Source organism: Flavobacterium piscis (assembly GCF_001686925.1).
GTDB lineage: Bacteria > Bacteroidota > Bacteroidia > Flavobacteriales > Flavobacteriaceae > Flavobacterium > Flavobacterium piscis.
On sequence record NZ_LVEN01000027.1, the window covers coordinates 346029 to 403699 of the forward strand.

Below are 57671 nucleotides of genomic sequence, written 5' to 3' on the forward strand. Positions count from 1 at the left end.
AAATTATTAATCTCTTTTTTGCTTAAAATAATAGGTTCAGTATCCGGAATAGCAACATTCAGTAAAATCTCGATTTTCTGGCTCGAATGTTTTATTATTTCCTGAATATGATGACGGTTGATGATGTATTTTCGATTTATTTTAAAGAAAAGATCAGGATTAAGTTTATTGATCAGATCTTTTAGATTGCTATTGTAGAGATAATTACTTCCGGAATCGGTGTAGATAAACAGATGTTTTCCTGTGGCATAAAAATAAGTAATCGAGGTATCATTGATAGAAAGAAGCTTATCTCTGTGATTGACCAAAAAATGATGCTGAACGCTGCTTTGATTTTCAATTTCGACCAAAGATTCGACAATCAGGTTGGTATTAAACGTTTCTTTTATGTTTTTGTATTTGAGTAAAGCTTCGTGTAATTCTTCTTCTTCATAAGGTTTTAGAAGATAATCTATGGTAAAGTGTTTGAAAACTTTTACGGCATAAGAATCGTAAGCGGTAATAAAAATAACGGGGCATGAAACAGTCGCTTGCTCAAAAATGTCAAGACTTTTACCGTCGCCCAAATGAATATCCATAAAGGCAAGATCAACAGTATTTACTTTAAAAAAAGCAACGGCATCTTTTACAGATTTCAGCACCGTTATTTCATTAATCGAAATGATATTCTGCTGTTCTAAGATGGATTTGAGATAGCTTGAAGCCAAATGTTCGTCTTCAATAATAACTACTTTCATGACGTTTAATTTTCTGTAAAGTTAAAAAAAAAGCTCCGTTAAAAACGGAGCTAATTTTATTACAATTCAGGATTGTTTAAACGGGCATCAAGAGGAAACGGAAGCGTATAACGCGGATCATTTTCTATTAATGTATAATCCTGATCATTAAAAGTATGAATGATTTGTTGTTGAGTAGTTCTTCGCAAATCAAACCAACGGTGACCTTCTACAGCAAACTCACGTTGTCTTTCCTGAGCTACAAAATCAAGAAGCTGAGTTTGTGTCATGGCAGCAATCGATGTACTTAATGTGTTAAAAGCTGTTGCATTATATCTGTTTTTAATAAAAGTGGTTACAGTTGTTCTTGCTGTTGCCAAATCATTTAATTGTGCAGATGCTTCTGCTTTCGTCAAGTACAATTCAGCGGTTCTGAAAGTACATTTTTGAGCGATATCACCACCTTTTCTAAATCTGAATCTGCTTCCGCTTGCCTGATAATACAAAGCAAAACGCAAGTCATTTGTTTTATCATAAACGCCTGTTAAAGTTGGCGCGGCATATGATGTACCTTTTAAAAGATTGATAAAAGGATCTTCAAGTGCCAATATAGATTCCGGACCGTTATAAAGGTTAGGTAACGCAGCTGTAGTGTTTAAATTGATTAAAGCACTTTTGTATGTCATTGCTTTATCTGCAGCTTCGATAGCTTTAGCCCATTCTTTTCTGTAAAGGAAAATACGAGATTCCATAGCATATAATGAAGCCTTAGAAAAACGGTAATTAATACCTGTTGTCTGAGTGTCTAAATTCAATAATTTTTTAGCCTCTTCGTTATCAGATAAAATCTGGTCGTAAATAACAGCAACACTTTGAGGAACGTAAGCCTGCTCTAAATCTATTTTTAAAGCCAACGGAACACCTTTGTCTGTTGCAGCTGTTGCAGCATTGTAAGGTTTACTAAATATGTTCAGTAAATCAAAGTAAGTTAAGGCTCTTAATGCATAAGCTTCTCCAATTAACTGGTCTTTCTCTGTAGAAGGTGCTAATTTTGCGCTTGCGTCATTGATGATCACATTGGTATAGAAAATTCTGTTGTACAAAGCCGAATAAGGAAAACTATTGGTAGTTTTATCAGGATTGACATCTTTCCAGATATAATGATCTCTGTAGAAAGTGGCATTATCATTAAATTCATCTAAGACCAATTCATCTGCTCTTATGGCAGACAATGCTTTATGAATCGCCGTTATCGAATATCCTCTTGTCATAACAGCTCTGTAATCTGTTAAGGTTTCCGGAATTACTTTACCTACCGGCTCAACATCAAGATAATGATCACAGCTTACAGTTGTAACAGCTACACTGGCAAAGAATACGTATTTTAATATATTTTTCATTTTAAATCAGATTAAAAAGTTAGGTTACATCCTAAAGAAATTGATCTTGGGATTGGTTGTGCATAGATATTTCCGTACGTTTCAGGATCAAAGTAACCTTTATAATCAGAGCTGATTACGAATAAGTTTCTACCTTCGATACTAAATCTTACACTATCCATAAACAAAGTATTAGTTGCTTTTTTAGGTAAAGAATATCCAAAACGAACACTGCTCAAACGCATATAGCTCATTTCATGAACCCATGTATCTAAATAATTGTACATATTAAGTGGTGCTGCTCCTGGAGAATACCATTGGTAAGCCATCCATGAATCTCCTGTTCCTGAAGTTTCACTCGTAATTCCAGGTATGTGTGAACCTGTATTAGTAGGTGACCAGACATTAAGCACATCTGTAGTATAATTTTGACCACGATCTAATTGTGCACCATTAAAATTTGGTTTTTCAACAACCGTTTGTTTGATATTAAAAGTAGTAGCAATTGTAAGATCAAAATTATGAACTTTAAAAGTGTTGATAAAACCACCGGTAAATTTAGGATCAAGATCTCCAACATAAGTAAACAAATTTCTGGTGTCTTCATCTGTAAGTCTTGATTGCGATAAAACTCCCGGGAAAAAATCGGCATAAGGATCAAAAAGCGCAAAAAAGGTTTGAGAGTTTACCGTTTCTCCTTTTTTATTTACAAATAAAGGAAAACCATTTTCATCAATTCCGTTAGTTTTTAATGCAAATACTGCATTAACCGGAAGTCCTTCTCTGGAAGGTAAATAGCTGTTAGATCTTGTTTCAATACGATCTACATTACTTTTATTATGAGCGAAATTTATAGTGGTATTCCATTTAAAGTTCGGACGGTCAATGTTTCGTGTAGACAAAGAAATCTCGTATCCTTTATTGGTTACCTGCGCCCAGTTAGCGTTTGTATATTCAAATCCGTTTTCAACAGGAAGCGATTGTAAACCAATTAAATCAGAACTTTTTCTTCCGTAAACATCCGTTACAATGCTAATACGATTGTTGAATAAACCAAGATCCATTCCAACGTTAGTATTAGTAGTTTTTTCCCATCTCAATTTATCATTTGGAGGAGAAATTACATTAATAATAGGTTCTGTTTGTCCTGGTAAAATAACCACAGTTTGGCTTTCTCCAACTACATACGGAGAAGTGTTTTTGTCGATATTTCCTTGTAAACCATAAGAAGCACGTAATCGTAAATTAGAAACTACTTCATTACCTTTTAAGAAATTTTCTTCAGATACTGCCCATGAACCGGAAACAGCCCATAGTGGTAAATATTTGTATTTAGGATCTACACCAAATAAATCCGATCCGTCGTAACGAACACTTCCAAAGAAAGTATATTTTCTGTCATACGTATAAGATGCTGTTGCAAAAAACGATGCAAATGCATTTTCGTTTTCATTTTTTAAATACGTTCTCCAGTTTGCATTTGCAGCAGAGTTTGCATTTGGAAAAATAATTTGAGTTGTAGTTAATGTTTTCGGGTCGAAACCAAACCCTTTTGTATTAATAGCAGTGCTTTTGTTTCTTCTTAATTCATTACCAGCCATAACTTCTATCTCATGTTTTCCGCCAAGAGTAGTGCTATAGTTTAGCATCGTTTTAATGTTATATTGAAAAAAGTCTGTGTTAGAATTTTGAATAATTCCGCCAACAGGAAGGAAATAAGCATCAGCTCCGTTTGCAAATACACGTGATTTTTCTCTTTCTTTTCTTGTAAAATAAGTGTCTTTACCGGCATATTTTTCAGAAGCATTATTATCAAACTGTAAACCAATTTGTGTACTTGCTTTCAGGCCTTTTGTAATCGTATAATCAACATCAAGTAAAGCTTTTACAGATCTTGTTGTCAATTCGTAATTCGTGTTTTCTCTTTCTTCCAGGAAATTATAAGGAATATATACGCTTCCATTTCCATATCCAGTCATATCTTTATCATAGTTATAACTTCCATCAGCGTTAAACGGAGTCAGATATGGGTTTACGTTTCTCGAATAATTAGCAGGATTGGTAAAAGTATCGGTATCTGATACATAAGTTGTTTTCTTGCTTTGTGTACCAAAAATTCCAACACCAACATGTAATTTATCTGTTACATCAAAGTTGTTTTTTAAGGTAAGATTGTATCTGTCAAAACCAGTTCCTACAGTAGCTCCTTCTTCATTATAAGCTCCTAATGAGAAATAGTAATCAGATCTTTCTCCACCACCTGATAAACTCAAACCATATTGTTTATTAAAAGTACTTCTGTACAATAAATCACCCCAATTGGTATTGTTGTTTCTTAAAGCGTTGATAGAGTTTTGAGTTGCAGGACTTAGAGACGAAAAACCTCCCGATCTATAGGCTCCTAATTCATTAGCCTGATTAAGAATACGGGAAATTTCTCCGTTTGTGTCTCTGTAAGTCAAATCTTCTCTTGAAGCTAATGAAAGTTCCAAATCTACTTTTTGAGAAGAGTTTAAAAGGTTTAATTTAGAAAAATTAGGTTTTTCAGTCACGAAAGTATTCACATTAAAGTCTACTCTCATACTTCCTTTTCTTCCTTTTTTAGTCGTTACCACGATAACTCCGTTTGCGGCTCTTGCACCATAAATGGCAGTTGCAGCAGCATCTTTAAGAATGGTAATATCTTTAATATCTTCAGGATTTAAACCCGCGATAGAAAAATTGCTTAAAACATCGATATTGTCTTTGTCGTAGTTTTGAGGAACATCATTTCCTTCAAGCGGCAAACCATCCAAAACCCATAATGGATCCTGAGCACCATTAAGAGATGCAGTACCACGAATTCTGATTTTTGAGATCGTTCCCGGAGCTCCCGTTTGCTGCGTTACCGCAACACCCGCAACCTGACCAATTAACATTTGATCCAAACTCGCCACACCTGCTTGTTTGATATCAGCCATATCAACTGTTGCAACAGCCGATGTCAGTTTTCTTTTTTCGATCTTTTGGTAACCTGTAACTACAATTTCTTTTAGTTCGCTTACATCAGATTTTAATGAAATAGTATAATTGTTTTGCGATGTAATATCAATTGTGTAAGGCAGGTATCCCATATAAGTTACCCTTAAACTTTTGATGTTACTGTTAATTTTAAATTCGAAAGCACCATCAAAATCGGTTACAGTACCTAAACTGGCACTTTGTATAACACCTTTTTCTCCGGTATTGTTGGATACGGAAGTATTCTCGACAAAAACAGTAACTCCCGGTATCGGTAGTCCGTCTGCGGCATCAAGTACCTTTCCTTTAATAGTCCTTTCCTGCGCATACCCTGAGAGGGCAAGAAGGAAACTCAGCATGTAAAATAAATTCTTCATTGGGTTGTTTTTGGATTGTGTTAAATTATAGTGTGTTGTTTAATGCTTTTTCGATACGCTGAATCAGGTCGAAATAATGGTTTTTAGTTTCCTGATTTCCAATATTTCTCTTTGTCTTCAGTAATTGCAAGATCTGATTCAATTCGCCTTTTTTATCAGATGTAACTTCAGAAACTCTTTTTAGAGAGGATTGATTGATGTTTCGCGCCATTTTTGCTTCGTCTAAATAATCACATAAATGAGGCATGCTTAAGGTTGCTTCCAACTGAATGCTTTTCTTAACATCGGTTTTTTCAAAAAGTTTATTGGTCGAAACAATCAATACATCTACATAATTTTTCTGAGTCATACGTTCCATAATCGTAAGCGATTTATTTTGGATCGTAGGAGCAAAAATACTTTGGTGAAGTGTTTTGAATAATTGTGTTACGGTGAACACATTTTCTTTGGCTTCGTTACGTTGGTACAACTCATTTTCTGTAATTCGCAACAAACGATCGTCGCTTAATAAATTGTATATAATGCCGTATTGTAATTCTCTTGCAAGCGTATATGGCGTGTATTCATAAGGCCCAAGCGGAGAATCTTTCAACGGATTTGTTTTATCCAAAATTGGGTTAAAAAACAACCATTCCGGCAATTTGATACTATTGTTTAATAAGTACGAAACCGCTTTTTTCTGGATTGCAGCCGGAACCGCAACATAGCTTTGTTTGTTATCGCCATGAACCGTTGTGTTCAGGTAAATACCGCCCACATTGGTCAATACATGATAGTTGTACAAATTCCACTGACCAATTGCACCAATATAAAGTTTACCGGTTTGGTAGTAAGATTCATCCTTATCATACGTCCACTCAAGGATTTTACCCACAACTCTTTTCAAGTTTTTAAGTCCGTATTCGCTCGCTTTCATCGCATCATCACCCAAATCTTCAGATTGCGAACGCGGATCTATTGTGCTATCACCATCTTGCTGTTCTCCGTAAAAATAAACCGGATCATTCTGGTGTTTTGTAATCAGGGCGTTCAACGCATTGTGCTCTTCGGTTTGGTCAGCATACCATCTGTAACCCCATTCGATAGCATATTTATCATATTCACCAATTTTTGGCGTAATCGCTTCTACATGATCTTCCGGTTGAGCGATATAATTGTAACGCGCATAATCCATGATTGACGGAGCAGTTCCGCCCATTTTTGCTGTAAAATCCGGAGATCGAAGTGATTCTACCGGATAAGCAAACGAAGCGCCCATATTATGTTTCAAACCAAAAGTATGTCCAACCTCATGAGACGATACAAAACGGATAGCTTCTCCCATATGTTCATCACTAAATTTGTTTCCTCTTGCTTTTGGATCGATTGCTCCGGTCTGAATGCGCATCCAGCTTTGTAATGAAGTCATTACATTATGCCACCAGATAATATCAGATTCGATAATTTCACCGCTTCTTGGGTCTACAACTGCAGGTCCCATAGCATTCGATTTTTGAGACGCTACATAAGTAATCACCGAATAACGTACATCATCAATATCAAAATCAGTATCTTCTTCTGTAGGTTCTTTTGCAATTACAGCATTTTTAAATCCTGCTTTTTCAAAAGCTGCCTGCCAATCTCGAACACCTTCTATAATATAAGAACGCCATTGTTTAGGTGTCGATGGATCGATATAATAAACAATAGGTTTTTTAGGTTCTACTAATTCGCCTCTTTTGTATTTTTCGATATCCTCTTTTTTAGGTTCTAATCTCCAGCGTGTGATCAGTTCTTTTTCTAATACTGCATGTTGGTTATCGCTAAAATACCAGTGTTTTTCAGTGAAATACCCAATTCTTTTATCCGAAAAACGAGCGTGCATAGGCACTTTATCTAATAAAATAATATTAGAAGTTACCCCAATTGTAACAGATAGGGCAGGACCACCTTCGGCTACAGAAGTAGTCAGTTGCGATTTAACCACAATATTTTTAGGGAAAGTTTTCACACCTTCTATATACGAAAGTTCAGATTTTACAGATCCTCCAAAACCAATGTTGCTTAAAACATCATTGAAACTTTTTTGTTTTCCGTCAAAAACCTTATTCGCTTTTATTACTACCGATGTAGAATCGTTGTTTTTGGTTTCGATATCAAAAACTTCTATAATAGATTCTGAAAAGTTACTGTTTACCGATGCTGTAATAGCGTCTCCAACCGGCGATGAAACTTTTGGTACAGATGATTTTACCCAAACTTTTTTGGCAACCAAATCTTTATGAAACGTGATAATCTTATTCTCGTAATTCATTCCTTTATTCAAACCTGCATCATTAACCGGTAAAGGAACATTTGAAATTTTATTAACAACTAAAAATTCTCTTTGAAAAAGTGAATCGTTGATCTCCAGGTAAAGATCTGTTTTTACCTGAATAGTATTGAAAAGACCTTTTTTGAATGATCCTTTTTTAATAAGGTCGTCGTATTTTTGTCCTTTCGCATTTTTTAATGAATCCTTAACTTGTTGTTCTGTTTTTTCTTCTTTATTCTTTTTGTTCTTTTTTTGAGCAATCATAGTACTGGTATTCAGTACTAACATCACTAAAGCGATATTTTTTAGACTTCTCAACAATGCCTTTTCTCTCATAGAAAGTTAAGTTTAGGTTAATTTTTGGCTAAAAATATTGCATGGATTACGTTAAAAAAAGCAAAATGGAGTGAGTGGCTTTTTTTCGGGAGTGAATGTTTTTTTTTATCCAATTAAAGGTAAAATGCAAGTAAAATCGCCGTCTTTTTTGAAAGCTTTAAAATCGTTTTTACCATAGTATTTATAGATACTTTCTAAGTATTTGTGACCAAACTTAGATTCTTTTCCGAAGTTTTGCTTTTCGTTTAAATTATTGGTAATAATTACAACGTTTTCGTTAATCCTAATTGTGATGCGTAACGGACTTTCTTCAGAGGCTATATTATGCTTGATCGCATTTTCTACAGCAATCTGAAAAGCCAGATACGGCACTTTTTTTGCCAGAAAGCTTTCGTCTTCAATAGTTATAGTAAAAATGAATTCCTCAGTAAAACGAGTTTGCTGCAAAAAGATGTATTTTTCGATAAAAAGCAATTCTTCCTGGACCGTAACAATATTATTGAGCGGCGGATTAATAAGGTATCTGTAAATTTTAGAAAGGTTTAATGTAAATTTTCGTGCTATTCCGGTATTGGTTTCAATTAGCATATAAAGCGAATTCAACGAATTGAATAAAAAGTGCGGATTAATCTGCTCTTTTAATTGTTGCAGCTGAATCAGGGCTTTCTCCTTATTAATCATTTCGTTTTCTAAAAGCAGCTTGTTTTTTTCCTGCGACAAGATTTCTTTTTCCTGAAAAGTTCTACGAGTAAAAATGGTAAACAAATAAAAGAATACAATTAAAATAGCAGTCGTAATGATATAAATGAGATAGGCATATTTTTTAACCGCATTTACATCTTCATTCGAAATTTCTCTCGGAAAATTTACTCCAATATACCAATTTGTTCCTTTTACATTCAAACGTTTGGTATAGCGTACAATATCTAAAAACAAATATTCAGACGGGGCAATTCTCTTGCTAAAGTCTTCTCTTTTAGAAAAAGTTGTATCCTGAGGTACTATATTGGTTAACTTGAAAATGTTCTTTTTCAGTAATTTTATTTCAGGATGATAAATAATCGTTCCTTTCTTATCAAAAACAAAAGCATAATTAGGCGCTTTTTGATCAATTGTCGAGAAATAATTCTGAAGCGATTTCAAATCGATATCATATCCGTACCGAACTACAGTGCCATTTGCAGCAGTATATCTGTAATAAATACGCCAAAAAAAGTGGTCAGTATCTTCTATAATACTATTAGATTGTGAAAGCTCTCTGTTTTTAGCCACAAAATCTTTTATCGAAGCTTTGAGATGGGCATCGTTTTTAGAAATTGTAAATTCTATTTTTTGATTGTCGATCTGAAACCAGTTGTTTTTTACCAAACTGTCATTGGCATGAATGTTACTTAAAACTTTTAAATTATCAGATAAGTTTTTGGCGTTGCTGATATCTACAATTCGTTTCAGTTCATTTTTAGATTCCAAAAAGCGTGATAATTCCTGCGCAATAACTTCCTGTTTTTTTACAAAACTACGCTGTGAACTCTCGGCGTTCGATTTTTCGGTAACCTCCGTCATCAAACCGCTCAGGATATAAATAGAAAGCAAAGTAAGAACAACGAAAATGATTCCTAAAATAAAGAAGTTCCTACCGGAAAAAGTGTTTTTTAAAGTAAATTTCAAAGTGTAGATAAAAAAATAAGGCGTATTAAAATCCTTATTGCAATAGGGTATTAATTTTTTTTCGTGTGCAAATATAAAACTTTTTAGCTGATACACTTTTAGTTATGAAATCTTAACACATATTTCGGGTAGTCGTTTAGTAAAAATCTTGTTAAGAGAGAAAAGAGTTTAAAATTGTTTCAGGTTTCAGGTTTCAGGTTTGAAATGAGAATAGAATTTCTATGTCATTTTACCGCAATCCCGATAGCTATCGGGAGCAAAGTTTTTACTAAGCAAGGTTTTATAAAAACGCAAAGTCCGCAAAGCTTTTTGTCGATTTTTTTACCACAGAGAACACAAAGATTTTAATTAGCAAGTCTTTAGAAAAACACAAAGTTCGCAAAGCTTTGTGTTGAACCAGCTTTGCGAACTTTGTGTTTGTCAACGTAATCCTAATAATAAAAACTTTGTGTTCTCTGTGGTAAAATGTCATAGAAATTCTATTCTCATTTCAAACCTGAAACTTGAAACCTGAAACTTGAAACAAAAATTAAGAAATCTGAAGATGTTCCAAAGTTTTCCCGACCAAAGTTTTTACTCCAACCGCTTTAAACCCTAATTTAAGATACAGTTTCTTCGCACCCGCATTTCCTTCTTCAACCAATAAACCTAAAGTCTGTTTATTTTTGGTTACAAATTCTTCAATCAAAAACTGCAATAATTGAGAACCAATTCCTTTTCCCTGATGATTAGGACTTACACCTAACGCATCAATATAAAACTCTCCGCTTTGCGTTTCATTTTCGGGACTAAAATCAGGATTAAAATTAAGACGAACATAATCAATAATAGGTTTACGCAGTTCATGTAATTTTCCTCCGTCATAAATAGAAACAGCTCCTACAATTTCATCGTTTTCTTCGGCTACAAAACAATTCTGATAAGAATATTGATTGCTTTCATATTCAACAAAATGAAGCAGGAAATAATAGGCCGTTTTAGGATCTTTTTCGCCAATGAATTTATAAATGATTTCTTCCATTGCCAGCAACAAATGTTTGGCAATCGATTCAGAATCTTCAATAGTTGCTTTTCTAATAATCATGATATGTATTTTAAGAGTACAAAATTACGGTAAGTTTTAAGTATTGATTCTTTTCTTTAAAATAATGCGATAAATAGGCACGATTTTTAAATTTTCGATAAAACTGTAAAAATCATAATCAATTAAATTTTTATTTTAAAATATTTATAATCAGTTAGTTATTTGTTTTTTTTAGTTGTGAAATAACCAATTATTAGCTTGAAAAGCACAGTAACAAAATGAATTATCGAGACATAATTATTTTTAGGCGAACCTTTTTTTATGTATTAAAAAGACTACTTTTTGAAAGTGGATTGTTGATAACTGTTTTTTTTGAAAGTGATATTGAAGCAGTTTTTCATGTTGATAACTCTATTTAGATTTATTTTAAATAGCTGATGTTTCGGCTGTTACGGATTATTATGATGCTGTTGATAAAAAGTAAATTTTACATCAATTTTAAGAGGCTTGAAGATGTTGATAATTGGATGGATTTTTAACATCAAAAGGTGGTTGGAAGAAGAACTGTAGGTTAATTTTGTAAGTATAGAAATGTCGTTGAAATCCCCAAATAAACGAATTATTTTTATCACTAATAAGTCACCATTTAATACTATACATATGTCTATTTTCGATAAAAGAATCAATTATAAACCTTTTGAGTATCCAGAAGTATTGCAATTTACAGAAGCCATAAATAAAGCGTATTGGGTACATTCCGAAGTCGATTTTACTGCTGATACTCAGGATTTTCATTCGCATTTGAATGCAGCCGAAAAAACAGCGATCAAAAACAGTTTGTTGGCCATTGCTCAAATTGAAGTAGCAGTAAAAAGTTTTTGGGGTAATATTTACGAGCATTTCCCAAAACCGGAATTCAACGGATTAGGAAGTACTTTTGCTGAATGTGAATTCAGGCATTCTGAGGCTTATTCGCGTCTTTTGGAGGTTTTAGGTTATAATGATGAATTCGAAAAACTGATGGAAATTCCGGTAATCCGCAAACGTGTCGATTATCTTTCGAATGTATTAAAAGATACCAAATCACAAGACAATAAAAAGTATGTGGTTTCGCTGATATTGTTCAGCATTCTGATCGAAAATGTATCACTTTTTAGCCAATTTGCGATTTTATTGTCGTTTACAAGGTTTAAAGGATATATGAAAAATGTGAGTAACATTATCGCATGGACTTCTATCGACGAACAAATTCATGCCAATGGCGGAATTTATATTGTAAATAAAATACGCGAGGAATTCCCGGATTATTTCGATGAAGAAACTTTAACGCTTATCAGAGAAACGGTTAAGGATTCGATCAATGTAGAAGCAGATATATTAGACTGGATTTTTGAAGATGGTGAAATCGAAACAATCAAAAAAGCAGATTTGGTAAACTTCATGAAATTTAGAATAGATGAAAGTCTGACGCAAATCAATATTCCAACAATATTTAATGTTCCTGCCGATGATTATAAAGCAATGGCATGGTTCGAAGAAGAAGTTTTTGCCAACAGTCTTGATGATTTCTTTGCGAAAAGACCGGTAGAATATACCAAACACGACAAAAGTATTACGGCAAACGACCTTTTCTAAAAACAGCAAATTACAATTATGAATACAATAGATACAATTTCAGGAAACAGCGCTCCGTTAAGCGAAGCAGACAATAAAATGTGGTGGAAAAACTCTGAAAGTGAGCAAATTTTAAATCGTGGATATCTTTTAAAAGGTGAAACTGTAGAAGGTGCAATTGACAGAATTTGTACTGCTGCAGCAAAAAGATTGTACAAACCCGAATTAAAAGAGTCTTTTGTAGAAATGATCGAACGCGGCTGGATGAGTATTAGTTCACCTGTTTGGGCCAATATGGGAACAGAACGCGGTTTGCCAATTTCTTGTTTTAATGTCCACGTTCCGGATGAAATCGAAGGAATTACGCATAAATTAGGTGAAGTAATCATGCAAACCAAAATTGGTGGAGGAACATCCGGATATTTTGGAGAATTGCGCGAAAGAGGAAGCGCCGTAACCGATAACGGAAAGAGTAGTGGAGCAGTAAGTTTTATGAAACTTTTTGATACGACAATGGATACCATTTCGCAAGGTGGCGTTCGCCGAGGAGCATTTGCAGCTTATTTAGATGTAGATCACCCGGATATCGAAGAGTTTTTGAAGATAAAAAGCATCGGAAATCCAATTCAGAATTTGTTTACCGGAATTTGTGTACCCGATTACTGGATGCAGGAAATGATTGATGGTGATGCCGATAAAAGACAAGTTTGGGCTAAAGTTCTCGAAAGCCGTCAGCAAAAAGGATTGCCTTATATCTTTTTTAGCGACAACGTAAACAAGAACAAACCACAAGTTTATAAAGACAAAAACCTGCGTATTAATGCAAGTAATTTGTGTAGCGAAATCATGTTGCCATCAAGTTTTGACGAATCGTTTATTTGCTGCCTTTCGTCAATGAATCTGGAACTTTATGAAGAGTGGAAAGATACTGAAGCAGTAAAATTAGCGATCTTTTTCCTTGATGCCGTTTTACAGGAATTTATCGAAAAAACCGAAGGCAACTATTATCTGGCAGCAGCGAATCGTTTTGCAAAAAGACACCGCGCACTCGGATTAGGAGTTTTAGGATGGCATTCGTATTTACAAAAAAATATGATTCCGTTTGAAGGTCTTGAAGCTAAAATGAAAACAACAGAAATTTTCAAACATATCAGTGACAAAGCCGATAAAGCCACTCAGGATTTAGCACGTATTTACGGCGAACCTGAATTGCTAAAAGGATACGGAAGACGTAATACCACGACAATGGCAATTGCTCCAACCACTTCATCATCGGCTATTTTAGGACAAACTTCGCCAGGAATTGAGCCTTTTAGCAGCAATTATTATAAAGCCGGTTTGAGCAAAGGTAATTTTATGCGTAAAAATAAATACCTAAAAGCATTATTAGAAGAAAAAGGGCTGGATAATGAGGAAGTTTGGAGAGAAATCATGCTAAATGGCGGAAGCGTTCAGCACATGAGTCAGTTGAGTCAAAATGAGCGAGATGTCTTTAAAACCTTTAAAGAAATCAGTCAGTTAGAGATTGTACAGCAGGCATCCATCCGTCAGAAATATGTAGATCAGGGGCAAAGCATTAACTTGAATATCCCTTCGGATTTACCAATTAAAGAAGTAAACCGTTTGCTGATTGAAGCGTGGCAATTAGGAATCAAAAGTTTGTATTACCAACGCAGCCAAAGTGTATCTAAAGAATTAGTGACGAGTTTGGTAACTTGTAGTAGTTGCGAATCATAAAAGTAAAGGCTGTTTGTTTAGACAGCCTTTTTTTTGTGACAATTTTTGGCCCACGGATTTTACGGGTTGAGCGGGTTTTCGCTGGTTTTTTTTTAGCGTGCGGTATCTTTGTCAAAGTTTGTCATCGCATTTTTGTCATCCCGACGAACGAGGGATCTCCGCAAGTAACTCGACAAAAAAATGTCACCACAATCTTGTCATCTCGACCGAAGGGAGAGATCACACAAGAAATGCCGCAAACAAAATCACCAATCTTTGGCGAGTTCCGAGTGTGATCTCTCCCTTCGGTCGAGATGACAAAAGATACGCTGCTAAAATGATTCAATAATAATAAAAAAAAGACTGCCTTTTTACAGACAGTCTCTTTCAAACTAAAAAAACAAAAACCTAATGGCTTTTACTATTTTCAAAACCTAAAATAGTAATGGTATAAGGCGTATTCGAAACCTTGATTTTCTTAGCAATTGCCATAGTCGATAAGTTCAGCTGAAACAATTCTCCCGTGCTTGGAGAAGTGATGTACGCAAAATTCTCTGTTAACTGAATTTGAGGTTTTGATGTGGCATCGCTCGCCGTTTCCGGAATTACTTTTGCCTCTTTTTCAACCTGTAAACTCGTTAAGTTGAATAGTTTAAATTCACCAGAAAACAATAGAATTCCTAATTTGCTGTTGTTGTAGCTTACTTTGCATTGCATAATTTTGGTGCTTTGCAAAATTGGTTTTATCGTTGCAGCTGCAACATCAATTAAATAAGCGCCTTTTGCGGCAGTAAATCCTATGAATTTTCCTTTGGCTTTAGTTTCTAAAATGGTTCCAAACCAAGCAGTTCCAAAATCTTCAGGAAGTGCAATCAGTTTTTGTTTTCCTGAACTTTCTACTACAAGAACACCGCTTGCAGAACCAAAAACAGCGTAAGTTCCGTCAGAAGCATTTCCGTGGATTCCTTTTGTTGCAACAGTAGATTCGAATAACGTTTTTCCTGTATTGTCGATAATTTTTACTTTTTCAGGTAATGTTCCCGCAACCGAATTATCTTTTTGGGTAATGGCATAAGTTCCGTTTGAGAAAGTCGCCATCGCACCGTGATGCGCCAATAAACCAGCATTAATCACTTTAAATTTTGCCCCTGCAGTATTGATTTCAGATTCTTTCGCAACAGATAAACTTCCGTCTCCATCGTTGAAAGTCAGCAATTCTCCAATTTTACTTTTAAAATGCGTTGGCAAAAGCGATTGTCCTGTTAAGGCACCAAATTTTGGAATTCCGTCTACATCAACATGATCGCCGTGACTTTCGAATCCGCTGTCAAAAGTTTCAACTGTATTGTCTGCCCGGTGTACAATTCCGGCATATCTTCCTGATTCTGTAGTATAAAGCGCTGACTTTGCAAATTTAGCATTAAAAGAAGTTGTCGTCGCATCAACCGGATTTACAAGTGTAATGGCGGTTGTTTTTTCATCAGAAAGTAATACTCGCAAATATTTATATTCGGCCAGCGTTTCTTCGGGCGTTTCGGTGGCATTGTCATCGTCATTGCTACAAGAGACAGCAAAAATGGATAAAGCAAATAAGAAAATGATTTTGAAATAATTGTTTTTCATGGTAAAACGTGTTTAAATTAATTTGGATTTAAAAAAATGTGTAGATTAAAAATTGATGGTAATAGGCATTGATTTGTATACACTTAAATTATAAGTGGTGTTTTTGTATAAAAGAACCCAATTGTACTGACCTGATTGCCACGATTTGTCTGCCGTGGTTGGGTTTCCTTCAGCATCTTTGTCTGCGCCAACAACAATACTTTCGCCACCCCAAACATCATCGATCTTTTGCAGCGTCGCAATTTTTGAAGCCGGAGCAAGACCTTTGTGTTCTACTTTTGAAATCACAATAACTTTTTTGAAATCAAGATTGTCAATACTTTCGGGATGATAATTAAGACTCTTTTTTATCAAAACCGAATAAAAAATTCCGTCACCCATAATCTGGCTTACTTGTGCATGTGCCGTAATTTTATCGTTCTTTTTGAAGATTAATTCCGGTTCTACCCAGGTTTCCATATAATAAATCAGATCGTCATTTCGCGAAAGCATATCACGGCCAATTAGCGGATCAGCAGGCATGTTGGCAGGATCTGTAATGGTAAGTTCTTCTTTGATTTCGAGCTGTGATCCGTTTTCATCCAGAACAATAAACGAGAAATCAAATTTACCTTCGGGAGCATCGGCAGGAATATTGAAATGCTTATGAACATTGGTATTTTTAGCCCCTTTGTATTCTGCAAAAGACAATTCGAATTTCCAGTCTTTAGTATACGTTTCACCTTTTTTTGGAAGTATTTTAATCTGTACATCAGCGATTTTGTCACCAGCAAGAACATCAGCATTAAAATGGAAATCACGGCCAATCAAGGCTTTTTTGTTATTGCCGGTTCCAATTTCAACGTTGGTGGCTGTTGGTTTCGAAACTTCGTTGTTATCATTGTTATCATCGTTGTTACAGGCTGTAAAAGAAGATGCAGCCACAAAAAACAGCAGAAATAATTTTGCTTTTTTCATAAGGAATTGAGGTTTGTTAATTGAATTCATATTAAATTGATTTATGTATTAAAAAGGGAATTTTTACCGATAGAATAATGTTTCTGCTGGCTTCAGGAAGTTCGATCAACCTGTAAAAACTGGTATGATTGAGGTATTTTGTATTGAATAAATTCTGTACCTGAAGGCTAATAATAAAATCCTGTTGTCCTGCTTTTGCTTTGGTTCCCATCGCGAGATTGAAGACGTTGCTGGCTGCAGTTTTTCTTTCGGGTGGAACAATTTGATTTTGTTGCGCCGTATACCGATAATCAAGCGATAAATAAGTGTCTTTTAAGTTTTTGATTTCCGGATTGTAGGTCATCCCAAATAAAACCGAAGCCGGCGGAGAAAAGGGAAGTGTATAGCCCTTTTTGCTCCCGGACAATTGTTCCGAATAAAGATATTCAGCCAGGATTTCAACGCTTAAATTTTTCAGAAACTGATAACGGGTTTGCAATTCGCCGCCGTAACGCATCACTTTACTTTGCTCATATTCAAAAACCTGATTGCCTGCACCGTAATAAATATCATGCTGCGAAGTAGGATTGAGGTAAATGTAATTGGGGAAATAATTCAAAAACGGACTCAGCTGTACCGACCATTTGTTTTCCTGCCATTCCATACCAAGATCTAACTGATACGAACGCTCTGCCGATAAATTAGGATCTCCTTTTTCGAACCTGAAATAATGATAATTCACGCCGTTTGAAGCCAGTTCTTTGGCAATTGGCATTCTGAAACTTGTTCCCAAATTGGCTTTAATCGATAATTGCCCTGGCGTATAATTAACACCTGCTGACCAGTTGAAACTATTGAAAGTTCTGGTAAGCTCTTGAGATCTTTGTAAATATTGCTGAGTAGTCTGACCATTTTCGGTAATTTCGCTTTGAAACCAATCGGTGTATGGTTTCATTTCGATTTGACCATGATCGAGCCGAATGGCACCGTGAAGCAGCCACAAATCATTGAGCTGAAATTTATCGTAAACAAATAATCCTGCATTTGATTGTTTGAAAGCAGGAATCAGGAAACTCCAGCCGTTAATCGCATTTCGCTGCTGTTCGCCATTTAAACCGGCGGTAAATTGATGTTTACCTATTGAAAATTCATCTTTAACAGCAACTGAAAAAACTTCTTTATCATATTGTCTTTCCAAGTCCTTTGGCGCATACATATCGTCAGGATAAATAGGCGGCATGTAACCATGATTGACATAATGGCTCCATTCGCGACGGAAATTCTGCTGAAAACCCAATTGTGTTTCTAGTTTATGAATTCCCAATGTAAAGGAAGTCGTATTACTAATTTTAGTATGCGTAACTTCCTGAAAAGGCATCAGAATATCACGGCTCGATTTGTCGTGAAGTTCCGTGTCAACGTTTCGGGGTTCAAGTCCGTGTGCATTGGCAAAAAAGCCACTTTTGGTGTAAATATTACTTACGTAAAAAATAGATTTAAAGCGATCAGAAACATAACCTACACTTCCGTGTACATCCATTTCACGACCTGCTGTATTTCGCAAATGATTTTTGTACAGAGGAACCGCATAGTTATAAACCTGAACTATATCAGTTGGTACGCGGTAATCGCCATAATCCATAGCGGTTATTCTGGTATCGAAAAACCATTTTTCATTTCGGCCAAATAAATTAAAAGAGCCTCCAAATTGTTCGTTGTTGCTCTTTCCGGTAAAATCAACGCTTCCGCCCAAAACATGCTGAGCAGGAAAAGGCACTGGTTTTATATTGATTGCCCCGCCAATCGCATCAGATCCGTACATAAAAGAAGATGGTCCTTTGATAATTTCTACCCGATTTACGGCATATTGATCGATTTCTAAACCATGATCGGCACCCCATTGCTGGCCTTCGTGTTTGATGCCATTTTCAACCACAATAACCTGATTAAAACTCAGTCCGCGAATCAGGGGCTTTGAACCTCCGGAACCAATAGAAATTGTTTTAACTCCAGGAATTCTTTGCAAGGATTGCATTAGGCTTCCGCCGAGATTGCGCTGGATAAAACTGCTGTTGACGGTTTCAATATTCAGGGATTCCTGCTTTTTTCGACGCGATTCATAATTAGCTGCAATGACAACTTCCTGCAATTGTTTTACCTCAGGTTTTAACAAAATTGTAGGTATCGTATTTGAATTTTCATCCAAAGAAAGTTTCATTTCATAAAACGAATAACCGGAATGACTCACTGTTAATTTTTTAGAATTTTTAGGAATTTGAGGAAAGTAGAAATGTCCTTTTTGATCTGTAATTGTACTTATAGCAGAAGGATAAATCGTTACGATAGCGCCATCTAACGGTTTATGTCCGTCGGAAAATACGCTGCCGGATACACGAACAGATTGTGCTGCAGCATTTGTAACTAAAGCAAAAAAACAAAGCAACAGGAAAAATGTCCGTAATCGATTCGGTTTATTTTCGTTCATCAATTCATTATAAAATTTTAATACTTAAGCCTTTAATCGTTTGCCAGCCTTCTTTATCAGTCAAACGAATCATGAAATGATAATCGCCCGGATCGATATCGGTCGGGATTGTAATTTCCTGAACAGCTTCGTAACTTTTTGGTCCGTCTGGAATTGTAACGGAATTGATGTACAACAACGGATTCACAGGTTTTTTGATAGGATCTGCAGCACAATTATTGACTTCGGTGCTGTGCGTGTGATGATCAAAATTGTGGTGAATGTCAAGACTGTAAGATCCCAAAGCGGCATTGTCTGTAAATTTTGCCCTAAAAGTGATTTTTTGTCCGCGCGTAATTTCGCTGCATTGTATCGGGAATGCATTTGTTGCGGAATTATCAATTACAGGATATTCGGTGTCAATTTCGTTGTTGTCACTGCTACAGGAGGCGAGAGCGAAAATACTTAGTAAAACGACGACAAGAATTTTGGTTTGCTTCATTTTGTTGATTTTTAAAGGGTTCATATTTAGAAAATTGAGTTACGGAAACAGGAAACAATTATTAATTGTTAATTGTTAATTGTGAATTGGGAAAATAGGTCGTGCGAAGTGCTGATTCAATTAGAATATTGAATTTATTTTTTATAGAAAATAAGGCGTATTACTAATTTTTAATCTGATTTTAGACAACGTAGTTTTATTCCCCGTAAGGGAAAATTTTACGTTTTAAAATAAGCGAAACCGTTTCTATGCAAATTTTTGCAAGAAAAATGGAATAGTAATGATTAGAAAAAGTGAATTACTTTTCCGGCATTATTTGATTCTAAACAAATAAATACAAATCAATTCGCATAATGAAAAATGATTTACTTTTTTGGGTTTTAGAAAGTAGGAGGTGCTCTCAGAGAGAATAGAGAACCCTTAAAAAATGCGGAAAATGATTTTGAATAAAAACAGGTAAAATGAATTATTGTACTGTTTTTGTAAAACTGAAACGTAACAAATTCAAAAGTAGTAACAGGACTAAATTTAAAATGACAAATAGCACATTCTTCGTTCGAATGATCTTGAATTTTAAACTCGGTTTTTGCCGTATGATGTTGGTGCTGAATGCATTTATGCGCAACATTATGGCTTTGTATGTGTTCGTACGAATGTATTGCCGGAAATAGTATAGCAAATACTACTATTAGAGGCATAAAAAGATTTAAGATTTTAAAATTCTTTTTCATTCAGATGAATCGATATTGATAATGCAATATTGTTGCAAATATAAAATTCTTATTTACAAATGCAACATTGTTTCATTAAAAAAATATAATAATTATTGAGATAGAGAGAGTAAAGAGTAAAGAGTAAAGAATTGAGAATTAAGAAGATTTTAAAATCAAAACTTAGATTTCAGTCGGCTAAGGGTTTCCTGCGAAACATTGATATAGGAGGCTACGATTTTGTTGGGTAATCGTTTTACAATCGTTGGATTTATTTTAAGCAGCCATTGGTAGCGTTCTAAAGCATCCATGGTGGTAAACGACATCAGTCTGTTGGTATTATTAACGTAGGCTTTTTCTAAATACGAACAATAAAATGGCATCCATTCCGGAATGGTTTTGAGCAGGTGATTAAAATCTTCGTGGCTTATGTACAAAAGCTCCGATTTTTCGATGACCTGAATATATTCCAAAGAAGGTAATTTGGTAATAAAACTCACTAATGCTGTAGCAATCTGATTTTCGAATGCAATATATCGGGTAACATCTTTTCCTTCTTCATTGATAAAATAGAGTCTCAAACAGCCTTTGCCCACAAAATAAGTATGCTGACTGGTTTGTCCCGCCGAAAGCAAAAGGTCATTTTTGTCTTGTTGTAAAGGTTTAAAATAAGACAAAATCGTATTGAGGTTTTCATCAGAAACCTCAATACGATTTTTTATATAATCACCAAGTTGCTCGTATATCATTTGTTACTTATAATCTCTCACAAATTTGCGGTAATAAATAATATCTTCAATAGACAATACTACCAAATCGTGTTCTTCTGCAAAGCTAATGATTTTGTCCAGTTTAGCCATACTGCCATCTTCATTCATTAATTCACATAAAACAGCTTCGGGTTGTAAACCTGCTAATTTCATCAAATCTACGCTGCCTTCGGTATGGCCGTTTCGTTCGAGAACGCCGTTGTTTTTGGCGCGTAAAGGGAAAATATGTCCGGGTCTGGCTAAATCTGTTGCTTTTGCATTTACAGCGCTTGCAGCTTTTATTGTGGTAATGCGATCTGCTGCCGAAACTCCTGTGGTTACGCCTTCTTTTGCTTCGATCGTAATCGTAAAAGGAGTTTGAAAACTGCTTGTATTTTCCTGAACCATATAAGGCAATTCGAGTTGGTCTGCTTTTTCGTTAGGCAAACAAAGGCAAACGATTCCGCTGCATTCGCGAATCATCATTGCCATGTTTTGAACGTTTATATGTTGTGCCGAAAAAATCAGGTCGCCTTCGTTTTCACGGTCTTCGTCATCGGTTAATAAAATTCCTTTTCCGTTTTGTAAATGTTGTAAAGCATTTTCTACGCGTTGTATGCTGGTTAAACCAAATTTCTCTAAAGGATAGGTTAGTGTGCTGATCATTTTGTTTTAAGTATTTTAAATTAATGAGCAGCAAATCTAGAATTGTTTACTATGCAAAAGTTTGATGTAGGTCAATAAAATGCGCTTTTTAGTTGGCTCCGAATTTTAAGTGTGACGCGAAAAAAAGGTTGCCACGAATTTGCTTCGCCTGTTCGCTATCGCTCGAGTCACGAATTTTCACTAATTATTATGCGAAAGAGTTTGACCACAAATTACACAAATTTTCACAAATTATTTTTAATATTGCGCATAAAGATTGATTTAAAGTATTGTTTTTAAACTCAAAGATTGGAAAAGAAATTAGCGAAGATTCGTGAATTCGTGGCGATCATTAACACAAAGAATCACAAAATAAAATTTGCGAAAATTTGCGTAATTGGTGGTTAAATAGTCCCATAATAATTAGCGAAAATTCGTGAATTCGTGGCGATCATTAACACAAAGAAAGACAAAAGAAATTTGCGAAAATTTGCGGTTAAATAATCCCCTAATAATTAGTGATAATTAGTGAAATTCGTGGCAAAAAACTTTTAAACTAGTTTAAGAAGCGCTTCCGTATCGATAACTTCTGCAAATTCGTTATGCAAACTCGCCAATGATATTTGGTGCACTAATTCCGAATCGTATTTTTCGCCGTTGATGCCCACTCTGTCAAAGGTGGCTGTGGCATCAGAAATTAGATAGACATCAAAACCAAAATTACCCGCCATTCTTGTGGTTGTCGAGACGCAATGATTTGTGGTAAGTCCTACAATTACCAGTTTGGTGATTCCGAGATTGTCGAGTCTTTCTTTTAAATCAGTTCCGATAAAAGCGCTGTTGACATTTTTTGAAATTACAGGCTCGCCAACAATTGGTTTTACTTCATTTTTAATTTCAAATCCCGGCTGTGAAGCGTGGAGTTTCGAATCGGAATGTATGGAACTATGCACGATATGAAAAACGGGTAATTGAAGCGTTCGCCATTGTTCGAGAATCTGAGCCATTTTTGTTTCGGCATCTTTGTTGTTGCGGTTTCCGCCCCAATAATTTTCTTCATTAAAACCTTTCTGAACATCAATTAAAATAAGGGCTGCATTTTGGTCTCTAAGCTTCATCTTTTTATCAATTAGATTAGTAGACGCAAATTTACCTTTCTGTTAAAGATCAAAAAAGGACAAACGATAGTCGTTTTAAGACCACTTATTTTTTATTGTTGAAGGCAAAGTATCAAGATGAGATTCTAGTACAACACGCAATTGTTTCGAGGTTTTATAACCGCACAAATGTGCAATATGTTCTATTTTATAATCAGCATTAGTGAGCAGACTTTTTGCCTTTTCGATTCTAAGTTTCGTTCGATATTCGGCGATGGTAATTCCGGTTTGTTTCTTGAAAATTCGGGTTAGATTTCTCGGGCCAATGTGAACCAATTCGGCAAGAAAATCAATTGTAGCTGTTTTATCAAGGTTTGAAATAATCCAATCCTGAATGATGTGAATTTTTTCGTCACGATGATTTCGGTTTTGCAGATAAACACTTTCCTGTTCGTCGTCTCCGTGTCTTCTTTTATATACGACCAATTCTTTAGCAATTGTTGCTGCAGTTTCTTTGTCGTGTCGTTGTTCGATAATATGCAGTGCCAGATCGATTCCGGTTATGATTCCGGCGCTGGTATAAATAGTTCCGGACTGGGTAAATAAAGTATTGCTTTGTGTTTGGGCAAGCGGAAAATCTTTTTTGAGTTTATCTACCAGTTTCCAATGCGTCGTACATTCTTTGTGGTTTAAAAGTCCGGCTTTCGCCAAAAGAAAAGCGCCGGAACAAATGCTGCAAATGGTGGTTTCATTTTTGTTTACTTTCTGAAGCCATTCAAAAAACGAAGCATCTTCGGCATTCAGATCGATTTGATGCGTGCTGCTTCCGGAAATAACAACAATATCATTTTCCTTTGGATTCGTTTTAGAAAAGTGGGTGAGTGCTGCCAATTCTAATCCCGAAGAACAAATTACAGATGATTGACTGCTAATATATTTCAACTGATACTGAAGTCCTAAACCTATTGCCTCCTGAAAAACTTCGACAACGCCGCTTAAATCCAAAAGTGTAACTTGTTTAGGGATGTAAAAATAAACCGTTGTTAGTGTTTCTTTCATTTTTTAGTATGTATTATCCACATTTTTGACACAAAAATAAATCATTAATTTCATTTCCAGCTGCCGCTAAAATTCGAGGAATATTATACTTTTTATTTTAAAAATAAAAACGCAACATTTATGTAGCTAAAAGACTATTTATTCAGAAATAATTAAAAAGATTCTATATGTAAAGTAATATCATTATTATCAATGATTTAAGTGTTTTGATTAATATTTTTTAAACATATAAACAATATTATTGATAAAATGTTAAGGAAATCATTATGAATTATCCATTCCGATTTTATTTAAGCGTACATTTGAATCTAACGCGACCCAATCATGAATGCAAAAAATATAAAGGTTTTACTTACTGACGATGATGAAGACGACAGAGATTTTTTTGCAGAAGCTCTCGAAGATCTTGATCTTGAGTATCCGGTCGAATTTTGTAAAAATGGTGTAGAACTTCTGGATCGTCTTTATGATACTAATTTGGCTATTCCGGACATTATTTTTTTAGATCTTAATATGCCTATTTTGTCAGGTTTTGAGACTTTACAGCAAATTAGGGAAGATGGAAAATTTAAGAATATTCCGATAATCGCAATTTATTCTACCTCTGCTACTATAGATGGTGTTAAGAATACTTTCGGTTTAGGAGCAAACGCTTATGTTGTAAAACCTATTGCTTTTAGTGATTTAAAGAAATTATTAAAAAAGGTCATCGAAAGAGATTGGGAGGAAAAATTATCAGATGTCAGAATTGAATCTTTTGTCATCACAGTTTAGTTAAAAAAAGTATGCAATTTTAATAGTATGCATTGATTTATAATTAATTAAATTTTTAAAGAATGAAATCATGCATATGCAAAAGAACAATTTGCCCAAAGCTACCCGTCAGGATTTTCCCATAGTTGGTATTGGCGCTTCAGCAGGAGGACTGGAGGCGTTTAAACAGCTTATAGAAGCGATTCCTGCAGATTCTGAAATGGCTTATGTCATTGTGCAGCATTTGCACCCATTGCATGATAGTATGCTTACAGAATTGCTTTCGCGTGTTGCCAAAATTCCAATAAACGAAATTACTGATGATATTCATCTGGCTCCCAACAATATATATGTTATTCCGGAAAATAAATTACTTACTTCTTTTGATGGTGTTTTAAAGTTAAGTCCCAGAATAAAAGACACCAAAAATCAGGCTATCGATATTTTCTTCAATTCATTGGCCGAAGTTCATTTAGATCTGGCCTATGGCGTACTGCTTTCCGGAAACGGTTCTGATGGTACAATTGGACTTAAAGCCATCAAAAAACACGGCGGGATTACTTTTGCTCAGGATATTGAAGCTGCTAACAACGATATGCCGCAAAATGCGATTAATGCAGGAGTGGTAGATTATGTGTTATCACCAAGTCAAATTGTTGAGAAACTCATCGAACTTACAAGATTAAGGGATCAAGTTAGCGAAGAAAATGACCCCAATAACGAAGCGATATTTCAGGAAATTATTAAAATTTTACGTCATCATAGCGGAGTAGATTTTACCTATTATAAACAAACCACCATACGCCGACGCATTGCCAGAAGAATGGCTTTGAGCAAAATTGTGAGTTTAAGAGATTATCTAAAAGTACTTCAGGGAGATAAAATGGCGCCTGAAGATTTGTTCAACGATTTATTGATTCCTGTGACTGAATTTTTTAGAGATACCAAGATATTTCAGATAATGAGAGAAAGAGTTTTTCCCTTATTAACAAACAGAGTAACCGAAGGAAATGCCATACGTATCTGGATTGCAGGATGTTCTACCGGCGAAGAAGCTTATACTTTAGCAATTGCACTTCATGAGTTTTTAGGTGAAAATCTGGAAGGAAAAGAAATTCAGATTTTTGCTTCGGATATTTCAGAAGTGGCTATAGCCAAAGCGCGAATTGGGTTTTACAGAAAATCTCAAATGCGAAATGTTTCTGAAACCATTCTGACTAAATATTTTACATCCAATACAAATGGTTATAAAATTAAAAGACAAATAAGGGATTTATGCATTTTTGCAGTACATAATTTTTTAACAGATCCGCCTTTTGCAAAAATGGATTTGATTACATGTCGTAATGTATTCATTTACATGGATTCGTTTTTGCAGAAAAAATCGCTCACTACTTTTCATTACGCCTTAAAAGAAAACGGATTTTTGCTTTTAGGAAAGTCAGAAACAGCTGTTCCTGCAGCAGAACTTTTTCAGCCTTTTGAAAAAGCAGGAAAAATTTATACCCGTAAACAGGTTTCAGGCCGATTTGTGCATTCCGGAATGGGATCAAATGATAAATTAAAAACTTCAAAAACTGACATTCAAAGAAAAGAAATCACCAAAGAAGACTTTAGAAAAAGCGCCGAAGCTTTATTGATTTCTAAATATACTCCGGCCAGCGTTATTGTAAATGAGCAAATGGATATTGTTCATATCAACGCTTCTATAGCCGAATTTATTGAGCTCTCGACCGGAAAACCGACGTTTAATTTACTGAAAATGACCCGCGAAGGTTTGGCTTTTGAACTTCGAAATACCTGGCATAAAGCCAAAGAAACAGGAGCTCTGGTAAAAAAAGAAGGAATTCAGGTTAAAAATAAAGGGATCATTAGTGAAGTTTCTATCGAAATTCAGCCATTAGAAGATACTTCAGATCCTTACTTTTTGGTTTTGTTTTATAAAACGGTGGTTCGAAAAGAGGATTTACTTTCGAATCAGTTTACAGCAGAAGAAATACGCGCAAACACTAATTTAAGAAGGATTGCACAACTTGAGAAAGAATTAGCCAAAATACATGATGATGTAAATGCTATTAGCGAAGAGCAGGAAGCATCAAATGAAGAGTTGCAAAGCGCCAATGAGGAATTGTTGAGTGGGAGCGAAGAACTGCAAAGTTTGAATGAAGAACTGGAAACTTCTAAAGAAGAATTGCAATCCAGCAACGAAGAGCTTTTACAGATCAATCAGGAACTCCTGAACAAACAACAACAAATAAATATATCTAAAAATTATACTGAGGCCATTGTAGCAACGCTTAGAGAACCTATAGTAGTGTTAGATACTAATTTAAGGATAAAAAATATCAACAGGGCATTCTCCAAAAAATACAATATTACCAAAGAAGAAGCCACCGGAAAACTGATTTACGAAATACAAAATCATCTTTTTGATAATATTCCGATGCGAGCTATGCTTGAAAAAGTATTGCCCGAAAAAACACAGCTTGATGATTATCAAATATCAGTAAATCTATTGCCTTACGGCGAAAGTGTAATGTTGCTAAATGCCAGACAAGTCACGAATGAAACGAGCAAAGAACAACTCATTTTACTGGCGATCGAAGACATTACAGAACGAAGAATTATAGAAAAAAGATTGCAGGTATTATCGAGCGGTTTCGAAGCAAAAGTAGAAGAACGTACTACTGATTTAGTAGCAGCCAATAAAGAACTTGAAAGTTCCGTCAAGAATCTGCACGGTGCCAATGTACAGTTACAGGAATATGCGTATGTGGCAAGTCATGATTTGCAGGAACCTTTGCGTAAAATATTAATGTTCGTCAGCCGATTAATGGAAATGAATGAAGATTTTTCTGCTGAAGCACTGACTTTAGTTGAAAAAATCAGCAAATCCTCCATAAGAATGAATACGCTGATTAAGGATTTACTGGCTTATTCTTATCTTAACAATCCTGACAGATTATTTGCAGTCACCAATCTAAATGTTATTATAGCTGATATTTTGGGTGATTTTGAGTTAATGATCGAAGAGCGTGATGTTGAAATAATAATAGGGCAATTGCCTGTTATTAAAGCGATTCCGTTACAGATGAACCAGCTTTTTTATAATTTAATAAGTAATGCATTTAAGTTTTATAAAAACGATGGTTCGAGCTCTAAAGTCGAAATCAGTTCGCATAAAATGACTGCCAGTCAGGTTAAAAAATATCCAACATTGGATCCTCTTTTAACCTACTGCGAAATTATCATAAAAGATAACGGCATAGGTTTTAACAAACAATACGAGAATAAAATTTTTACCATCTTCCAACGATTACACAACAACGAAGTCTACACGGGAACCGGAATTGGTCTCGCCATTGGCAAAAAAATCGTAGAAAACCACAAAGGCATCATCTTCTCAAAAGCCGAAGAAAATATTGGCGCGGAGTTTCATATTATTTTGCCGGTTTAATAGTTTACAATTTATTTAATTAAGAAAGATGATATGCTGAAAGGTGTATCGTTTTTTTGTTTTTTTTGGAGGTTTTGTAAAACAGGTATTTATACTTGGTGGTTGGTTTTTTATTTAATGGTATAATTGTTTACAATAAATTTTAGCGGATTATCCGTGTCCACAAAGTATATCATAAAGTTTTAATAACGATAATCTAAAAATTACTTTAATATTCCAACAGGCACGGATTGCAAATTATAAGTGTTCGAAACCTATTGCTCTGAAAGAGCCTTAGCGATAGCATGGTGCGAAGCACTATGAATAAAAAACGATTATAATTTTAAGCCCTGTAAGGGCGGAAGCATAATTTTAAAAAGCACGTTTACCTATTTTACACGATGTTCTCCTCGAAACACCTTTTTCTTTGCCTCTTTTATGCTCAATTTTCTTTTCCCCTTTCAGGGCAATTTCCACTTTTGATTTCATTCGTAGTGCGTTGCACTACGCTACTGCTTTTTGGGCTTTCAGCCCGTTTTAAAAGTATCGCACACCCATGATTGCAAATCGTGCTATCTTTACATTGAGAATTAGTTTTGGGAGAAGCGTTATTATTTCTTCTTTCTTTAGAAAAATAAAAGATATAGTACCAAAACTTGGGGAGCCGGATCAAGCTGTTCATAAAACCCATAACAATTTTGTATCTTAGTTTTTAGTAACCCAATTTTACTTTGATTGCGAATTTTTCGGGATCGAATGAAATTATAAAATGAGATAAAATGCCCTGGAATCCGGAAATCTATAATAAGTTTAAAAATATTCGTTATCAGCCTTTTTATGATTTGGCTGAATCTATTGAACCTGTAAGCGGAATGAAAGCCATTGATTTGGGCTGTGGCACGGGAGAACAAACGGCGATTTTGGCCGATAAATTCAAAGAAGCCGATTTTTTGGGCGTAGATTCTTCGGCAGAAATGCTGGAAAAATCTAAAGTTCTAGCAACAGATCGTTTGCATTTTAGAAAATCAACCACGGAAGAAACTTTAGCTTCGGGCGAAAAATGGGATTTGATTTTTAGTAATGCGGCTTTGCAATGGTCAAATGATCATGCAACTTTGTTCCCGGAATTGATACAACTGTTAAACTCAAAAGGACAATTTGCCGTTCAAATGCCGGTTCAGCCGGAAAACAAACTCAATGTAATTCTTGCCGAATTGGTAGATGAAGAACCTTTTAAATCGTATTTCAAAGGTTACAAGAGAGATTCCCCAGTTTTGAGCATCGACGAATATGCCCAAATTTTGTTTGATGGCGGGCTTGAAGATCTTCAAATCCTGCAAAAAGTATATCCCATAATTGCGAACGATCATGAAACTCTTTATAATTTTATATCGGGTTCGGCTTTGATTCCGTATATAGAACGTTTGGAGGGTGAACAGAAAACGCTTTTTATTACAACTTATAAAGAGAGGATTGCGGAGCATTTCCCGAAACTTCCAGCGATTTATTCATTTAAGAGGCTTTTGCTTTATGGTAGGAAAAAGTAGCTATAAGTTTTTTAATATTGCCACAGATTAAAGGATTAAAATGATTTTTTAAATCTGTTTAATCTGCCAGATCGGCGAGAAAAAAATGTTTAAATCTTTGTCTATTATTTAAACGCATAGCAACATAGCTTTTATTTAGGGTCGCTTAAAAGTCATTTCACTTGAAATATTACCGCATAGAATGGTCGCAAAGCTATGTGTTTAAATATTTTTTCACGCAGATTTTAAAAAGATCTAAGCAGATATTTGCAGATAATTATTTAAATAAAATCTGCCAGATCTGCATGAAAAAATCATTTTAATCCTTTAATCTGTGGACTAGAAAATGATTATGATTTTTTTGAAATCTTCCCCTTTTTGATTTCCTGAATTTTATATTTCGCTCCGCTGGGGCTTTTTGTTGTGTGTTTTAATTTTTCTATAAATATGTCGTCCCTCTGGGACTAGAAAATGATTATGATTTTTTTGAAATCTTCCTTTTTTTGACTTCCGGAATTTTATATTTCGCCCCGCTGGAGCTTTTTGTTGTGTGGTATAATTTTTCTATAAATATGTCGTCCCTCTGGGACTAGAAAGTGATTATGATTTTTTTGAAATCTTCCTCTTTTTGATTTCCGGAATTTTATATTTCGTCCCCGCTTGGTCTCCTTGTTGTGTGTGTTAATTTTCTATCAATATGTCGTCTCTACAGGTAAATGTTATTAAGTTAAGAGATTTTTAGATTGAAGATTAACGATTACTTATTTTTAATTTAATGTTGGTAAATAGTAAGATTCTCGATTTGACACTGGTTCAAACATCAGAAATAGTTAACCCAAAACAATGTATCGTCAACAACAATTTGTTTCATCGGAACATCTCATCGGTAGAAATCGTGTATGTATTTTGTATATGTTTTTATTATTATTTGTAAATCAAACGTTCCTACAGAACGTAAAAAAAATCCATATTTATTGAGCTACCGACGAGGTGTTCCGATGGAACAAAAACGGGAGCATTATAAAATTCCTTTATAAAAAAAGCTCCATTGGAGCGATATATTTATAGCTATTTGATATTGATTTAGAAATAAAGCTCCATCGGAGCGACATATAAGTTTTAGATATTCAGAGGGGATTTGTTTTCTGTAAAATATTTGTTCAATTTGATTTTAAATATTCCCCTTTTGCTATTTGTTCAGCCATGCTTTAAATTCTGCAGCTTTGTTTTTGCTAATGATAACATCGATTGGAGACTTTGGAACAACTTCAATTTTGAGTTGGTTATTGCCATATTTCAAAATTTTATCTATCGATTTTATGGCCAGAATAAATTGTCTGTTGGCTCTGAAAAAAGTGGCATTGTCCAGTTCGCTGTAAATTTCTTCGAGGCTGCTGTTACTTGTAGAGATTTTTCCGTTTACATCTTTCACGTAAGTGATCGTATTCTCCATATAAATATAGGCGATTTGTTCTATTTCGAGCGGGACGATTTCGTTTTTCAGATTCGTTAAAATCCTCTTTTTATTCGCAGGTGAACCAGAAATATCGTGAACCTTTAATTGCTCATTCGATTCTAGTTTTGATTTGTAACTGGTTAAATCATAATTGAGTTTCGATAGGTTTAAGACTTCATTAAAAAGATTTTCATTTTTCTGCTCCAGTTTTCTTTCGTATCGGCTTCCAAAAAGACGGATCATAAAAAAAGAAAGCAAAACAATCAAAGCGCCGGTGCTGATATAAACGAGAATAAAATAGAATTTTAAATCCTGTACTTGTTTATTGATACTTTGAAGATTGGCGTGCGAAGCAATAATCCAGTCGGTATTTTTAACGGGATAGAGATAGATAATTTCAGCATCTTTTTTGGGATTATTATAGTTTCTGATGCCACCGCCTTCGGTTTTATTTTTTAGATATGAATAAAAATCTTCAGGATTTACTTCATTATGCGTTGTCGAAATATACGATTCGTCAGGACCTGTCATTCGGCCAATTTTTTCCGGATTAGGGTGACAAATTTCTTTTCCGGTTTGATCAAACATACAGATAAAACCCGTTTGAGTGTCGGTTTTTTCGATGCTCTTTTGTACGTTATTAATGATTACCTTTCTATCAGTATTTTGTTGCGCTTGTAAAGAAATCAGGCTGGCCATTTCTTTGGCTTCTCTTTTACTGGACTCAATCTGAATTTTTAGAAATTGCTCCGTACTTAAACCTACCAAATAATTCATGCTAAAGTATCCGCAAATGTATACGACAACAAGTAATGATAAAAAAGTAAAAAGATAAAGCTTGTCTTTCTTCATAAGAATATTGAAATTGATGAGCCAAATTTAATTATAATAATCGGTTGGATGTAATTATTTTTAAAACACAGCAACCCTATTTTTGTTGAATTAAAGAAGGTCTTTTTATTATTAAAAACATAGTGCTATCTAATCGGAATAAATTTAAACAGGGTTTTAAATCAAGGTTAATCTTTGAATAAATATTGTTAGCAGAAAGCCACATTCTATTCAATTCTATTTATTCCCCTTTAAGTTCATTTTTTCCCTTTCGCGCTATTTCCTTTGATTTTATTGAGGTTTCGGCGCTTTATTTGCAGTATGAAATTTCAAAATGAGAGCATTTTTGTTTCCCTGATTTTGATTTTTACAATTTTAAATAGAGTTCCAGATTCGTTATTAAATAGAAAAACATTCAAAATGAAAAAGCAAAAAACATACAAAAAAAAGCTTATCGTGATTTCGTTACTAATTGTGTTTTTGATTTTTGCAGGCATACAATTTATAGGTCCTGTAATTACAAATCCACCGGTTACGGGAAATGTAAAAGTACCTCATGAAGTTCAGACTATTTTAAGAAATTCCTGCTATGATTGTCATTCGAACGAAACCAATTTAAGTTGGTATGATAAAATCGTTCCCGTGTCGTGGTTTGTTGCCCAACATATAAAAGAGGGCAGGAGCGGACTCAATTTTTCTGAATGGGATCAACTATCACCGGCAGATCAAAAGGCAAAACTGTGGGAATCTGTCAATCAGGTTTCTCAGGGAGCAATGCCTTTGCAGAGTTATACATTGGCACATCCGCAGGCAAAATTATCTCAAAAAGATCTCAAAGTACTTGAAAATTATATATGGGGCTTAAGAGTACATAATAAACCTCAGGATACTGCGAAAATAAAAGCATTAAACAATCAGACTGAAGAATTGAAAAAGGTTAAAAATTCAGTTAAAATACCAAAAACACCAAACGGGATTGCGTACATAGCTGATTATAAAAACTGGGCTGTTGTAAGTACAACGCAACGTCTTGATAACGGAACAATGCGAATTATCTACGGAAATGATATTGCCATAAAAGCAATTAAAGACAAGAAAGTTAACCCGTGGCCGGACGGTTCTATTTTGGCGAAAGCGGCTTATGATGAAATTGAGGATCAGGATGGGAATATTTCTCAGGGCGCTTTTAAACAAGTCGAATTTATGGCTAAGGATCACATCAAATATAAAAAAACAAATGGCTGGGGATTTTCGCGATTCAAAACTCCAGAATTGATTCCGTATGGTAAAAGAGCCGATTTTGTAATCGAATGTATGAATTGCCACAAGCCAATGGAAAAAAACGATTATGTATTCACACTTCCAATACGTCAATAAATATGAAAACAATATTCTATTTTACAGGAATTCTTACTTTCTTTTTTCTTTTTTCCTGTTCAGATAAAACAAATGAAAACGCTTTGAATAAAGAGGCTTCATTACCGGATGCAATGCTGGATAAAGTTTCTGGTTTGCAGGTGATCAATTCTTCAATCAACAATAAAAAGCATACTACATCATTGCTCTACGGAAATCAGAAAACAGTAGAACGATTGAAATCGAATGAATTAAAACTGCAAAAAGGTGAAAAATTAGTATGGATTACGTGGCATCAAAAGGCAGATCCTAACTGGATTGGCGCGAGTATTCCGGGAAAATTACTATCGCTTGAAATTCTGGAATCTAATGCAGAAAAAGAAGGTTTTAACTATCAAAAATTTGAGGGAAACAAAATGCAACTTCAAAAGGATACTCTTGGGAATGTTCATAGAATTAAGGAATTACTGAATCAAAAAAAGGCAAATGTGCCTCAATTATGAATAAATTAAAACATTTATAATAAATTTTTTCACGCAGATTTAAAAAGATCTAAGCTGATATACGCAGATTATTCTCTGAATTAAATCTTCAATAATCTGTAAGATCTGCGTAAAAACAATCCTTTAATCGCTTACTATTCTTTAAATAACTATTGAAGTTTTGTAATCTCTACCTATAATCGTGTAAAATTTTCTGATGTGTTCTGAATTAATTTTAATCCTCTGAAATATAAATTATTAGAACATCAATTCAAACCATAATCATTATGATACACAAAATAGAAACAGCGAAAAATTTAATTGCTTTTAGAGCTTTGGGTCAGGTAACAACAGCTGATTTTAAAAGTGTTGTGCTGCCTGAATTAGAAGGATTGTCAAAAGAATCCAATGAAATTAATTTTTTATTTGCACTGGATACAGATGTACCGAATTTTACTGAAAATGTTTGGTTTCAGGATGCTGTTTTAGGCTTACAGCAGTTTGAGAACTGGAATAGAGTCGCTATTGTTTCAGACTCGGAGGAAATGAATTTTAATGACAAATTCACTTTTAATAGTACGGGTGAATTACGTGGTTTTAAAAAACTAGCTTTTAATAAAGCCCTGAAATGGGTCGAAGGAAATTCAACTTTATAAACTAAGGTTATGAGAGCAATCTGGACAGGATCGATTAGTTTTGGGTTAATTAATATTCCCATTAAGATATTTTCTGCTGTGCAGGAAAGCAGTATTGACATGGATATGCTGGATGAAAAAGATCATGCCAACATTAAATTTAAAAGGGTAAATGAAAATACCGGCAAAGAAGTGGCGTATGCCAATATTGTAAAAGGCTATAAAATAGACGACAAATATGTTATTCTTGAAGATGCTGATTTTGAAGCTGCTGATGCTGAGAAAACCAAAACAATCAACATTCAGAGTTTTGCTTTAGAAAAAGAAATTAATAGCATTTACTACGAACAGCCTTATTATCTTGAGCCTGACAAAGGCGCGATGAATGCCTATGCTTTGCTTAGAGATGCGCTTGAAGCATCCGGTAAAGTAGGGGTAACGAGTTTTGTTTTGCGTAATAAGGAAAGTCTGGCGATTTTAAAACCATATAAAAATGTGATTCTTTTAAACCGAATTCGTTTTGAGCAGGAAATAAGAGACACAGCAGAATTAAAACTGCCTGCCGCATCTAAAAAAGCGACGAAAGAAATGGATATGGCCGAAAAACTGATCGATCAGCTAACAGAGAAATTCGACATAAGTGCTTATAAAGATGAATATACGGCTAAACTTTTGCAAATTATCAAGAACAAAGCAAAGGGCAAAAAACAAGCTGCACCAAAATTAAAAGTCGTTCACAAACAAAGCGACGATTTGATGGCGATGCTAAAAGCAAGTCTGGAAAAAAAGAAATCCTCTTAATGAGGATTTTTGTTTTCCAGCTTGTGTAATATCTTTTTGATATTGGCACCTTTTCCTAAAACGGGCTGCCATAAATCTCCTTTTTTCTCAAAACGTTTCAGTACATTTTTGATGGTAAATTGCGACGGATGCAGTTTCAGATTTACTTCGCTCCATTCTAACGGTGTTGAAACTGTTGCTCCGGGCTTAGGTCTTACAGAATAAGGCGATGCCAGAGTTTGTCCGCGTCGGTTTTGTAGGTAATCGATGTATATTTTATGATTTCTTTTTTTGATACTTCGTTCTAAAGAAGTTGTTTTGGGCAAACGCGAATGGATTTCGATGGCCAGTAATTCGCCAAAAATTTTAATCGAATCATAATCATATTGCGCGCCCAGCGGAATATAAACGTGTAAACCTGTTGCTCCTGAAGTTTTGCAGTAACATTCGGTTTCGAGTTCGTCGAGAACTTCTTTTACGGTTAAAGCTGTTCTCACCACTTCTTCAAAGTCATCTTTTTCGGGATCAATGTCGATAACAAGCCAATCGGGATTTTCGACGTGTTTGATGGTCGAATTCCACGGATTCATTTCGATACATCCTAAATTTGCCATATAAAGTAAAGTCGCCTTATCATTACAAATCAGATAATTAAGGTATTCTTCATTTGATTCTGAAAAGATTTTTTTGGTTTTGAGCCAGGAAGGAACTTTATCAACGTCGACATCTTTTTGATAAAATCCGGGCGCATTGATTCCGTTAGGAAAACGATTCATAGATTGCGGACGATCTTTCAGATAAGGAAGTATGAAATCGGCCACCTCATTATAATATTGCACGATTTCTCCTTTGGTAATACCATCTTCAGGAAAATAAACTTTGTTTTGATTGGTGAGATGCAAGGTAGTTTTTCCTATTTTTAAGTCGTAATCGTTTTCTGTGGTTGGAGTTGGATTTTCTTTCATTGTGTCTGCTTTTGTTTTTTTATCCTGTATTTTTTTATCCGGTTTAGCAGCTAATTCAATATTTGATTTAGTGTTTGAAGGAACAAAAACTTCAGTAGCTTTTTTATCAATTCTTAAACCCAGATATACAGGATGTCTTAAATGTTTATCATTTGTCCATTCTGAAAATTTAACCTGACAAACCAGCTTTGGTTTTACCCATTGAATTTCATCCCTAAGCGCAATTTTTTCGTTAAGCGGAGATTCATTTACAAAATGAGGTTTCAGCTTTGTATACAGTTCTTTTAAGGTAGAATCTGTAAAACCGGTTCCGCACTTTCCTATAAACTGAAGTCTTTTGCCGTAATATTGGCCCAATAAAATGGCCCCGAAATATTTTCTGGATTTTTTGGGTTCTGTAATGCCAATAATAATAGCTTCTTCTTCATTCGAAATTTTAATTTTAAGCCAGTCGCTGCTTCTTTTACTGGGGATATAAGTACTATCGGCTTTTTTGGCAATAATACCTTCGCCTTTGTTTTTTATCGAAAGATCGAATTGGTTCAAACCTTTTTCTACGGTATGTTCCGAATAAAAGATATTGGTAAAGTCGTATTTATTGAATAGAATTTTCAGCAATTCTTTTCTTTCCAGCAATGATAAATCAGTGATGAGATTTCCGTCTAAATTAAGAAGATCAAAAACATAATATTTTAAAGTTCCAAAACCAGTTTTGAGATAGTTTTGAAGCAGCTGAAAATTCGCTTTTCCGTTTTCGTCTTCTACTACAATTTCGCCGTCTAAAACAGCAATATGATCTATTTTTTGCAATTCATCTGCAATAGGCTTAAAACTAGCATTAAAAGATAATTCATTTCGGCTAAATAATTGTACATCAGTCGGATTAATTACAGCAACAGCCCTGTAACCATCATATTTGTTTTCAAAAACCCAATCCGCATTATCAAATGCTTTTTCTTTGGTATTGGCTAACATGGGTTTGATAAAAACGGCAGGTTCTTCGGCTGATGCAGGATTATTTTTTGAAGCCTTTTTTTTACTGGTTTTTTCATCCATCTTTTTAGAATTTTTCTCTAATTCTTCCAAAGTCCTTTCAGTGATAACTGATTTATTTTCATTTAATACGTCACTTTCTGTTGCATGCGGATCTTGTTTTTTGATTAACAGCCAGGCATTTTCCTGTTTGCCTTTTAGTTTAATCAATGAGAATTCTCCTTTTAATTTTTTTCCTTTTAAAATAAAACTCAAATGTCCTTTTTTAAGATCTGCCAGTAAGGTTTTTTCTGCATTTTCTGTAGGCTCGTCCGGAGTATAAGTACCGTTGTCCCAAACAATAACATTTCCGGCACCGTAATTTCCTGTGGGAATTGTGCCTTCAAAATCTTTATAGCTGTACGGATGATCTTCGACCATCATCGCCAAACGTTTATCATCAGGATTCATAGACGGACCTTTAGGAACGGCCCAGCTTTTAAGAACGCCATCCATTTCTAACCTAAAATCATAATGCAGGTGCGAAGCGGCATGTTTTTGTACCACAAAGACTAGTTTGCTTGCTGATTTTTCGATTTTGCCTTTTGGTTCCTGAGTTTGTTTAAAATCTCTTTTTTGATTGTATTTAGACAGTGACATGTGCGTTTGTTAAGATTAAAACAGTTAATGAAAGGGTGTAAATGCCGGTTGCAACCAGACCAAAAATGATATGAGCCAGAAGCAACTGAAAATAATAACCTTTAAAATCGATATTAGGTTTATGATCGCTCATTTTAAACATAATGATCCAGCCAATAATTCCAATGATTCCGCTAACAAAGCCCAGTAAAAAGGCTGTTAGAAAAGAAATGGGTACAATATTGTTGATCCATAAAAAATAATAAGACAGAACAAAAAGAAACCCTATAAAATAATGCAATAACCACGCTAACGTTTCTTTTACATTATTTGATAACTCAAGATGGAGTTTGCTTAACATGAACGTTAATAAAACAGGCTCTTTGTACAATTCCCGAAAAGTCGCTGATACAATATAGCTAAATAAAGTCATGGCCGATGTGGCTGCGATTGTAACGATTATTAATTGAAAAAAAGTATAAATATCCATGATAAGATGATTTTATTTATGAGAAAGAAAATAAACCATTCATGCAGAATGGTTTATTTGAATAAAGCTTTTACTAAAACTCTCTGGGATTATTTACGGGATCTTTTTCTTCGAGATCCTGATCGATGTCGTATTCCTGATCGAGCTCGTCTTGTTTTACATTGTCTGTGGTAAAACTGTCCTGATCACGATCATTTTCGTCATATTTTTCTATAAGATCATCATCTAAATCATTTTCGTCAAGATCTTCATCATCTTCATCGGAATCCTCATCTTCAAAATAATCGTCGTCTTCGTTTTCTCTTTCAAGAGCATTCGAAAAATCATCATCCAAATCATCTGTATCTTCATCCTGATTTAAAATTGGATCGTCAATATAGTCTCCTTCCTCATCCATTTTTTTTTGATATTCGTCAACATAACTTTCATCGTTATTGTGACTTACATTATAGATATCATTTTCTGTTTTCTCAGATTCAAAAGGAATAGGATCTTGCTGTTGCATAATACGATTGTCCTTGATATAACTTCCAAAAGTTTCGCCTGTTTTGTGGTCTGAACTATTCATAACTATTTGAGGTTAAATTATTAGATATATAAGATGACTTTAAGTGAATTAAATGTCTGACTCAAAATTAGTTATGAAGTGCCTGTATTTACTTATAAAATTTGTAGTAGTAATTATATAATTAACAGCATTTTAGCTATTAGTAAAAGAAATTGTTAGTGATTTTACTTTAAATGAAAATTATATAAGGAGAATGGAAGATTTTGTAAGGAATTTTTGCTCAAAATTTAAAACATTTGAATAGAATTAATTGCAGGAAATGGCACACTTGCAGATCAAAATTTAAACGTATTGTTATGAATAAAAAAGGACCCATAGTAGTAATAGAAAATAAACAGGAAGACCGAAAATTATTTATCGAGGTTTTTAGTGAACTAAACTACGCCAACCCAATTATATATTTTAATACTGCCGAAACGGCTTGTAATTATATGCTTCGTCATGAGATTAAACCTTTTTTGGTTTTCTCTGATATTGTTTTGCTGAATGTGATGAATTATAAAGTGATGGATACAAATCCCGATAATAATGGAGTAGGTACGATATTCAATTGTCCGTACTTGTTTTTTACTACATTGTTTGAACAAAGTTTTGTCATCGATCCTTATTCGCTGCCCACTCACAGTTATTTTGTGAAACCTTTTGATTATGCTAAATTTAAGCAGGTGATCAAGACTATTATAGAATATTGGAACAAACCAAAATCGATTGCTCAGTACAACAAAATAGAGATTAAAGCAGTTAAAATTGAATAAAAAAAATCCATTCGCCGTAACGAATGGATTTTATTTTTAAAAGAAACTATTTTGCAATTAAATCTTATCGGATGGCATATCTTAGTTTCAGTCCGTAAGAGACCAATCTGATATCGTTTGTGTTCGAAGAATTCAGCAAACTGTTGTATTGCAGCTGTACAGGCAATGCTGGATTGTACTGAACCAGATTTTTATTTTCTTTATTATCGTAGATATTATTTAATCCGTAATCTAAGTAAAGGCCGATATAAAAAGCACTGCGATCGCCTATTTTTTGTTTTAAACCAGTTTCAAAAGTCACAGCATACGATACATCTGTATCAAGATCCTGTTTACTTGTTTTTAGATTGTTTTGGCTCTCAAACCCCGCAAAAGCAGGACTAAATAATTCTACATTATATTGCGGATAATAACCGCTTGTAGTAAGGTTCTGATAGGTAGTTTCGTAGCTTCCGTTTGTAGCAAAACCTATTTTAGCTCCCGCTGCCAGATATAATTTTGTAGTCCCCGGAGTTTCAAACTGAATATTAATTGGAATATTTACGTATCCTAATTTTTGTTGTTCTCGTAGGTTAGTTGCTTTGTATCGAAATTGAAAAGCTTCATTTTCTGAATCAACAGCATTATACTGTGAGCCAAAAAAGCCATATTTTACATCAGAACTGTACGTTTGATATTCGACACCAACCCCAATACTTAAACCTTCGTTTAAATAATAGGAATATCGAATTCCGGCATTTATACCGTTTCCGGGCACGACATCTCCGGTAGTATTGTACTTTAGAAATGAAAATGGACCTCCAACAGCTATTGATAATTCCTGCTTTTTATCCTGACCGTAACTATCTAGGCATGATCCTAAAAGTACCGTAACGATTGACAGTGATGTCATATAGTTTCGTATATATTTTTTCATCTTATTTTTTTTAATGCCAGTGCTATCAGAAATAGCACTGACAGATTTTATTTGTTTACAATTATTTTTAATGTTTTCTTGATGTTTGGAGTTTCGATAACAACAACATACATATTGCTCTCAGCATCAGGTAACTGAACTTCAGTTTTTACTGTAGATGATTTCAATGTTTTGACCAATTGTCCAGAAACAGTATACAGGCTTATTTGCATGTTTTCTAATTCTTCGGCAGGGAAATCTGCTTCAACAGTAATAACTTGTCCTGTTTGAATAGGATTAGGATAAAGTCTGGCCGTTGACGATTTTTGAGTCGAAATTTTGGTGCTGCAAGTTTGAAGTGTTTTTCCGTCTTTTGTCGTCATTTTTGCACTAAAGTCTGCAGACTTATCTAAAGAGTTCGCCAAATCATCTCCCGCTGAATAATATTGACCTGTTCCTACTAATTGCCCATTCTTAAACCATTGGTATGAAACAAATTCATAACCTCCGTTAGTCTGAGGATTATTATTGATAAGCAATATATTGTTGAATTTTTGATGTACAATGTCATAGAAACCAAATGGTTTTTCTATCGTTAAAACATAAGTAGCAGTTGCTGTTCCGTCTTGTGAAGTAACAGTAACATTTTGCGTATAAATTCCCGGTTTAGGAGGCGTAATCGTAAAATTGGCAGAAGGGGAGAATGTTGCTCCCGTTTCATTTGTGAAGGCAACATTTACATTGTTTTCTCCGCATTCCATCAAATACTTAATTTCTTTTGCCGGATTTTCAAACACTTTAGTACCAATTGTAATTTTTGATACTGTTATGTCATTATTTTTAATTACAAGCACCTGCGATACATCTGCTGCTGGTAAGTAATTTTCATTACCATCCTGATGCGCTACGATTGTTAAACTTCCGGATCTTAACAAATTAACTAATCCGGTTGCAGAAACATTTGCAGGCGGCAGGGCAGAAGTATAAGTGAAAGAGTAACGAATTGGCAAACCAGAATTAGAAGTAGCTTCTAAGTTGAAGTTATTATTCACTCCAAGGATTTTTGCAGGAATTGCACCAAAAGTAATCTGTTGCGCAGCTTTATTGTTAGTAAGTTGTGCAGTAAGTGTAATTGCTGAACAATTAGGCGTGCTTACCGATGGTGAAACTATTGCTGTAACGGTATAAATACCAGCGTTAGTCGCTCCGTTTAGTGTTCCTGTTGATGGAGTAGTAGCATATACTACGCTTGCTCCGGCAGGAAGATTTGCAACTTCTATGGTGCGTACACTTCCGTTATAAGTAAAATCAGCATTAGCAAAAGTAACCTGATCTAAAGGAGATGCAGTTACATTAACGTTTTGATTTTGACTTGAAGTATTTCCATTTCCGTCATCATATGTCCATTTAATTACATAGTTCCCTACGGCTGTGTAGTTTAAAGGATCAGTTGTTGTAGCATTTATAATTCCCGCACAGTTATCAGTAGCTGTTGGAACAGGAATTTGCGCTGATAAAACAGAACAAGTATTACTAATAGCTGGCAAAGTTGCTACATCAGGAATTGGTGCTGTAGCATCGGGAGTTGTAGTGATAGTTACATTTTGTGTTAAAGTACAGCTGTTTGCATCAGTAATAAGTACAGAATAATTTCCTGCGCTTAATCCGGTTGCTGTAGCAGCAGTTCCGCCAGAAGGTGACCATGCATAGGTATAAGCACCAGTTCCGCCTGTTACAGTTACAGTTGCCGAAGCATCACTTTGTCCGCTGCAAGAAACATTCACTTGTGATGTTGTTGCTGCAAGTATAGCAGGTTCTGTTATAGTAACAGTTGCTGTTGTTTGACAGGTGTTAGCATCTTGTACGGTTACAGTATAAGTTCCCGCCACAAGTCCTGATGCAGTTGCAGCAGTTCCGCCAGTTGGAGACCAAATATAAGTGTAAGCTCCGGTTCCGCCCGTTACAGAAACAGTTGCAGATCCGTTAGAACCTCCATTACAAGAAACATTAGTTTGAGATGGTGTAGCTACTAAAGCAGCTGGTTCTGTTAATGTGAAACTTTGTGTTGTCTGACATAAGTTAGCATCACTAATAGTTACTGTATAAGTTCCTGCAGTAAGTCCTGATGCAGTTGCAGCAGTTCCGCCAGAAGGTGTCCATGCGTAAGTATATGCACCAGTTCCTCCAGTTACCACTACTGAAGCTGATCCGTTAGCGCCTCCATTACATGAAATATTTGTTTGTGAAGGAGTAACAACTATTGCAGTTGGTTCTGTAATTGTAAAGTTTTTTACAATAGAACATCCATTTACAGAAGTTATCGTTACAGAATAATTTCCTGCTGTAAGTCCTGTTGCGGTCGCAGCATTTCCTCCAGTTGGAGCCCAAACATATGTAAATGGTCCCGGAGCTCCTGAAGCTACTACAGTTGCAGTTCCTGTGTTTGATCCATTACATAAAACATCGGTTTGAGATACAGTAGCAACTAATGTATTTATTGTAGTGATGGTAAAGTTTTTTGTAATTGCACATCCATTAGCATCTGTGATTGTAGCGCTATAATTACCAGCCGCTAAATTTGTCACTGTTTGAGTTGTTTCTCCATTAGACCATAAATAAGTGTAAGGAGTTGTTCCTCCTGACGGAGTAACAGAAGCTTGCCCGCCAACAACACAAGTTGCATTTATTTGAGATGTTGTAGCGGCTAATATTGAAGGTTGATTAATTGTAAAGTTTTTATTTAAACTACAACCTACAGCATCTGTAATTAATACACTATAATTTCCAGCTGTTAATCCGGTTGCTGTTGCGGCTGTTCCGCCAGAAGGTGACCATACGTATGTATAATTTCCATTTCCTCCAGTAACATTTACTGAAGCTGTTCCGGTTGCTCCTCCGTTACAAAGTACATCGGTTTTTGCTGTTGTTGCAGCTAAAACTGAAGGTTGACCAATAGTAACATTTGCAGTAGTCTGACACGTGTTCGCATCTGTAATAGTTACAGTATAAGTTCCCGCCGCAAGTCCTGATGCAGTTGCAGCAGTTCCTCCAGTTGGAGACCATGAATATGTGTATCCTGCTGTTCCTCCTGATACGCTTACAGTTGCTGTACCATTAGTACCTCCATTGCATGAAACATCAGTTTTAGAGGCTGTTACAATTATTTGAGTAGGAGTCGAAATTGTAATGTTTTTTACAAGTGTACATCCGTTTGCATCTGTAATTGTACAAGTATAATTTCCTGCAGGTCTTCCGGTAATAGTCGCCGACGTACCTCCAAGAGGTGCCCATAAATAAGTATATCCTGATGTTCCTCCTGATGCTATTACAGAAGCAACTCCGTTAGATCCTCCAAAACAACTAACACCAGTTGATGCCGTACTTGCAGAAAGAATTGCTGCTGGTTGTGTAATTGTAAAACTTTGCGTTGTTTGACATAAGTTCGCATCTTTTATTGTTACCGTATAAGTTCCGGCAGTAAGTCCTGTTGCTGTTGCAGCACTGCCGCCAGATGGTGACCATGAATAAGTGTAAGCTCCAGTTCCGCCTGTTGCATTTACTGTTGCAGATCCTGTAGCTTCTCCACGACATCCTATATTAGTTTGCGAAATTGGTGTAGCAACCAATGTACTTGGCTGGATAATAGTAAAACTTCGTGTTGTTTGACATAAGTTCGCATCTTGTATTGTTACTGTATAAGTTCCTGCCGTAAGTCCTGATGCAGTTGCAGCAGTACCTCCAGATGGAGCCCATGAGTAGGTGTAAGCACCAGTTCCACCTGTTACATTTACAGTTGCAGATCCTGTTGCACCTCCGTTACATAATATATCAGTTTGAGACGTTGTTACAGAAAATGGTGCAGGTTCTGAGATCGTAAAACTTTGAGTAGTCTGACAGGAGTTTGCATCCGTAACCGTTACAGTGTAAGTACCTTGTGAAAGTCCGCTTGCAGTTGCAGCAGTACCTCCAGAAGGCGACCATGAATAGGTATATGTGGGAATTCCTCCAGAAACCGAAACCGTTGCAGAACCGTTAGATCCGCCGTTACAGCTTACATTGTTTACTGCACCTTGTGATGCCGTTAATACTGATGGCTGACCTACTGTAATATTATTTATAATTTTTGTGCAACCTTTAGCATCTGTAATCGTTACGCTGTAAGTTCCGGCAGCAAGTCCGGTAATAGCAGAAGTTGTAGCTCCGTTCGACCATAAATAACTATAGCCGGGAGTACCTCCAAATGCAGTAATAGAAGCAACACCATTAGATCCTCCGTTACAAGAAACATTTGTTACAGCCGGAGTTCCGTTTAATACAGGAGGCTGAGTTACTACAATATTGATTATAGTAAAGGTACATGAATTTGCATCTGTAATCGTTACACTGTAATTTCCAGCCGCAAGCCCTGAAGCTGTTGCAGATGTAGCACCATTCGACCATAAATAAGTATAAGTTGAAGTGCCGCCTATTGGAGTAACAGTTGCAGTACCATTAGTTCCTCCATTACAAGAAACAGGTGTTGTACTTGTAGTTCCGGTAAGAGCTGATGCAGGCTGTCCTACCGATATATTATTTATAGTTCTTGTACAAGAATTAGCATCTGTAATAGTAACACTATAAGTTCCTGCAGCAAGTCCTGAGGCCGTTGCAGTTGTAGCACCGTTAGACCATAAATAAGTATAAGAAGGTGTTCCTCCCGATGCCAAAATTGTAGCTGTACCGTTTGATCCTCCAAAACAAGAAACCGCAGTTGTAGAAGGCGTACCGTTAAGAATAGCCGAGGGCTGTCCTACTAATATATTGTTTATAGTTCTTGTACAAGAATTTGCATCTGTAATAGTAACACTATAAGTTCCTGCAGTAAGTCCTGTAGCCGTTGCTGTTGTAGCACCGTTAGACCATAAGTAAGTATAAGAAGGTGTTCCTCCGGATGCAAGAATTGTAGCGGTACCGTTAGATCCTCCAAAACAAGAAACGGCAGTTGTAGAAGCCGTACCATTAAGAATAGCCGACGGCTGTCCTACCAATATATTGTTTATAGTTCTTGAACAAGAATTTGCATCTGTAATAGTAACAGAATAAGTTCCCGGTAAAAGTCCTGTAGCCGTTGCTGTTGTAGCTCCGTTTGACCATAAATACGTATATCCGGAAGTTCCTCCGGATGCAACAACAGTAGCGGTACCATTTGAGCCTCCAAAACAGGAAACTGCAGTTGTTGACGGAGTTCCGTTAAGTATTAAAGGCTGTGTGATATTAAAAATTCTTGTAATTTGAGTTAATTCACTATCTGTAATGGTTACTGTATAGTTGCCAACACCAAGTCCTGATGCTGTTGCATTTGTTCCTCCTGATGGAGACCATGAATAGGTATAGTTAGTACTGCCGCCTGTTACTACAACAGAAGCAGTACCATTAGTTCCGCCATTACAACTTACATTAGTCTGTGAAATTGATGAAGTGCTTAATGCTGCTCCGGTTGTAAAAGTCAGATCACTTCCATAACTTGTTCCTCCGCTATTTATGGCATAAGCTCTAAAATGAATTGTTGTAGCAGGAGGTAGTCCCGTTACAACATTTGAAAATGTTCCTGTACCAGTTCCCATTTGAACTTTGGTATTTGCCGTAGTTGGATTTACAGTAGTACCCCAAACAATCCCTCTTTCTATGTTGGCATCACCACCATCTGCAGTTACATCACCCGCAAGTGTTGCCGAAACAGATTTAACAGTTGTAGCGGCAGTAGTTGTAACAGTTGGAGCAACTGCTCCATTATTCCATGCAAAATTATCTACAGCAAAATAATCATAATTGCTGCTTAGTTGAATTTCAAGCTGATCAATTATAAAATTTGTGTTGTTGTTGCCGCCTTCTGTGGCAAAATTCACTTGTAAAAAACCATTGCCGGGAAGCCCATATCCAGTATTAGCTCCAGTTGTATTTTTTACAACCGTAAATTGTGTTACACCGCCCAGTTTTCCTCTAAAGGTAACTGATCCTGCAGCGCCATTACTAGTAACACTTGCATCCTGAGCAGAATTTCCGGTTAGATAGATCCATAAACTACTAACCTTAAAAGTGCCCGTAGCGGCGGTAACAGTTCCTGATTGTCCCAAACCTTCAGGTCCGGCTGAATCTGCAACTTGTATATACCTGTTAGATTGATTATAACCCAAACCAATACCTTGAGATGCAGCAAAGCTTACATAACTGCTGGTAAGATTGAATGTTTTAGCCGCACTTGTAAAACTCGATGATCCTATTGTTGCAGCTTCAAATGTCTCCGTCGTTTGTGCAGTAAGAAACTGCATTGAAAAAAACAGAAGAATTAATAATAAGTAGAATTTTTTCATAATTTTCTGATATTGAATTAATTTTTTTTGCATTGTTGCATTACATTTTTGTCTTAAATTTCCAACTTCAAATCATAATTAAATTTGAAGTTATGAATAAACAAAAGCTTGCGATTATTGTTCAATCTATCATTCAATCAAATACGGTTACTGATCATGCAAAATGTGCCAAAGCTCTTTCTGATTTTTACAGCAGCCTTTCTGAAGTTCAACATTCTGATGGAAATGAAGTTTCTGTAAAAGGTGGTATTGCCTTATCAAGTTCCGGTGCGGCAGATTGTATAGATGACTATTTGCGTACCATTTATTTTCTAAAAGGAATTTACAAGGCCATAACTAAATTATCCGATGACTTTCCTCAAAAAAGCATCAATATACTTTATGCAGGCTGTGGACCTTATGCCACTTTAATTCTGCCTTTACTTCCATTATTTAATAAAGAGAGGATTAATGCCATTTTATTAGATATTAATGCAGAATCAATACAATCTGTTCGCCATCTTTTAACAGTAATTGGTCTTGACGAATACTCCTTACAATTAATTGAAACGGATGCCACGACTTATACAAAACCAGAAGATTTTACAATAGATCTGGCCATATCTGAAACCATGCACTATGCTTTAACCCGTGAACCACAAGTTGCTATAGTGAAAAATATTGTTAAGCAGCTGCCTGAACACGCAATTTTAATTCCCGAAGAAATAAGAATAGATCTGGCCTACACTTTTTTTGATTACGAGCCATCACTTAAAAATGCCAAAGAAGAGATAAAGGGCCACAAACAATTGCAGCCCTATCCTCATCATGTATTTGTTGATAGATTATTTACAATAAGCAAAGAACTTGGCAGTTTAGGTCATAATTCTAAATTTGAAAGTGACTTTTATGATCTGCCCGAAAATTTTACTGAATGTCCTGATGTTTGCATTTTTACTGAAATTAAAGTATTTGACAACATTGAATTAAAAACCGCTGAGTCTTATATAACAAATCCGTTTTGTGTTGTATCTCTTTATAGTATCAATGATTATTCAGGAATTCAGTTGCTGTACGATTTTAGCGAAATACCAAAATGGTCCTACAGCCTTAAAAAATAAGCTATTAATTTCTTGTAGGGAAAATACCTTCTAAGCAGATAATATAAGTTAATGCCACATAAGGCTGCATGATAGAAACAGGAATATTACTACCTGTTGCACCTGTTGTAACATTAGTTGTTAAATCTACACTTGGGGTTGCAGTTGTAAATCCTAACGTTGGAGTAAAGACTCTGGATATAACAGATCCAGGTGCGGCAATTGACGCACCGGCTACTGGAGTTGAATCTGTCGCATTTGATGCACTTACAGATATTTTACCAGGTCCTGCATGCACGTGAGCAGGCAAATTGCTTGTTAAAAGAGAAACAGTTGGTGTACCAGCAACTTGTCCAAGAACGTAGTTTGATCCACCACCATTTCCTGCTCCAATAGCTGTTGAACCCTGAAGATTAGGTAATGCAAATGTTGTTTGGCCATTCCCTCCGTAAGTAGTACCTAAAATTGCGAATAAGGCATTATTTTGTGCAATCGACATTATTTGCCCGTTACACAAAGCCCAGCCCCTCGGAGCAAAATTTCCTGCAAAAAGTTTTACAACTCCAATGAATTCTTCCATAATTTAATGTTTTAAATAGTTAATGATTAGATTTAGTTTTGTAGCGATCCTGTTTTTCTTCAAACAGGTTTAATAAAATTGTAATAGAATGCTAATGTACTTTTTATAAGTATCTTATTTACAGGTATTTTTACCTGTTTTTGTAAATAAAATTCTATATTTTAGATTTGGAACAGAAACTATTAAAAAGCAAAAAACTTAGAATTTATACTTCAGTAAAATGCTTCATTAATTAATGGCTGTTATTTAATCAGTTTTAAAATTAGATATCTGTTACCTATATCCAGAAAAAGATGTTACGGAACGACTATTTCCTGTCATGAAACCTATTTTTAGTGTCAGATAAATTTTGATGGGTAACGAATAGAATTATGCGGATTCATTATTCAAGTACAAAAGATGATTTTTATTGAATAACGTAATGAAGAAATATTTTTTTAGGCTTGTAGAAACGGATTTCGTTTATTTGAACGAATAAATTTACAAAATTAATATTGTAACTATCAGTAAAACAGAGTTATTATGAAATTATTATTTAATAAGCAGAAAAGAGAATACTTATAGTCGGTTTATAGCTATATCATATGAATAGTAAGGCACTTTTGATTTTAGTTGGAAAATATTGAGAAATACTTTTAGCTTTAATCCTTTTGTTTTTCAATTCTAAAATTAAAAAGATTTATTTTTGCAGCTCAATCAGAGTGATAGTAAACTCGAATTCCGTTACTTTATGAAAGCAGTTATTTTCGACATGGATGGTGTAATTATTGATTCGGAACCGTTTTGGCAAAAAGCTGAATTTGAAGTTTTCTCTTCACTTGGAGTTACATTAAATGAAGAATTTACCAATCGAACCAAAACAATGACAACTGTAGAAGTAACAAAGTTTTGGTATGAAAAATTTCCCTGGGAAAGTAAAAGCCTGGAAGAGGTTGAAGAAATGGTGGTCGCGAGAGTAATGCACTTGGTAGAGCAGGATGGAAGCGAAATAAATGGTATCGAATCTTTTATAAAAAAACTTAAAGACAATGGTTTTAAAATAGGTCTCGCAACAAATTCTCCTTATAAAATAATACCTGTAGTGTTAGAAAAAGCGGGTATTGCTGACTATTTTGATATCATTTTCTCGGCAGAATTTGTACCATTAGGAAAACCTGATCCCGCTATATATTTAATGACATCGAAAGAATTAGGAATCGAGCCTGAAAATTGCATTGTTATCGAAGATTCTTATTCGGGAATGATGGCCGCAAAAAAGGCAGGTATGAAAGTCGTTGCGTTTACAAACGGAAATGAAGATCTTAATTTAAGTTTAGCCGATTATACAATGGAAAGTTTTCTGGAAAACGAACCGACAATATTCTCCTGATTGATATCTTGTTGCTTAGCAGGAAAGTGAACAAATTTGGTCTATACAATATAATTTTGTAAAAGCTCAAGCCTTTCTTTTACCGTTAAATCACCATCCAGAAACAAAGTCGTACATTCTACTTCGGTTAGCCATTGCTTTTGCTGTTTAAAACTTCTGCTGGTGGTATTTTCTTCCAAATCATATTCGGCAGCCCAGGCTAGAAATGCCTTGTATTTGGTGTTTAATTTTTCATCAAAAAGTATTTTATTTCCATATCTCGAGATTTCCCTGTCAGCCAATCTTTGCAATCTGATTTCTTGCGGAATATATAATAAAACAACAAGATCAAATAGATCTTTATAATTTGTTTTCCAACGAAATATAGAACCGGTAACAACTACATTCTCCTGAGAATAAAAATCGGTTTCGAATAAGGAATTGCGTTCCTCATAATGTTTTGCTTCCTGAAAAGGAGGATCTGTTTTTTCCCAAAAGTACTCGTCAGAATCCAGGTGCAAAAAACGGGTATTATTTTTTACGAAAGAATTGCCAAGTGTTGTTGCGCCGGCTCCCGAGGCCCCCATAATCATTATTCTCATCCTGTTTTTAATTAATGCTTTAATTCAATTTTTCCTTAGAACATAAAAATAGTTATAATCTTTAAAGATGAATTCAATTTGTTTTAAATAAAAACAGAAATAAATTTTGAAATATTTTGTCACCAAGATCGTTTAATAACCAATGAACTCAGTGTAATATAACATTACAGCATGAATTTGTATATTTGTGTACTTTCTTAACCTACTAAAGTCTATAATGCCTGAATTTTCACCACTGGATCCAAAAACAGTTTTCCTGCTTTATTTTTGGGGAAACTTATTTATTTGCATTCTCATTTTTAGTTATTCGTTTTCGTATGCTTCGATTGAAAACAAAAGAAAATTAAACATTTTTGGCTACGGAAAAATAACCCTGACCATTGGTTGGGTTCTTATTTTTTTAAGAAACATAATCCCGGATTTTATTTCTATTAATATTGCCAATTCTATCATTTTGTGCGGATGCTGCTATGAAACAATAGCGATGTTATCGATGCTCAAATTGAAATCAAGAAGGTGTAATCGCTTGCAAATAGGCATAACCATTGTTGCAATAGCAGTTTTTAATATTGCAACATTATTAGAGAGTAAGGTGAATACCCGAATTGTAATTATGTCACTGGGAATTTTTGCCATTTTTTTGCCGCCAACAATTAATTATTTCAGAGAAAAAGGAAATAATCTTTTTCGGATGTTTTATTTACTGGGCTACGCTGTTTTTGAAATTTTAATCTTCATACGTGCAGTTTATAATTATATCAATCCGCAGGAATATTTTTTTTCGTACCGCGTTTTCGACAGTTTGTACAGTATTAGTTTGTTTTTGCTCACTCTTATTGGTACAGTAGGATTTTTGTTGCTGGTAAAAGAAAAACAAGATCTTAAAATCAAAAAGCTTTTAAACGATAAAAACTTATTCTTTTCGATTATAGCGCACGATCTAAAAGGCCCGTTGGGATCATCGGTTGCATTATCAGAAATATTAGCTGAGGAAATTGATGCTTACAGTCGTGAAGAGATTAGGGAAATTACAGGAATGCTCCACGAATCGAACAAAAACATTTATAAGCTGCTGGAGAATCTTTTAGACTGGTCGCGGGTACAAACGGGAATGATTGAATACAGTCCTAAAAAAGTAGTATTGAATACCCTGATTGAAGAGAACATAGCACTTAACAGAAATACAGCATTAAATAAAAACATAGATCTTAAGTTTGAATCGACCGAAATTATAGAAGTAAAACTCGATAAATACATGATTGATACTGTTTTGCGAAATCTGCTGACCAATGCCATTAAATTTACGGATCAGCAAGGAGAAATTAGTATCACGATTAAAAAGAGAAACCAAAAAGCAGAAGTATCGATCACGGACAATGGTATTGGAATTCCTGATAATATAAAAGAAAAACTTTTTAAAATTAATGCCAAAGTAATTCAGAAAGGAACAGAAAACGAAAGCGGAAATGGTTTGGGATTATTACTCTGCAGTGAATTTATAAAAAAACACCAAGGCGAAATTTGGGCCGAAAGTGAATTTGGAAAAGGAAGTACTTTTAAGTTTATTTTACCGCTGGAGGGATAAAATTTCAAATTCCAAATTCCAAATTCCAAAACCCAAAATCCAAAATCCAAAATCCAAAATCCAACAAATTTATAGACCAACAATTGGAATTTGGAATTTAAAAAATTGGAATTTTAAAATCAATTGATTGGAATTTTTATTTAAGTTTTAAATAAAAAAAGTCCCCCAGTTTCATAAGGGTGTGAAACTGGGGGACAAGTAAAAAAAATAAAACACAAATCTTTAGAACGAATATCTCAATCCAAGCTGACCTTGGAATCTTGAAGCCAATTGATCTATAGTATAAGGTGTAGCCGTAGGTTTTTGGAAAGTGTACGTTGGATCGCCAGTAGCAACTCCGCCTAAGTTTCCTGATTTTGTTAACCCAAGGTTAGCTGTCGAATTGTAAGTGTTTGGAACAAAATAGCTTCTTCCCCAATCTTTGTTGATAAGGTTTCCAACATTGGCCATACTAAATGAAATTTGGAATGTACCTACTTTTTGAACTTTGATTTCATCCGTTAATTTCAAATCTGCCTGAATGTTCCATGGAGTTGTATCACCATTTCTTTGTGTGAATGTTCCTCTTCTGCTTTTCAAATAATCATTTCCGTTAATGAAAGCTTCGTAATCTGCTACCTGTTGAGCCGCTGTAGCGGATGGAACACCTGCTGCACTTACACCGATATATTTAGCTGCTTCTGCTGCATCTTTAAAGATATAAGCTAAACCTGCTGCTTGTCCTGTTCCTGCAATGGTTGAGTTTACAAATCCCCATGAAAACGGATTTCCAGATTGTGCATTAAAATACACATTAGCAGAGAAAGTATTGTTGTCAGCCAGTTTTACCGCATATCCAACATTAGAAACAATTCTGTGTTTGATATTAAAGTTCGAAGTGGCCAATTGAGGATCGTTAGGTGTCAATGACTGATTCATCTGGAAGTTACTTTCCATAGAGTTACGAATTCCGTTTGTAACGTCACGAGAATCTCCATAAGTGTACGCCACCATAAAATTCAAACCAAAATCGTATGATTTCGAAACCATTTCAGTAATGCTGTATCGGTATCCTTTATTAGTATTTGATAATAAGTAAGCATTAGAAAAAGCTGGGTTTATGTTTGCGGCATAAATTGGCATTTGGTGATTGGTATCATAAGAAAAATAAGTTGGGTTATCGGTCTTATTTACCTGTTGAAACTCAAGATCACGAATTACTTTAGTATAAATACCTTCGGTTGTAAATTTATAGCCACCGATAATTTTATCGATTGCCAAAGAGTTTCTTAAAACAGCCGGCATTTTAAATTTATTATCTACTAAATCTGCCTGAACTTTTGGCGTAGCATCGTGGTATCCATTCAAACCATTGTTTGCCAAAGGATCACCTGCTGCTGTAACCTGAGCTGCTGTAAGGTTATTTTTGTCATAACTTCCGTAACCTACACCATCATTATAATACGCATATCCTAACCATGCAAAAGGAATTCTGCCTGTAAATACTCCAGAACCACCTCTTAAAACAAGGGTTTTATCTTCGTCTACATTATAGGTAAATCCAACTCTTGGAGAAACTAATGCGGTAGTAAAAAAGTTATTACTAATTTGATTTAAAGGAGTGTAACTGTAAGTATTACCATAGTTAGCATCAGCAGGAGAATTTTGTACCTGAGGGCTCAATTTTGGTTTATTTGGCAAATCAGTATAATCAACTCTCACACCAGGAGTCACTTTAAGTTTGTTGCCAATTCTTATCTCATCCTGTACATAAACGCTATAAAGATTTACTTTGAATTTAGCATACGGGTTATTAAAGATTTCATCTCTTGTAGAACCGTCAAAAGGATACGTGCCACGAACACGAGTAGGAAGTTTATTCATGAAATCTGCAAGAGATTTGTATGAAACTCTTCCGTTTAGCGCATTTACAAATCCGTAATTAATGTCGTAGAATTCGTTGTGCGTACCAAACAATAAAGTATGATTTCCTGTTTTATAAGTAAGGTTGTCCGTGATTTCGGCTGTATTTTGTTTCATATTAAAAACAGTAGCTTCACGATCATTTCCTAAGAATATTGTTCCTCCGTTGTAACCAATTTCAGCCTGAGGAAACATGGCATTTGATGATTTTGGATCACGATAATCTTTAATAGCCGAATAACTTGCAAGGAATGAGTTTGACCATTGGCTATTGAAATGACTTTTTAATTCTAAAACCGTACTAACAGATTGGTTTTTTTGCGTGAAATCCATGCTTGAAAACCTGAAGTTTGCTGCGTCACGTTCTAAATTCGAAGCCTGAGAAATAACCGTATTGTTTCGTAACGAAAGAGCGTGTTTATCATTAATTTTCCAATCTAATTTATTGAAGAATTTTTGGTTTTTTGCAAAGTTGTTGTAAGCACCATAACTTCCCGGATCAAATCCGTAATTTGTTTTTACGAAGTTTGAAATTTGCTCTGCTGTAGCATTATCAACCAATGAAGTCAATTTTCCGTTAGAATCTGTTTGTCCTGCATTGTAGAACAAAGGATCGGTTCTTTCGGCATATTCCATATTGGTAAAAAAGAACAATTTGTCTTTGATAATGGGTAAACCTAGTCTGAAACCAACTTGGTAATCACCAAAAGAATTTGGCATTTTAGAACCGTCACCAGCATTATTAGGACCCGTAATAGCAGCATTTCTGCCATAGCTATAAATAGATCCTGTTACTTCATTTGTACCACTGCGGGTAACAGCATTAACGCTTCCTCCTAAAAAGTTTCCTAATTTAATGTCGTAAGGAGCAATATAAACCTGAATATCCTGTATTGCATCCAAACTTATAGAGTTCGAGCGCGTGCTGCTTCCAGGCATTCCTGAAGTTCCGGACTGACCACCTAAAGACGGGCTAAAACCAATTGCATCATTATTGATCGAACCGTCAATGGTTACGTTGTTGTATCTAAAGTTCGTTCCTGCAAAAGAGTTGTTTGAACTTTGAGGAACCAGTTTAGTAACATCCTGAATCCCTCTGTTGATCAACGGTAAACCATTAATTTTTTTCTCATTAATACTTGTTCCGTTATTTTTAGACGATGGTTTAGAACCTGTAATCACCACTTCTTCTAATACATTATTATCTGTTTTACCCACTACAATTGTTGGTAAATCATTGTCGCCTAATGCTAAATGTATTTGTGCATTAGAATAATCTTTGGTTTCTGAACTTTTAATTTCAAGTTCGTAAGGTCCGCCGGCATTTAAATTTTCGAAACTAAATCTACCTTGCTTGTCGGTTACAGCTCTGTAAACTGCATTAGTAGGTAAATGTGTTAGTGTAACCTCAGCGCCGGTAAGCGGACTTGTACCATCGCTAACCTTTGCAGATAAAGATGAGGTTGTAATTTGAGCAAAAATGTTCCCCATAACAAGAAGCATGAATGCCGAAAAAAAGAGTTTTAGTTTTGTCATGTTGTTTTAGTTTTTATTTGACAAAGAAACTCCCTTTGTTTCGATCAGATTTAACGCTTTTGTTAACTTAAAATCATAAAACAATTCATTGTTAAGTTAGGATTATGAAGGTGTTATTTCAAGAAAAAGGAATTATCTCTTTAAAATCAGTTACTTGAGTAAAATGCTAAAAATAAGTACATTAAAGCTGGATTTAAAGTAGATTAGAAAAAGATTAGAGTGTTATGTAAATGTTACCGATTGTAAAAAGTGACATCATCGAATAGTAACATTGTGACTTAAAATAGAGAATTGTTTATGGTTTGTGTTAAGTTTTTTTTCACGCAGATTTTGCAGATTAAGCAGATTTTTTTTAATTAATTTGATCTGTGGTTATATGTTTTCTATGTGTTGAATTTTTTCACGCAGATTTAAAAAGATTTAAGCAGATTTTTTTTAAATCAATTTAATCCTTTAATCTGTGTCTATTATATCAAATTAAATCTGCTCAATCTGCGTGAGTTGTCTGCGTGTTTTTGTCATCCCGAGGAACGAGGGATCTTCGTAAGTAGCTCTACAAAGATTGACGATTTTGATTGCGGAGTTTCTTGCGGAGATCCCTCGTGCCTCGGGATGACAAGATTGTGGTTAACTTTGAGTTAAGAATTTTTTACGCAGATTTGCACAGATTTAAGCTTATTTTTTAATCAATTTAATCTGCTCGATCTGCAAAATCTGCGTGAAACAAAAACATTTAAGGAAACACCAAAGAAAACGAAGTCCCTTTCCCCAACTCAGAATCTACTATTAAATTAATATTATGAAGTTTAAGAATCTGCATCGTGATAAAAAGCCCCAAACCTTGCCCCTGAATGTGGCGCGTATTATCGCTTCTAAAAAAGAGATCGAAGATAGATTCTTTATCAGTATCTGAAATTCCGGGACCTTGATCGGTAATTTTAATGACAAGTTTGTTTTCGTTTGAAAGGGCAAAAATTGCAACCGGAGCAGGAGAGGAGAATTTTATAGCATTATCTACTATATTATATAAGGCTATAAAAAGCATGTGTTTATTGGCATAAATAGAAAGTAAATCTTCCTGATCTGCTATGGCATTCAAATTGAAAGAAACCTTAGATTCCGGATATTCGATAGCTTTTTTCTCAAGAACATTCCATAAAATCTCATCGATTCTGATGGTTTCCATTTGTTGAGGTTCTGAAAGCTCCAATCCGGATAAAACCAAAAGACCTTCGAGAGTTGCTTTAAGATGTAATGCATCCTTACGAAGGGATTTTAATATCTCTTCATATTGCTTATTTGTTCTGGGTTGCTGCAGCGAAACATCCAGATCTCCTATAATAATAGTAAGCGGCGTTTTCAATTCGTGTGAAGCATTTTTCAGGAAATTATTCTGAATCATGATACCACTTTCTAATCTTTCCAGAAGATAATTGAAGGTAGTAACCAATTCTTTAATTTCATCTTTTCCACTCGCTTGCGGCACATCTAATCTCGAATGAAGATTCTCGGTTGTTATGTTGTTTACTTTTGCGATAACTTCTGTAAACGGACGGAAAGTTTGTTTGGCTAAGAAAGTTCCTAAAAGATAATTTAAAGGAATCCCGGCGAGATAAAACAAAATAAACATAAGGCCAAGCATCTCCAATTGATGATTGCCGGCGCGGTCGATTCCGGAAACTATAATAATAAAATCGCCCTGATTGTCATTATAAAATAAACCTACAAATTGTCTGTCGCCTCTTGTAAAGGTTTGCAGCTTTTCTTTTTTAATGTTTTTTAAGTCCTTTTCGCTTAAATCAAAATCAATAGTATCTCGTACATAAAGTTGGTTTGTTTTAGTATCATAAACCCGAATCGATTCGTTGTTGATGCGTTTGTACTGAAGTTCAATTTGTTTGTAACGTTGACTGTTAAATTCTTTGATTTCATCTTTTTCAAAATAAAAAAGAGCCGTTGTCATCGCGTGATCTTCAAGATTATCAAAATAAAGATCCTTCATGTGACTTTTGAACAAAAGGAAAGATCCAGCCATAAGAAGCCCGGTAATAAAAGCAAACAGCAAAGTAGAATTGGCAGCTAATTTATTTTTAAGATTCATAACTCTTTTGTTTGAGCATATATCCTGTTCCTTTTATAGTATGAATGAGCGGAGTAGGGAAGTTCTTGTCGATTTTATTTCTGAGATAATTAATATAAACATCTACAGTATTTGAAGTAGTATCAAAATCGATATTCCAGA

Annotated in this window: 39 protein-coding genes (2 of these 39 cut by a window edge); 13 read left to right on the top strand and 26 right to left on the bottom strand. The window is 35.1% G+C overall.

The window, feature by feature from the left end; translation table 11 throughout:
• From FLP_RS12045 to FLP_RS12070, 6 genes are all read right to left on the bottom strand, one after another.
• Positions 1–737: the 5' portion of a LytR/AlgR family response regulator transcription factor gene (locus FLP_RS12045; RefSeq protein WP_065449749.1), read on the bottom strand. Its footprint begins 22 nt before the window's first position; only the first 737 of its 759 coding nucleotides appear in the window; it begins with the start codon at positions 735–737; its stop codon lies beyond the left edge, outside the window.
• Between the two features lie 59 nt (positions 738–796).
• On the bottom strand, positions 797–2116 hold the full coding sequence (locus tag FLP_RS12050) for a RagB/SusD family nutrient uptake outer membrane protein (protein WP_065449750.1): 1320 nt from the start codon (positions 2114–2116) through the stop codon (positions 797–799).
• An 11-nt stretch (positions 2117–2127) separates the two neighbouring features.
• On the bottom strand, positions 2128–5472 hold the full coding sequence (locus tag FLP_RS12055) for a SusC/RagA family TonB-linked outer membrane protein (RefSeq protein WP_065449751.1): 3345 nt from the start codon (positions 5470–5472) through the stop codon (positions 2128–2130).
• A gap of 25 nt (positions 5473–5497) precedes the next feature.
• The gene (locus FLP_RS12060) at positions 5498–8101 is read right to left on the bottom strand and encodes a zinc-dependent metalloprotease (protein ID WP_065449752.1); all 2604 of its coding nucleotides are present in this window, start codon (positions 8099–8101) and stop codon (positions 5498–5500) included.
• Positions 8102–8206: 105 nt separating this feature from the next.
• Positions 8207–9865 carry a histidine kinase gene (locus FLP_RS12065; RefSeq protein WP_244894296.1) on the bottom strand — a complete coding sequence of 553 codons (1659 nt, stop codon included), beginning with the start codon at positions 9863–9865 and terminating at the stop codon, positions 8207–8209.
• Between the two features lie 433 nt (positions 9866–10298).
• Positions 10299–10853, bottom strand: coding sequence for a GNAT family N-acetyltransferase (locus FLP_RS12070; RefSeq protein ID WP_065449754.1), 555 nt, complete (start codon positions 10851–10853; stop codon positions 10299–10301).
• Between the two features lie 600 nt (positions 10854–11453).
• On the opposite strand from FLP_RS12070, the gene FLP_RS12075 reads away from it, so the two are divergent.
• Together FLP_RS12075 and FLP_RS12080 are read left to right on the top strand one after the other, a co-directional pair.
• Positions 11454–12428: a ribonucleotide-diphosphate reductase subunit beta gene (locus tag FLP_RS12075; RefSeq protein ID WP_065449755.1), complete on the top strand. Its 975-nt coding sequence runs from the start codon at positions 11454–11456 to the stop codon at positions 12426–12428.
• A gap of 18 nt (positions 12429–12446) precedes the next feature.
• Positions 12447–14144 carry a ribonucleoside-diphosphate reductase subunit alpha gene (locus tag FLP_RS12080; protein ID WP_065449756.1) on the top strand — a complete coding sequence of 566 codons (1698 nt, stop codon included), beginning with the start codon at positions 12447–12449 and terminating at the stop codon, positions 14142–14144.
• Positions 14145–14531: 387 nt separating this feature from the next.
• Here the strand turns inward: FLP_RS12080 and FLP_RS12085 are convergent, their stop codons facing one another.
• The 9 genes from FLP_RS12085 to FLP_RS12125 all read right to left on the bottom strand — a co-directional run bounded on the left by FLP_RS12085 (position 14532) and on the right by FLP_RS12125 (position 23908).
• Entirely contained in the window at positions 14532–15746 is a 1215-nt protein-coding gene (locus FLP_RS12085) for a hypothetical protein (protein WP_065449757.1), read from the bottom strand.
• A gap of 45 nt (positions 15747–15791) precedes the next feature.
• Positions 15792–16703 (bottom strand): DUF4625 domain-containing protein, encoded by a 912-nt coding sequence (locus FLP_RS12090; RefSeq protein ID WP_065450268.1) that lies wholly within the window; start codon positions 16701–16703, stop codon positions 15792–15794.
• Between the two features lie 31 nt (positions 16704–16734).
• The gene (locus FLP_RS12095) at positions 16735–19167 is read right to left on the bottom strand and encodes a TonB-dependent receptor (protein WP_065449758.1); all 2433 of its coding nucleotides are present in this window, start codon (positions 19165–19167) and stop codon (positions 16735–16737) included.
• A 7-nt stretch (positions 19168–19174) separates the two neighbouring features.
• Positions 19175–19648, bottom strand: coding sequence for a DUF4625 domain-containing protein (locus FLP_RS12100; protein ID WP_065450269.1), 474 nt, complete (start codon positions 19646–19648; stop codon positions 19175–19177).
• A gap of 380 nt (positions 19649–20028) precedes the next feature.
• Positions 20029–20346 (bottom strand): hypothetical protein, encoded by a 318-nt coding sequence (locus FLP_RS12105; RefSeq protein WP_244894297.1) that lies wholly within the window; start codon positions 20344–20346, stop codon positions 20029–20031.
• Between the two features lie 188 nt (positions 20347–20534).
• Complete coding sequence (locus FLP_RS12110; protein WP_174548791.1) at positions 20535–21107, bottom strand: Crp/Fnr family transcriptional regulator; 573 nt, start codon at positions 21105–21107, stop codon at positions 20535–20537.
• Positions 21108–21110: 3 nt separating this feature from the next.
• The gene (ribB, locus tag FLP_RS12115) at positions 21111–21773 is read right to left on the bottom strand and encodes a 3,4-dihydroxy-2-butanone-4-phosphate synthase (RefSeq protein WP_065449760.1); all 663 of its coding nucleotides are present in this window, start codon (positions 21771–21773) and stop codon (positions 21111–21113) included.
• Between the two features lie 530 nt (positions 21774–22303).
• Positions 22304–22870 carry a cysteine hydrolase family protein gene (locus tag FLP_RS12120; RefSeq protein ID WP_065449761.1) on the bottom strand — a complete coding sequence of 189 codons (567 nt, stop codon included), beginning with the start codon at positions 22868–22870 and terminating at the stop codon, positions 22304–22306.
• Positions 22871–22945: 75 nt separating this feature from the next.
• Positions 22946–23908, bottom strand: a complete 963-nt coding sequence (locus FLP_RS12125; protein ID WP_065449762.1) for a GlxA family transcriptional regulator — start codon at positions 23906–23908, stop codon at positions 22946–22948.
• A gap of 324 nt (positions 23909–24232) precedes the next feature.
• On the opposite strand from FLP_RS12125, the gene FLP_RS12130 reads away from it, so the two are divergent.
• The 3 genes from FLP_RS12130 (at position 24233) to FLP_RS12140 (ending at position 29644) form a co-directional block, all read left to right on the top strand.
• Positions 24233–24682 (top strand): response regulator, encoded by a 450-nt coding sequence (locus FLP_RS12130; RefSeq protein ID WP_065449763.1) that lies wholly within the window; start codon positions 24233–24235, stop codon positions 24680–24682.
• 76 nt (positions 24683–24758) lie between these two features.
• Positions 24759–28118, top strand: a complete 3360-nt coding sequence (locus tag FLP_RS12135; RefSeq protein WP_165606668.1) for a CheR family methyltransferase — start codon at positions 24759–24761, stop codon at positions 28116–28118.
• A gap of 758 nt (positions 28119–28876) precedes the next feature.
• Positions 28877–29644 (top strand): methyltransferase domain-containing protein, encoded by a 768-nt coding sequence (locus FLP_RS12140; protein ID WP_065449765.1) that lies wholly within the window; start codon positions 28877–28879, stop codon positions 29642–29644.
• A 1168-nt stretch (positions 29645–30812) separates the two neighbouring features.
• On the opposite strand, the gene FLP_RS12145 is transcribed toward FLP_RS12140, so the two are convergent.
• Positions 30813–31931: a LytTR family transcriptional regulator DNA-binding domain-containing protein gene (locus FLP_RS12145; protein ID WP_065449766.1), complete on the bottom strand. Its 1119-nt coding sequence runs from the start codon at positions 31929–31931 to the stop codon at positions 30813–30815.
• Between the two features lie 399 nt (positions 31932–32330).
• On the opposite strand from FLP_RS12145, the gene FLP_RS12150 reads away from it, so the two are divergent.
• The 4 genes from FLP_RS12150 (at position 32331) to ku (ending at position 35184) form a co-directional block, all read left to right on the top strand.
• Positions 32331–33287 carry a heme-binding domain-containing protein gene (locus FLP_RS12150; protein ID WP_065450271.1) on the top strand — a complete coding sequence of 319 codons (957 nt, stop codon included), beginning with the start codon at positions 32331–32333 and terminating at the stop codon, positions 33285–33287.
• 2 nt (positions 33288–33289) lie between these two features.
• The gene (locus FLP_RS12155; RefSeq protein WP_065449767.1) at positions 33290–33769 is read left to right on the top strand and encodes a hypothetical protein; all 480 of its coding nucleotides are present in this window, start codon (positions 33290–33292) and stop codon (positions 33767–33769) included.
• Positions 33770–34035: 266 nt separating this feature from the next.
• Positions 34036–34404, top strand: coding sequence for a SpoIIAA family protein (locus FLP_RS12160; RefSeq protein WP_065449768.1), 369 nt, complete (start codon positions 34036–34038; stop codon positions 34402–34404).
• Between the two features lie 9 nt (positions 34405–34413).
• A complete protein-coding gene (gene ku, locus FLP_RS12165; RefSeq protein WP_065449769.1) occupies positions 34414–35184 on the top strand; it encodes a non-homologous end joining protein Ku in 771 nt (256 codons plus the stop codon).
• Here the strand turns inward: ku and ligD are convergent.
• The 3 genes from ligD to FLP_RS12180 form a co-directional block, all read right to left on the bottom strand.
• Positions 35181–37760, bottom strand: coding sequence for a DNA ligase D (gene ligD, locus FLP_RS12170; protein WP_065449770.1), 2580 nt, complete (start codon positions 37758–37760; stop codon positions 35181–35183). The two genes, ku and ligD, sit on opposite strands and share 4 nt — an antisense overlap.
• Entirely contained in the window at positions 37747–38229 is a 483-nt protein-coding gene (locus FLP_RS12175; protein WP_065449771.1) for a hypothetical protein, read from the bottom strand. The genes ligD and FLP_RS12175 overlap by 14 nt, the downstream gene beginning before the upstream one ends.
• 73 nt (positions 38230–38302) lie before the next feature.
• Positions 38303–38797 (bottom strand): hypothetical protein, encoded by a 495-nt coding sequence (locus tag FLP_RS12180; RefSeq protein WP_065449772.1) that lies wholly within the window; start codon positions 38795–38797, stop codon positions 38303–38305.
• A 296-nt stretch (positions 38798–39093) separates the two neighbouring features.
• Here FLP_RS12180 and FLP_RS12185 point away from each other — a divergent pair, with 296 nt between their 5' ends.
• Complete coding sequence (locus FLP_RS12185; protein WP_065449773.1) at positions 39094–39552, top strand: response regulator; 459 nt, start codon at positions 39094–39096, stop codon at positions 39550–39552.
• 64 nt (positions 39553–39616) lie between these two features.
• Here FLP_RS12185 and FLP_RS12190 read toward each other — a convergent pair whose 3' ends face one another.
• Both FLP_RS12190 and FLP_RS12195 read right to left on the bottom strand, forming a co-directional pair.
• The gene (locus FLP_RS12190; RefSeq protein WP_065449774.1) at positions 39617–40468 is read right to left on the bottom strand and encodes a porin family protein; all 852 of its coding nucleotides are present in this window, start codon (positions 40466–40468) and stop codon (positions 39617–39619) included.
• Positions 40469–40515: 47 nt separating this feature from the next.
• The gene (locus FLP_RS12195; RefSeq protein ID WP_165606669.1) at positions 40516–46797 is read right to left on the bottom strand and encodes a T9SS type A sorting domain-containing protein; all 6282 of its coding nucleotides are present in this window, start codon (positions 46795–46797) and stop codon (positions 40516–40518) included.
• Between the two features lie 92 nt (positions 46798–46889).
• Between FLP_RS12195 and FLP_RS12200 the strand changes: the two genes are divergently transcribed.
• On the top strand, positions 46890–47897 hold the full coding sequence (locus FLP_RS12200; protein WP_065450272.1) for an SAM-dependent methyltransferase: 1008 nt from the start codon (positions 46890–46892) through the stop codon (positions 47895–47897).
• 4 nt (positions 47898–47901) lie between these two features.
• Here FLP_RS12200 and FLP_RS12205 read toward each other — a convergent pair whose 3' ends face one another.
• Positions 47902–48456 (bottom strand): phage tail protein, encoded by a 555-nt coding sequence (locus FLP_RS12205; RefSeq protein ID WP_174548792.1) that lies wholly within the window; start codon positions 48454–48456, stop codon positions 47902–47904.
• 730 nt (positions 48457–49186) lie between these two features.
• Between FLP_RS12205 and hxpB the strand changes: the two genes are divergently transcribed.
• Complete coding sequence (gene hxpB, locus FLP_RS12210) at positions 49187–49825, top strand: hexitol phosphatase HxpB (protein ID WP_065450273.1); 639 nt, start codon at positions 49187–49189, stop codon at positions 49823–49825.
• A 41-nt stretch (positions 49826–49866) separates the two neighbouring features.
• Here the strand turns inward: hxpB and FLP_RS12215 are convergent, their stop codons facing one another.
• Positions 49867–50397: an AAA family ATPase gene (locus tag FLP_RS12215; protein ID WP_083195852.1), complete on the bottom strand. Its 531-nt coding sequence runs from the start codon at positions 50395–50397 to the stop codon at positions 49867–49869.
• A gap of 226 nt (positions 50398–50623) precedes the next feature.
• Between FLP_RS12215 and FLP_RS12220 the strand changes: the two genes are divergently transcribed.
• Entirely contained in the window at positions 50624–51991 is a 1368-nt protein-coding gene (locus tag FLP_RS12220) for a sensor histidine kinase (RefSeq protein WP_065449778.1), read from the top strand.
• Between the two features lie 222 nt (positions 51992–52213).
• Here the strand turns inward: FLP_RS12220 and FLP_RS12225 are convergent, their stop codons facing one another.
• The 3 genes from FLP_RS12225 to FLP_RS12235 form a co-directional block, all read right to left on the bottom strand.
• Positions 52214–55429, bottom strand: coding sequence for a TonB-dependent receptor (locus tag FLP_RS12225; RefSeq protein WP_065449779.1), 3216 nt, complete (start codon positions 55427–55429; stop codon positions 52214–52216).
• Between the two features lie 733 nt (positions 55430–56162).
• Positions 56163–57530, bottom strand: a complete 1368-nt coding sequence (locus tag FLP_RS12230) for a HAMP domain-containing sensor histidine kinase (RefSeq protein ID WP_243397609.1) — start codon at positions 57528–57530, stop codon at positions 56163–56165.
• Positions 57520–57671, bottom strand: the 3' portion of a protein-coding gene (locus FLP_RS12235; protein WP_065449780.1) for a response regulator transcription factor. The gene runs 541 nt beyond the window's last position; the window shows 152 of its 693 coding nt (coding positions 542–693); its start codon lies beyond the right edge, outside the window; it ends in the stop codon at positions 57520–57522. The genes FLP_RS12230 and FLP_RS12235 overlap by 11 nt, the downstream gene beginning before the upstream one ends.

Excerpts from the sequence above, each read along its gene's own strand:
- FLP_RS12050 (WP_065449750.1), bottom strand. The coding sequence starts at position 2,116 with ATGAAAAATATATTAAAATACGTATTCTTTGCCAGTGTAGCTGTTACA.
- FLP_RS12055 (WP_065449751.1), bottom strand. The coding sequence starts at position 5,472 with ATGAAGAATTTATTTTACATGCTGAGTTTCCTTCTTGCCCTCTCAGGG.
- FLP_RS12060 (WP_065449752.1), bottom strand. The coding sequence starts at position 8,101 with ATGAGAGAAAAGGCATTGTTGAGAAGTCTAAAAAATATCGCTTTAGTG.
- FLP_RS12070 (WP_065449754.1), bottom strand. The coding sequence starts at position 10,853 with ATGATTATTAGAAAAGCAACTATTGAAGATTCTGAATCGATTGCCAAA.
- FLP_RS12075 (WP_065449755.1), top strand. The coding sequence starts at position 11,454 with ATGTCTATTTTCGATAAAAGAATCAATTATAAACCTTTTGAGTATCCA.
- FLP_RS12080 (WP_065449756.1), top strand. The coding sequence starts at position 12,447 with ATGAATACAATAGATACAATTTCAGGAAACAGCGCTCCGTTAAGCGAA.
- FLP_RS12085 (WP_065449757.1), bottom strand. The coding sequence starts at position 15,746 with ATGAAAAACAATTATTTCAAAATCATTTTCTTATTTGCTTTATCCATT.
- FLP_RS12090 (WP_065450268.1), bottom strand. The coding sequence starts at position 16,703 with ATGAAAAAAGCAAAATTATTTCTGCTGTTTTTTGTGGCTGCATCTTCT.
- FLP_RS12095 (WP_065449758.1), bottom strand. The coding sequence starts at position 19,167 with ATGAACGAAAATAAACCGAATCGATTACGGACATTTTTCCTGTTGCTT.
- FLP_RS12100 (WP_065450269.1), bottom strand. The coding sequence starts at position 19,648 with ATGAAGCAAACCAAAATTCTTGTCGTCGTTTTACTAAGTATTTTCGCT.
- FLP_RS12105 (WP_244894297.1), bottom strand. The coding sequence starts at position 20,346 with ATGCCTCTAATAGTAGTATTTGCTATACTATTTCCGGCAATACATTCG.
- FLP_RS12110 (WP_174548791.1), bottom strand. The coding sequence starts at position 21,107 with ATGATATACGAGCAACTTGGTGATTATATAAAAAATCGTATTGAGGTT.
- ribB (WP_065449760.1), bottom strand. The coding sequence starts at position 21,773 with ATGATCAGCACACTAACCTATCCTTTAGAGAAATTTGGTTTAACCAGC.
- FLP_RS12120 (WP_065449761.1), bottom strand. The coding sequence starts at position 22,870 with ATGAAGCTTAGAGACCAAAATGCAGCCCTTATTTTAATTGATGTTCAG.
- FLP_RS12125 (WP_065449762.1), bottom strand. The coding sequence starts at position 23,908 with ATGAAAGAAACACTAACAACGGTTTATTTTTACATCCCTAAACAAGTT.
- FLP_RS12130 (WP_065449763.1), top strand. The coding sequence starts at position 24,233 with ATGAATGCAAAAAATATAAAGGTTTTACTTACTGACGATGATGAAGAC.
- FLP_RS12135 (WP_165606668.1), top strand. The coding sequence starts at position 24,759 with ATGCAAAAGAACAATTTGCCCAAAGCTACCCGTCAGGATTTTCCCATA.
- FLP_RS12140 (WP_065449765.1), top strand. The coding sequence starts at position 28,877 with ATGCCCTGGAATCCGGAAATCTATAATAAGTTTAAAAATATTCGTTAT.
- FLP_RS12145 (WP_065449766.1), bottom strand. The coding sequence starts at position 31,931 with ATGAAGAAAGACAAGCTTTATCTTTTTACTTTTTTATCATTACTTGTT.
- FLP_RS12150 (WP_065450271.1), top strand. The coding sequence starts at position 32,331 with ATGAAAAAGCAAAAAACATACAAAAAAAAGCTTATCGTGATTTCGTTA.
- FLP_RS12155 (WP_065449767.1), top strand. The coding sequence starts at position 33,290 with ATGAAAACAATATTCTATTTTACAGGAATTCTTACTTTCTTTTTTCTT.
- FLP_RS12160 (WP_065449768.1), top strand. The coding sequence starts at position 34,036 with ATGATACACAAAATAGAAACAGCGAAAAATTTAATTGCTTTTAGAGCT.
- ku (WP_065449769.1), top strand. The coding sequence starts at position 34,414 with ATGAGAGCAATCTGGACAGGATCGATTAGTTTTGGGTTAATTAATATT.
- ligD (WP_065449770.1), bottom strand. The coding sequence starts at position 37,760 with ATGTCACTGTCTAAATACAATCAAAAAAGAGATTTTAAACAAACTCAG.
- FLP_RS12175 (WP_065449771.1), bottom strand. The coding sequence starts at position 38,229 with ATGGATATTTATACTTTTTTTCAATTAATAATCGTTACAATCGCAGCC.
- FLP_RS12180 (WP_065449772.1), bottom strand. The coding sequence starts at position 38,797 with ATGAATAGTTCAGACCACAAAACAGGCGAAACTTTTGGAAGTTATATC.
- FLP_RS12185 (WP_065449773.1), top strand. The coding sequence starts at position 39,094 with ATGAATAAAAAAGGACCCATAGTAGTAATAGAAAATAAACAGGAAGAC.
- FLP_RS12190 (WP_065449774.1), bottom strand. The coding sequence starts at position 40,468 with ATGAAAAAATATATACGAAACTATATGACATCACTGTCAATCGTTACG.
- FLP_RS12195 (WP_165606669.1), bottom strand. The coding sequence starts at position 46,797 with ATGAAAAAATTCTACTTATTATTAATTCTTCTGTTTTTTTCAATGCAG.
- FLP_RS12200 (WP_065450272.1), top strand. The coding sequence starts at position 46,890 with ATGAATAAACAAAAGCTTGCGATTATTGTTCAATCTATCATTCAATCA.
- FLP_RS12205 (WP_174548792.1), bottom strand. The coding sequence starts at position 48,456 with ATGGAAGAATTCATTGGAGTTGTAAAACTTTTTGCAGGAAATTTTGCT.
- hxpB (WP_065450273.1), top strand. The coding sequence starts at position 49,187 with ATGAAAGCAGTTATTTTCGACATGGATGGTGTAATTATTGATTCGGAA.
- FLP_RS12215 (WP_083195852.1), bottom strand. The coding sequence starts at position 50,397 with ATGATTATGGGGGCCTCGGGAGCCGGCGCAACAACACTTGGCAATTCT.
- FLP_RS12220 (WP_065449778.1), top strand. The coding sequence starts at position 50,624 with ATGCCTGAATTTTCACCACTGGATCCAAAAACAGTTTTCCTGCTTTAT.
- FLP_RS12225 (WP_065449779.1), bottom strand. The coding sequence starts at position 55,429 with ATGACAAAACTAAAACTCTTTTTTTCGGCATTCATGCTTCTTGTTATG.
- FLP_RS12230 (WP_243397609.1), bottom strand. The coding sequence starts at position 57,530 with ATGAATCTTAAAAATAAATTAGCTGCCAATTCTACTTTGCTGTTTGCT.